This is a genomic window from Janthinobacterium sp., assembly GCF_031995485.1.
In the GTDB taxonomy this organism is placed as follows: Bacteria; Pseudomonadota; Gammaproteobacteria; order Burkholderiales; family Burkholderiaceae_D; genus Janthinobacterium.
Window position 1 is genome coordinate 1 of sequence record NZ_DAMAGB010000014.1, and the last position, 57,671, is coordinate 57,671.

Annotated in this window: 51 protein-coding genes (1 of these 51 running past the window's edge); 36 read left to right on the forward strand and 15 right to left on the reverse strand. The window is 62.0% G+C overall.

Going from position 1 to position 57,671, the window contains the following annotated elements; all coding sequences use genetic code 11:
* Positions 1-109 precede the first annotated feature (109 nt).
* Together dacB and RTQ46_RS10710 are read right to left on the reverse strand one after the other, a co-directional pair.
* Positions 110-1,597 (reverse strand): D-alanyl-D-alanine carboxypeptidase/D-alanyl-D-alanine-endopeptidase, encoded by a 1,488-nt coding sequence (gene dacB / locus RTQ46_RS10705; protein WP_312436468.1) that lies wholly within the window; start codon positions 1,595-1,597, stop codon positions 110-112.
* An 8-nt stretch (positions 1,598-1,605) separates the two neighbouring features.
* On the reverse strand, positions 1,606-2,844 hold the full coding sequence (locus tag RTQ46_RS10710; protein WP_312436470.1) for a nucleoside recognition domain-containing protein: 1,239 nt from the start codon (positions 2,842-2,844) through the stop codon (positions 1,606-1,608).
* Positions 2,845-3,042: 198 nt separating this feature from the next.
* Between RTQ46_RS10710 and RTQ46_RS10715 the strand changes: the two genes are divergently transcribed.
* From RTQ46_RS10715 to RTQ46_RS10730, 4 genes are all read left to right on the forward strand, one after another.
* On the forward strand, positions 3,043-4,854 hold the full coding sequence (locus RTQ46_RS10715; protein ID WP_312436550.1) for an ABC transporter substrate-binding protein: 1,812 nt from the start codon (positions 3,043-3,045) through the stop codon (positions 4,852-4,854).
* Positions 4,855-5,070: 216 nt separating this feature from the next.
* On the forward strand, positions 5,071-7,824 hold the full coding sequence (locus tag RTQ46_RS10720) for a TonB-dependent receptor (protein ID WP_312436471.1): 2,754 nt from the start codon (positions 5,071-5,073) through the stop codon (positions 7,822-7,824).
* Between the two features lie 69 nt (positions 7,825-7,893).
* Positions 7,894-8,970, forward strand: coding sequence for an LD-carboxypeptidase (locus RTQ46_RS10725; RefSeq protein ID WP_312436473.1), 1,077 nt, complete (start codon positions 7,894-7,896; stop codon positions 8,968-8,970).
* 92 nt (positions 8,971-9,062) lie between these two features.
* Positions 9,063-9,956 carry a YihY/virulence factor BrkB family protein gene (locus RTQ46_RS10730; RefSeq protein ID WP_312436474.1) on the forward strand — a complete coding sequence of 298 codons (894 nt, stop codon included), beginning with the start codon at positions 9,063-9,065 and terminating at the stop codon, positions 9,954-9,956.
* Positions 9,957-10,420: 464 nt separating this feature from the next.
* On the opposite strand, the gene RTQ46_RS10735 is transcribed toward RTQ46_RS10730, so the two are convergent.
* From RTQ46_RS10735 to RTQ46_RS10755, 5 genes are all read right to left on the reverse strand, one after another.
* Positions 10,421-11,548 (reverse strand): acyl-CoA dehydrogenase family protein, encoded by a 1,128-nt coding sequence (locus tag RTQ46_RS10735; protein WP_312436476.1) that lies wholly within the window; start codon positions 11,546-11,548, stop codon positions 10,421-10,423.
* Positions 11,549-11,556: 8 nt separating this feature from the next.
* Complete coding sequence (locus RTQ46_RS10740; protein WP_312436478.1) at positions 11,557-12,225, reverse strand: SDR family oxidoreductase; 669 nt, start codon at positions 12,223-12,225, stop codon at positions 11,557-11,559.
* A gap of 32 nt (positions 12,226-12,257) precedes the next feature.
* A complete protein-coding gene (locus RTQ46_RS10745; protein WP_312436480.1) occupies positions 12,258-13,454 on the reverse strand; it encodes an acetyl-CoA C-acyltransferase in 1,197 nt (398 codons plus the stop codon).
* A gap of 24 nt (positions 13,455-13,478) precedes the next feature.
* Positions 13,479-14,663, reverse strand: coding sequence for an isovaleryl-CoA dehydrogenase (locus RTQ46_RS10750; RefSeq protein WP_312436481.1), 1,185 nt, complete (start codon positions 14,661-14,663; stop codon positions 13,479-13,481).
* Positions 14,664-14,809: 146 nt separating this feature from the next.
* Positions 14,810-15,238 (reverse strand): MerR family DNA-binding transcriptional regulator, encoded by a 429-nt coding sequence (locus tag RTQ46_RS10755; RefSeq protein ID WP_312436483.1) that lies wholly within the window; start codon positions 15,236-15,238, stop codon positions 14,810-14,812.
* Positions 15,239-15,894: 656 nt separating this feature from the next.
* Here RTQ46_RS10755 and RTQ46_RS10760 point away from each other — a divergent pair.
* Together RTQ46_RS10760 and RTQ46_RS10765 are read left to right on the forward strand one after the other, a co-directional pair.
* Positions 15,895-16,302, forward strand: a complete 408-nt coding sequence (locus RTQ46_RS10760) for a hypothetical protein (RefSeq protein WP_308923082.1) — start codon at positions 15,895-15,897, stop codon at positions 16,300-16,302.
* A 247-nt stretch (positions 16,303-16,549) separates the two neighbouring features.
* A complete protein-coding gene (locus RTQ46_RS10765) occupies positions 16,550-16,720 on the forward strand; it encodes a hypothetical protein (protein WP_312436485.1) in 171 nt (56 codons plus the stop codon).
* Between the two features lie 4 nt (positions 16,721-16,724).
* On the opposite strand, the gene RTQ46_RS10770 is transcribed toward RTQ46_RS10765, so the two are convergent.
* The 4 genes from RTQ46_RS10770 to RTQ46_RS10785 form a co-directional block, all read right to left on the reverse strand.
* Positions 16,725-17,336: a UbiX family flavin prenyltransferase gene (locus RTQ46_RS10770; protein WP_312436486.1), complete on the reverse strand. Its 612-nt coding sequence runs from the start codon at positions 17,334-17,336 to the stop codon at positions 16,725-16,727.
* A complete protein-coding gene (gene grxD, locus RTQ46_RS10775; RefSeq protein WP_010402157.1) occupies positions 17,329-17,640 on the reverse strand; it encodes a Grx4 family monothiol glutaredoxin in 312 nt (103 codons plus the stop codon). Before grxD ends, RTQ46_RS10770 begins: the two co-directional genes overlap by 8 nt.
* A 98-nt stretch (positions 17,641-17,738) precedes the next feature.
* A complete protein-coding gene (locus tag RTQ46_RS10780; RefSeq protein ID WP_312436487.1) occupies positions 17,739-18,200 on the reverse strand; it encodes a GNAT family N-acetyltransferase in 462 nt (153 codons plus the stop codon).
* Positions 18,201-18,205: 5 nt separating this feature from the next.
* Entirely contained in the window at positions 18,206-20,554 is a 2,349-nt protein-coding gene (locus RTQ46_RS10785) for a Tex family protein (protein WP_312436488.1), read from the reverse strand.
* A 170-nt stretch (positions 20,555-20,724) separates the two neighbouring features.
* On the opposite strand from RTQ46_RS10785, the gene RTQ46_RS10790 reads away from it, so the two are divergent.
* The 30 genes from RTQ46_RS10790 to tatC all read left to right on the forward strand — a co-directional run bounded on the left by RTQ46_RS10790 (position 20,725) and on the right by tatC (position 50,845).
* Positions 20,725-23,829, forward strand: a complete 3,105-nt coding sequence (locus RTQ46_RS10790) for a DEAD/DEAH box helicase (protein ID WP_312436489.1) — start codon at positions 20,725-20,727, stop codon at positions 23,827-23,829.
* Between the two features lie 42 nt (positions 23,830-23,871).
* Complete coding sequence (locus RTQ46_RS10795) at positions 23,872-25,056, forward strand: PAS domain-containing sensor histidine kinase (RefSeq protein ID WP_312436490.1); 1,185 nt, start codon at positions 23,872-23,874, stop codon at positions 25,054-25,056.
* A gap of 85 nt (positions 25,057-25,141) precedes the next feature.
* Positions 25,142-25,825, forward strand: a complete 684-nt coding sequence (locus RTQ46_RS10800) for a response regulator transcription factor (protein WP_308923075.1) — start codon at positions 25,142-25,144, stop codon at positions 25,823-25,825.
* Positions 25,826-25,960: 135 nt separating this feature from the next.
* A complete protein-coding gene (locus tag RTQ46_RS10805; protein ID WP_312436491.1) occupies positions 25,961-26,662 on the forward strand; it encodes a transposase in 702 nt (233 codons plus the stop codon).
* Between the two features lie 177 nt (positions 26,663-26,839).
* Entirely contained in the window at positions 26,840-31,540 is a 4,701-nt protein-coding gene (locus RTQ46_RS10810) for a glutamate synthase-related protein (protein WP_312436492.1), read from the forward strand.
* Between the two features lie 70 nt (positions 31,541-31,610).
* Positions 31,611-33,074, forward strand: coding sequence for a glutamate synthase subunit beta (locus RTQ46_RS10815; RefSeq protein WP_312436493.1), 1,464 nt, complete (start codon positions 31,611-31,613; stop codon positions 33,072-33,074).
* A gap of 271 nt (positions 33,075-33,345) precedes the next feature.
* Positions 33,346-34,155 carry an ABC transporter ATP-binding protein gene (locus RTQ46_RS10820; RefSeq protein ID WP_312436494.1) on the forward strand — a complete coding sequence of 270 codons (810 nt, stop codon included), beginning with the start codon at positions 33,346-33,348 and terminating at the stop codon, positions 34,153-34,155.
* Complete coding sequence (gene mlaE, locus RTQ46_RS10825) at positions 34,152-34,937, forward strand: lipid asymmetry maintenance ABC transporter permease subunit MlaE (protein ID WP_312436495.1); 786 nt, start codon at positions 34,152-34,154, stop codon at positions 34,935-34,937. Before RTQ46_RS10820 ends, mlaE begins: the two co-directional genes overlap by 4 nt.
* Before the next feature lie 78 nt (positions 34,938-35,015).
* Positions 35,016-35,486, forward strand: coding sequence for an outer membrane lipid asymmetry maintenance protein MlaD (mlaD, locus tag RTQ46_RS10830; protein WP_312436496.1), 471 nt, complete (start codon positions 35,016-35,018; stop codon positions 35,484-35,486).
* Positions 35,483-36,358 carry a VacJ family lipoprotein gene (locus RTQ46_RS10835; RefSeq protein WP_312436497.1) on the forward strand — a complete coding sequence of 292 codons (876 nt, stop codon included), beginning with the start codon at positions 35,483-35,485 and terminating at the stop codon, positions 36,356-36,358. The genes mlaD and RTQ46_RS10835 overlap by 4 nt, the downstream gene beginning before the upstream one ends.
* 77 nt (positions 36,359-36,435) lie before the next feature.
* Positions 36,436-37,071, forward strand: coding sequence for an ABC transporter substrate-binding protein (locus tag RTQ46_RS10840; protein ID WP_312436498.1), 636 nt, complete (start codon positions 36,436-36,438; stop codon positions 37,069-37,071).
* 54 nt (positions 37,072-37,125) lie between these two features.
* Positions 37,126-37,473, forward strand: a complete 348-nt coding sequence (locus RTQ46_RS10845; RefSeq protein WP_312436499.1) for an STAS domain-containing protein — start codon at positions 37,126-37,128, stop codon at positions 37,471-37,473.
* Between the two features lie 198 nt (positions 37,474-37,671).
* A complete protein-coding gene (locus RTQ46_RS10850; RefSeq protein ID WP_312436500.1) occupies positions 37,672-38,589 on the forward strand; it encodes an ABC transporter ATP-binding protein in 918 nt (305 codons plus the stop codon).
* The gene (locus RTQ46_RS10855; RefSeq protein ID WP_312436501.1) at positions 38,586-39,347 is read left to right on the forward strand and encodes an ABC transporter permease; all 762 of its coding nucleotides are present in this window, start codon (positions 38,586-38,588) and stop codon (positions 39,345-39,347) included. Before RTQ46_RS10850 ends, RTQ46_RS10855 begins: the two co-directional genes overlap by 4 nt.
* 47 nt (positions 39,348-39,394) lie before the next feature.
* Positions 39,395-39,631, forward strand: coding sequence for a BolA family protein (locus RTQ46_RS10860; protein WP_312436502.1), 237 nt, complete (start codon positions 39,395-39,397; stop codon positions 39,629-39,631).
* A 3-nt stretch (positions 39,632-39,634) separates the two neighbouring features.
* Entirely contained in the window at positions 39,635-40,885 is a 1,251-nt protein-coding gene (gene murA / locus RTQ46_RS10865; protein WP_312436503.1) for a UDP-N-acetylglucosamine 1-carboxyvinyltransferase, read from the forward strand.
* 13 nt (positions 40,886-40,898) lie between these two features.
* Complete coding sequence (gene hisG / locus RTQ46_RS10870) at positions 40,899-41,564, forward strand: ATP phosphoribosyltransferase (protein ID WP_312436504.1); 666 nt, start codon at positions 40,899-40,901, stop codon at positions 41,562-41,564.
* Positions 41,565-41,605: 41 nt separating this feature from the next.
* Entirely contained in the window at positions 41,606-42,928 is a 1,323-nt protein-coding gene (gene hisD / locus RTQ46_RS10875; RefSeq protein ID WP_312436505.1) for a histidinol dehydrogenase, read from the forward strand.
* Positions 42,925-43,878 (forward strand): site-specific DNA-methyltransferase, encoded by a 954-nt coding sequence (locus RTQ46_RS10880; protein ID WP_312436506.1) that lies wholly within the window; start codon positions 42,925-42,927, stop codon positions 43,876-43,878. Before hisD ends, RTQ46_RS10880 begins: the two co-directional genes overlap by 4 nt.
* Positions 43,879-43,904: 26 nt before the next feature.
* Positions 43,905-44,999 carry a histidinol-phosphate transaminase gene (gene hisC / locus RTQ46_RS10885; protein ID WP_312436507.1) on the forward strand — a complete coding sequence of 365 codons (1,095 nt, stop codon included), beginning with the start codon at positions 43,905-43,907 and terminating at the stop codon, positions 44,997-44,999.
* A 20-nt stretch (positions 45,000-45,019) separates the two neighbouring features.
* Complete coding sequence (gene hisB, locus RTQ46_RS10890) at positions 45,020-45,610, forward strand: imidazoleglycerol-phosphate dehydratase HisB (protein WP_312436508.1); 591 nt, start codon at positions 45,020-45,022, stop codon at positions 45,608-45,610.
* A gap of 42 nt (positions 45,611-45,652) precedes the next feature.
* The gene (hisH, locus tag RTQ46_RS10895; RefSeq protein WP_312436509.1) at positions 45,653-46,291 is read left to right on the forward strand and encodes an imidazole glycerol phosphate synthase subunit HisH; all 639 of its coding nucleotides are present in this window, start codon (positions 45,653-45,655) and stop codon (positions 46,289-46,291) included.
* Positions 46,292-46,344: 53 nt separating this feature from the next.
* Positions 46,345-47,139, forward strand: coding sequence for a 1-(5-phosphoribosyl)-5-[(5-phosphoribosylamino)methylideneamino]imidazole-4-carboxamide isomerase (gene hisA / locus RTQ46_RS10900; RefSeq protein WP_312436510.1), 795 nt, complete (start codon positions 46,345-46,347; stop codon positions 47,137-47,139).
* 59 nt (positions 47,140-47,198) lie between these two features.
* Positions 47,199-47,960: an imidazole glycerol phosphate synthase subunit HisF gene (gene hisF / locus RTQ46_RS10905; protein ID WP_312436511.1), complete on the forward strand. Its 762-nt coding sequence runs from the start codon at positions 47,199-47,201 to the stop codon at positions 47,958-47,960.
* A gap of 30 nt (positions 47,961-47,990) precedes the next feature.
* A complete protein-coding gene (hisI, locus tag RTQ46_RS10910; protein WP_312436551.1) occupies positions 47,991-48,410 on the forward strand; it encodes a phosphoribosyl-AMP cyclohydrolase in 420 nt (139 codons plus the stop codon).
* Entirely contained in the window at positions 48,407-48,778 is a 372-nt protein-coding gene (locus RTQ46_RS10915) for a phosphoribosyl-ATP diphosphatase (protein WP_312436512.1), read from the forward strand. The genes hisI and RTQ46_RS10915 overlap by 4 nt, the downstream gene beginning before the upstream one ends.
* Positions 48,779-48,796: 18 nt before the next feature.
* A complete protein-coding gene (locus RTQ46_RS10920) occupies positions 48,797-49,168 on the forward strand; it encodes a histidine triad nucleotide-binding protein (protein ID WP_312436513.1) in 372 nt (123 codons plus the stop codon).
* Positions 49,169-49,253: 85 nt separating this feature from the next.
* Positions 49,254-49,490, forward strand: a complete 237-nt coding sequence (gene tatA / locus RTQ46_RS10925; protein WP_312436514.1) for a Sec-independent protein translocase subunit TatA — start codon at positions 49,254-49,256, stop codon at positions 49,488-49,490.
* A 48-nt stretch (positions 49,491-49,538) separates the two neighbouring features.
* Positions 49,539-50,093, forward strand: a complete 555-nt coding sequence (gene tatB / locus RTQ46_RS10930) for a Sec-independent protein translocase protein TatB (RefSeq protein ID WP_312436515.1) — start codon at positions 49,539-49,541, stop codon at positions 50,091-50,093.
* The gene (gene tatC, locus RTQ46_RS10935) at positions 50,090-50,845 is read left to right on the forward strand and encodes a twin-arginine translocase subunit TatC (RefSeq protein WP_312436516.1); all 756 of its coding nucleotides are present in this window, start codon (positions 50,090-50,092) and stop codon (positions 50,843-50,845) included. The genes tatB and tatC overlap by 4 nt, the downstream gene beginning before the upstream one ends.
* Here tatC and RTQ46_RS10940 read toward each other — a convergent pair.
* The 4 genes from RTQ46_RS10940 to RTQ46_RS10955 form a co-directional block, all read right to left on the reverse strand.
* Positions 50,817-51,386, reverse strand: coding sequence for a hypothetical protein (locus tag RTQ46_RS10940; protein ID WP_312436517.1), 570 nt, complete (start codon positions 51,384-51,386; stop codon positions 50,817-50,819). The genes tatC and RTQ46_RS10940 overlap by 29 nt on opposite strands.
* A gap of 111 nt (positions 51,387-51,497) precedes the next feature.
* Complete coding sequence (locus RTQ46_RS10945; RefSeq protein ID WP_312436518.1) at positions 51,498-53,354, reverse strand: DUF885 domain-containing protein; 1,857 nt, start codon at positions 53,352-53,354, stop codon at positions 51,498-51,500.
* 164 nt (positions 53,355-53,518) lie between these two features.
* Entirely contained in the window at positions 53,519-54,013 is a 495-nt protein-coding gene (locus RTQ46_RS10950; protein WP_312436519.1) for a hypothetical protein, read from the reverse strand.
* Between the two features lie 64 nt (positions 54,014-54,077).
* A protein-coding gene (locus tag RTQ46_RS10955) for a DEAD/DEAH box helicase (RefSeq protein ID WP_312436520.1) crosses the window boundary here: on the reverse strand, positions 54,078-57,671 show its 3' portion. 576 nt of this gene lie beyond the right edge of the window; the window shows 3,594 of its 4,170 coding nt (coding positions 577-4,170); its start codon lies beyond the right edge, outside the window; it ends in the stop codon at positions 54,078-54,080.

The window sequence follows — 57,671 nt, forward strand, 5'->3', positions numbered from 1 at the left end:
GTTTGAAGCTGCGGGTGGTGTCGGATTACGGCCTGCGGCCTAATCCGACCTACGGGTCATGTGTGGCCGCGCGGTCCGACTACTTGGTTGGCGTCAACCATGTGTCGTATCAGGGCGAGATACCCGTACGCGCCACCCACTCGATCAATGCATCGACCGCCGCGCGGCCGTTGCCATTACCCACCAGGTCGCTGTTGATCATGGCGACCACCACGCATTGCTGGTTATTGGCATCCGGCACATAGCCGGCGATGGCTACCACGTTCTTTAACGTTCCCGTCTTGATGCGCGCCCGCGCGGCGGCCGGGCTGCCCAGCAGACGCTTGCGCATGGTGCCATCGAGCGCGACGATCGGCAGGCTCGATTGGAACTCGGGCGCCCAGACGCTTTGCTGCATCGCCTGCAGCACGCCGGCCAGCTGCAGCGGCGCGATGCGGCCGGTGCGCGACAGGCCGGAACCATTGTCGATGGACATGCCGTTGGTATCGATCCCGTGGCGCTGCATCCATTCTTGTATCACCTGCCGTGAGCGCGTGGCGGTGTCTTCGGGTACCGTCATGGCGACCGGGCGGCTGCCCAGCCAGCCATCGCTTTGCAGGCTGCCGATGCTGAGGAACAGCGTGCGAGCCAGGGTATTGTCGGAGTTCTTGTTGATATCACGCAGCACTTCCGGCAGGGCGCGCGCCACATGGTCGGCCAGCATGCGCGTGCCGACCGGTTCGGCCGTCGGCGGCAAACCCGTAAACGGCGCTTCGCGCACGCTGCCCAGGATGCTGCCCCCGAGGCGCTTCCAGGTGGTGCGGAACAGCTTGTCCGCATAATCATTGCGGTCCAGCACATTGATGCTGGTGGCCTTTTTGCAGTTCTGCGGAAAGGTGCCGTGCAGGATCACCTGCAGCCTGCCATTCGGGCCACGCACATATTCGGGTGGGCGCCAGCCATCTTCCCAGCGCGCGCAATTGCCTTTGACCAGCTGCATGTCGCTGCTGATGGTGACATTGTCCAGTTCCGGCAGCATCAGCAGTTTCAGCTGCTGGGTGGTGGAACTGAGTTCAATATCGAGCATGTTGGTGTTCAGCAGCAAAGCGTCCGGTATCACGTTGTAGCGGAACTCGGCCGACTCGTCGAACGGCGGCGCGCCGATATCGGGCCGGGCCGGCTGGAACAGCTGGCGGTCCAGGATCAGATCGCCCTTGATGGTGTGGATACCCTGGTTGCGCAGGGTCTGCAGCATATGCGCGAGCACATCCGCATTGAAGTCGGTGTCGGCGCCACCGCGCAGTATCAGGTCTCCCTTCAGCACGCCATTGATCACGTCGGCGCTGGTGCGCAATTCCGTGCGGCCGCGAAAGGTCGGGCCCAGCTGCTCGAGGCCCACGGCCGTCGTGACGATTTTCATGGTCGAGGCCGGCTGCATGCTGCGTTCGGCGCCATGCGACATCAGCACCGTATTGCCACGCAGGACCACTGCGCCGATGGCGTCTTCAGGAATATTCGCGCTGCGCAGCAGCACGCTGACGGAATCGGGCAATTGCGCGTGCGCCGCCGGCAGGCCAAGGCCAGCGATCAGCGCGGCGATCAGTACGGGACGTAACATGGGTCTCCTCAATGGAAAAAGACGTAGGCGACAAACACGGCGGTGACCACGCCGGCCAGGTCGGCGATCAGACCGGCCGTAATGGCATAACGCGTCTTGCGGATGCCCACCGAGCCGAAGTACAGCGCGACGATATAGAAGGTGGTGTCGGCCGACCCTTGGAACACGCAGGCCAGGCGGCCGACAAACGAGTCGACGCCATAGGTATTCATGGCGTCGATCATCATCGCTTTCGAGCCGGAACCGCTGAGCGGCTTCATCATGGCGGTCGGCAGGGCAGGCACGAAATCGGTATTGATACCGAGGTTGGCAAAGAACCAGTTCAGGCCACTCATCAGAAAGTTGAACACGCCCGCGTTGCGGATCACGCTGATGGCCACCAGCATCCCGACCAGGTAGGGAATCACGGTGATCGAGGTCTGGATGCCGCCTTTTGCCCCTTCGATAAATGCGTCATACACGTTCACCTTCTTGCGCAGCGCGCCGATGATGAAAATGGCGATCACGCTGATCAGCACCAGATTGCTGACCACCTTCGACACCAGCTCGATTTCCTGCTTGGTCAGGTATTGCGTGAAGTACCAGATCATGGCGACGATGGCGGCCGTCATGCCGCCCAGCCAGCTCAGCACGACGCTGTTGAGCAGATTGATGCGCTGCCTGATCGACACCGTGATGATGCCGACCACGGTGGCCACATAGGTGGCGATCATGCATGGAATAAAGATGTCGGACGGATCGGCCGCACCTAAAATCGAGCGCTGCGCCATGATGGCCAGCGGGATCAGGGTCAGGCCCGAGGTATGCAGCACCAGGAACATGATCTGCGCATTGGTCGCCTCTTCCTTGTTCGGGTTCAGCGTCTGCAGGCTTTCCATCGCCTTCAGGCCAAACGGCGTGGCCGCATTGTCCAGGCCCAGCAGGTTGGCCGAGAAATTCATTACCATATGGCCGGTGGCCGGGTGGTCCTTGGGGATTTCCGGGAAGATGCGCGAAAAGAACGGCGCGATCACTTTCGCCAGCCAGCCAACGATCCCCGCTTTTTCGCCGATATTCATAATGCCGAGCCACAAGGTCATCACGCCGGCCAGCGGCAGCGCGATGTCCATCACGCCCATGCGTGCCGTCTCGAAGGTGCCATCGATAATGCGCTTGAAGATATCGGTATCGCCCAAAAACAGCCACTGCAGCACGGCGGCCAGGAAACCTACGAGGAAAAAGCCGGACCAGATGTAATTAAGTGCCATAGATGATCAGTTCTTGAATGTGCGACGAGGAAAATACCTGCAAGCAAAGTATAGAGGCAGCGTGCCACGCGTTGATGAAAGAATGCAGCCTCCGCATGCCAAAAAGTTATAAGCTGGCAGCCTGTTTTCATTGGCATCCTGCCGCCCACCCGCGTACGCTGGATGTCGCCTGCTTTCACCTGTACTGGATCACTGATGATGTTTTTGCGTAAAACCGCTTGCGCCGCCGGCCTGGCCTTGCTGACTTTGTTGACCGCCGCCAGCCATGCCGCCACCAATGGGCAAGACCTGCGCGCCGGCAAGACCCTGCACCTGTTCCTGAGCACCAGCGAAACGGGCCTGGACCCGGCCGTCGCCTCCGACCTGGCCAGCCTGAACCTGATGGAAAATGTGTTCGACCCGCTGCTGCGCTACGATTACCTGGCGCGCCCGCTCAAGCTGCAGGGCAATACGGCGCGCGGCTTGCCGACAGTCGAGGATGGCGGCCTGACCTATACTTTCCGGATCCAGCCCGGCGTGTTCTTTACGCCCGACCCGGCCTTCAAGGGCCAGCGGCGCGAAGTGACGGCGCAGGATTACGTGTACAGCCTGACGCGCCTGTACGACCCCGCGCTGAAGTCGCCATGGCTATTCCTGCTGGAAGACAAACTGCTGGGCGACGCGGCGCTGAAGAGCAACTTCAGCTACGACACGCCGATCGCGGGACTGCAGGCACTGGACAAATACACCTTGCGCATCCGCCTGAACGGCATCGATCCGAATTTCCTGTTCTACCTGGCGATGCCGGCCACCGGCGTGGTAGCGCGCGAAGTGGCCGAAGCGTACAAGGCGCCGGGCCAGATCGGCAACCATCCGGTCGGCACGGGGCCGTTCATGATCACCGAGTGGAAGCGCAGCGACAAGATCGTGCTGCAGGCCAATCCGGATTTCCGTGCCACCGTGTTTCATACGGACGCCGCCACCCTTGGGGCGATGCCACCGGCCGAGCAGGCAATCGCGAAGTCACTCGAAGGCCAGCACCTGCCGCTGGTCGAACGCATCGAAGTGCGCATCGTCGAGGAATACCAGTCGCGCATGCTGGGCTTCCTGAAAGGCGAGTTCGATTACCTGGAGCAGGTGCCCGAGTCGCTGACCGACATGGTGCTGCTCAATGGCGGCCTGAAGCCCGAACTGGCTGCGAAAGGCATCACGCTCGAACGCTTCCCCGTGCTGCAGACCTATTACATGTGGATGAACATGGACGATCCGGTGCTGGGCGGCTACAGCAAGCCCAAGCTGGCCCTGCGCCGCGCGATCGCGCTCAGCTACAACAGCCGCGAAGATATCGCGCTGCTGAAAAAGGGCCTGGCGCTGCCGGCGCAGTCGCCGCTGCCGCCGAATGTGCTGGGCTATGACAAGGCCTACCGCAGTCCGGTGTCATACGATCCCGTGCTGGCGCGTGCACTGCTGGACCGTTTCGGCTACAAGACAGGCGCGGATGGTTTTCGTACCCAGCCGGACGGTACACCCTTGATCCTGACCATGCATACGGAGCCGAGCACGGTAGGGCGGCTGCGCGATGAATTGTGGCGCCGCAACTTGAACGCCATCGGCCTGCGCGTGGAATTCAAGAGCGACAAGAAGACGGAAATCATCAAGGCCTCGCGCCTGGGCAAGGTGCAGATGTTCGAGACCAACTGGGTCGCCGATTTCCCCGATGGTGATAACTTTATGCAATTGTTGTACGGCCCCAACAGTGGTCGAGCCAACTACGCCCGCTTCAATTTGCCCGATTACAATAAACGCTATGAGGAGGCGCGCCTGCTGTCCGATACGCCACGCCGGCGCAGCCTGTACTTCGACCTGTGGCAGCTGATCCATGCCTATACGCCATGGGTACTGCTGACCCATCCGATCTCGGCCGACCTGCAGCAACCGTGGCTAAAAAACTACAGGCGCCATCCCGTGGAATTCACGTCCTGGCGCTACCTGGACGTCGATATGACACGGGGCCGCCCCGCAGCGAAGTAGGCCAGCGGTGAAATGGGGCATTCATTCCAAAAAGTTATGGTTAGGAAAGCATATTTCATTGGCTGGCGGCGGAAGCATCGCGCTACTCTGAAAATGAAAACAAATAAAGTCATGCGCAAACATCATAAGAAAATGTACTGCGAGACAGATGCAGCGATATGACTAACAACCTGACTTGAAGAATCAAGTTTCGATTGCCCAACAAGGAGAAGGCCCGTGAAATTGAAGAAGCTAGCGCAGTTGATGGCATTGATAGGGGTGGCTGGCACGGCCGTTGCACAGGAAGCGGCGCCACAGGCGATGCAACGGGTCGAAGTGACGGGCAGCAGCATCAAGCGCATCGCCAAGGAAGGCGCGCTGCCGGTGCAAGTGATCACCTATGACCAGATCGAAAAACAGGGTATTACCAGTGCCGAGCAATTGCTGGCGACCATCTCCTCGAACGGCACCGGCGCGGACAACATGACTTCGGGCAATAACGTGTTCGGGGCCGATGCCGACCGCGTCAGTGGCGGCGCCTCGTTTGCCTCGCTGCGTGGCCTGGGACCGAACAGCACGCTGGTGCTGCTCAATGGCCGCCGCATCGCTACCCACGGCGCCAGCGGCAAGGCGGTCGACCTGAACTCGATCCCGATGGGCGCGATTTCTCGCGTGGAAATCCTCAAGGATGGCGCTTCGGCCATCTATGGTACCGACGCCATCGGCGGCGTGATCAACTTTATCCTGAAAACCAATTACAACGGCATCGAGGCATCGGCCACCACCAATTCCACGGAAGCGGGCGGCGGCATGAACCGCCGCGCCTCCTTGCTGGCCGGCCACGGCAGCGTGGAAGAGGACGGCTACAACATCATGATGAGCCTGACGGTCGACAATGACGACAAGCTGAGCTCGTCCCAGCGCAGCTTTGCCAATGGCTTCCAGCCTGGCCGCGGCCTGTCGCCCGATACCACCGGCACGCCATACGCCAACCAGCTGACCGGCGCCGGCACGGCGCTCGGCACCTCGTTTACGGTTCCCGGCAGCACCAATCAATACCTGCAGGCCAATCCGCTGAGCTTCACGGGCAAGTGCGATACGGTGGCCGGCATGTCGCAATACCAGACGGCGCTGTGGTCGAAGGTCACGTCGCCATTGCGCACCACCTATTCCTGCGCCTATGACTACGGCGGCGACTATGTGATTTCCTTCCCGGTCGAGCGCGCCAACCTGCTCAGCCGTGGCACCTTCAAGCTGGCGCAGGATCACACCATGTTTGTCGAGCTGCTCGGCTCGCGCACCAAGGCCACGGCGCAATTCACGCCGATGCAGATCCAGACCACGGCAGCTGCTGGCAACCTGTATCCGGTCGGCGGCGCGTATTACCAGGATCTGTCGGCGTATATCCCGACCTTCGACAATACCAAGCCGATTGCCTACAAATGGCGCGCCAACGATTTTGGCAACCGCACCCAGGAAAACACCACCGACAACCTGCGCCTGCTGGTTGGCTTCGAAGGTACCGTGGGCAAATGGGACTACAAGGCCGGCGTGTCGCATGCGCAAAGCAAGACCAACACCAGGCTGACCGATGGCTATGCCTATACGGCGCAGTTGTTCCCGGCGCTGGCCAGCGGCGTGATCAACCCATGGGTGGGCCCCGGCCAGAGCCAGAGCCAGGCGGCCAGGGATCTGATCGAGTCGACCAAGTTCCGCGGCGACTTCCAGCATGGCAAGACGACCCTGACCGCGATCGATGGCTCGGTCTCGGGCGAGCTGCTGCAGCTGCCGGCCGGCGCCATGTCGGCCGCCGTCGGCTTTGACCTGCGCCGCGAAAGCTATGCGTTTGGCCAGGATATCGACGCGACCCTTGTCTACCTGTCGCCAGGCAATGCCGCGCTGGAAAAAGCCAGCCGCAACGTCAAGGCCGTGTATGCGGAATTGCTGGTGCCGATCATCAAGGACCTGGAAATGCAGCTGGCGCTGCGCCGCGATGACTACAGCCTGGTGGGCGCATCGACCAATCCGAAAGTATCGTTCCGCTACCAGCCGACCTCGTGGCTGCTGCTGCGTGGTTCGGCCAACAAGGGCTTCCTGGCGCCCAGCTTTACCCAGCTGTATTCGGGCCAGCTGTTCCAGGAACTGTCGAGCGGCGTGATCGACACGCTCGGCTGCGCCCGCCACCCTGGCGACCCGGCCTTCTGCGCACCGTCGCGCCTGAATTATTTTTCGGGTGGCAATACCGCGCTGAAACCGGAAACCTCGAAGCAGGGCAGCCTGGGCCTCGTGATCGAACCGGTCAAGGGATACTCGGCCTCGCTCGACTATTGGGCCATCAATTCGAAAGACCGCATCCTGAACCGCTCGGCCACCATCGTGCTGAACAATGCCGCCTTGCTGCCGCAGTACATCATCCGCAATCCGGATGACACCATCAACTACATCCAGGCGGGCTGGATCAATGCGGCCGGTTCGCGCACGCGCGGCGCCGACCTCAGCCTGCGTGGCGAAGGCAGCACCAACGGTTTCAAATGGAATGCGGCGCTCGATGGCACCTGGACGCAAAGCTTCAAGTTTGCCGAAATCGCCGGCCAGGAATACAAGGAGTACGTGGGCAATTTCTACACGCGCGACCTGTACCTGCGCTGGAAGCACAACGCCTCGTTCTCGCTGGCGCGCGGCGACTGGAGCGCCTTGCTGACGCAGAAGTACAGCACCGGCTACAAGGACCAGGTGCCGAACGGCGGCGCGCTGCCGTATCCGGCGGGCTTCAACCCGAAGGTGGGCAGCTATACTACCTACACCCTGTCGGGCACCTACACGGGCTTCAAGAACACGACGCTGACGGTCGGCATCCAGAACCTGTTCGACAAGGACCCGCCGTTTACCGCGCATAACGTCGACGACGTGGTCGGCGCCGGCTGGGACCCACGCGTGGCCGACCCGCGTGGCCGCGCGCTGTCGTTCCAGGTGAAATACAAGTTCATGTAATCCGCGCTGGCGGAGCATGTTCGCAGCGGCGGCGCCTGGCGCCGCCGTTTCTTTTCCAGAAAGGGCCGCATGAGCAGTCACAGCAGTTTTAGCCGGCGCCAGTTTGGCGGCATGCTGGCCGCCGCCGTCGGCGCAGCCAGCGCACCGGCCCTGGCCGCTGCCGCGCAGCACAAAGGACCCCGCATGCAAGCACATCCCCTGATCAAACCGGCGCGCCTGCGCCAGGGCGACCTGGTCGCCATTATCGCCCCGGCCGGCTTTACGGACGACGACGCCATCGCCAGGGCGGTGGCCAATATCACATCGCTGGGCCTGCGCGTTACCCTGGGCGCCCATATCCGCGCCGTGCATGGCAACTATGCGGGCACGGTGCAGCAGCGGCTGGGCGACTTGCACGCGGCGTTTCGCGAGCCAGAGGTCAAGGCCGTATGGGCGATACGCGGCGGTTCGGGCTGCATCTCGCTGCTGGCGCTGATCGATTACGAGCTGATCCGCACCAATCCGAAAGTCCTGATCGGCTACTCCGACATTACCGCACTGCACCTGGCCATCGGCCGCCAGACGGGGCTGGTGACGTTCCATGGTCCCGTCGCTTCCTCGACGTTTTCCGAGTACACCGTGACACACCTGAAAAATGTGCTGATGCAGCCGCAGCAGCAGTACACGATCCCGATGGCGCTGGAAAACCATCGCCGCGCGCAAACCCATGCCAACTTCACGATCCGCACCGTGCATGGCGGCCAGGCCACGGGACGGCTGACAGGCGGCAACCTGTGCATGGTCAGCGCGCTGGCCGGCACGCCGTATGCGGCCGACTTCCGCGACCGCATCCTGTTCCTGGAAGAGATCAACGAAGCGCCGTACCGCGTCGACCGCATGCTGTGCCAGCTCGACCTGGCCGGCGGCTTGTCGAGCGCAAAGGCGCTGCTGCTGGGCGTGTTCATGCATTGCGAAGCGGACGAGGGCGATATCGCCCTGAGCCTGGACCAGACGCTGGACCAGCATCTGCAGCCGTTGACGGTGCCTTCAGTGTCCGGCTATTCCTTCGGTCATATCCGCGACCAGTTCACCTTGCCGATGGGCATATTGGCCACCCTGGACGCCGAGCGCCAGACGGTTACCCTGCTGGAAGCGGCCGTCAGTTAGCTTGCGTACGGCGGCAGGCGCAATTTGTCCGTATGCTATGGTGCATGGGCGGCGTGGCACAAGGTCATGCCGCGTCCTTTACCAGGTGCATCATGATCAACCGCCACGCCAGTGCGTATATCCTCAGCCATCCTTTATCGTTCGTGCTGCAGGTGCTGAAAGGCTTTCGCGCCAACCAGGGCCTGCTGCTGGCCGGCGCCGTCGCATACTACTCTTTGCTGTCCATCGTGCCGCTGCTGATGCTGGTGGTGGTGGCGCTGTCGCACGTCATCGCGGAGGAAGAACTGCTGCGCACCATCGGCCATTACCTCGAATGGCTGGTACCGGGACAGTCCAAGGCCATCGTGGCCGAGGTCGCCCACTTCCTGAATAACCGCGGCGTGATCGGCTGGCTGCTGCTGCTGACCATGCTGTTTTTCAGCTCGCTGGCGTTTACCGTGCTGGAAAACGCCATGAGCGTGATCTTCAATCATCGCGTGGCGATCCGGCGCCGCCATTTTTTGATTTCCGCCATCCTGCCGTATTGCTACATCCTCTGCCTGGGCGTGGGCATTTTATTGATCACGCTGGTGGCGGGCAGCCTGCAGGTGATGGGCGATGAAAGCGTGTATTTTTTGCGCCATGACTGGGGCCTGGAAGGCTTGTCGGGCGTGCTGCTGTATCTGCTGGGGCTGACCGGCGAGATCCTCGTGCTCAGTTCGATCTACCTGGTGATGCCGGTGGGCCGGCTTTCATTCACCCACGCGCTGATCGGCGGCGTGACGGCGGCCCTGCTGTGGGAAATCGCGCGCCATGTGCTGGTCTGGTATTTTTCCACCTTGTCGCAGGTGAACGTCGTGTATGGCTCGATGACCACGGCTATCGTTGTCATGTTCAGCCTGGAAATCGGCGCCACCCTGCTGCTCTTGGGCGCGCAGGTGATCTCCGAATATGAGCGCGTCGCGCGTGGTGGCGAAGAAGACAAGCCGCTGGAGCTAAGAACTTGATTTAAAACAGTTGTTGCGGCGCACAAAAGGCTGTGCTATAATTCTTTCAGTGGTTGAGATCTGCTTGCAGATACTCTCACTATCCAGCTTCAGTACGGCGACCGACACGTGTAATGTCGATGGCGTGACCAGTACGAAAAGTGGATTTTGTAATTCCGGATACGTTGGTCGATTTACACTTGGAGTCACCATGCAGATAGCATGGGAGTCCGAAAATCAGGAGGCACTTTGCAGATAGCACTGGCGTCCATGACACGATTAAAGCATTGGTAATACATTGGAACGAAGCCTACCCTGAGTAGGCTTTTTTTTCGTCTGGATGGCGCCTTTATAAACCTGCTGCGCAGCCCGCTCTCGAATCGGCGTTACTCGCCGTACCCAAGTACGGCTGCGTTACTCAATCCGATATCGGGCTTGCTCGCTACGGTTTCTAAAGGCGCTGAGACTTTTCTGGCCCAGCGTTGTTACAAGGCTCGTGCGATGAGTATTTTCTGGATATCGCTGGTGCCTTCATAAATCTGGCATACGCGCACATCGCGGTAGATGCGCTCGACCGGAAAGTCGGACACATAGCCATAGCCGCCATGCACCTGGATCGCATCGGAACAGACTTTTTCCGCCATCTCGGAGGCAAACAATTTCGCCATCGCCGCTTCCTTCAGGCACGGCAAACCCGCATCCTTCATCGCTGCCGCATGGCGTATCAGTTGCCGCGCCGCTTCGATCCGGGTGGCCATGTCGGCCAGGCGGAACTGTACCGCCTGGTGTTCGAAGATGGGCTTGCCGAAGCTTTCCCGTTCGCGCGCGTAGGTCAACGCCGCTTCGTACGCGGCGCGCGCCATGCCGACCGCTTGCGAGGCGATGCCGATGCGCCCGCCTTCGAGGCCGGACAAGGCGATCTTGTAGCCTTGCCCTTCTTCGCCGATCAGGTTGGCGGCGGGAACGCGGCAGTTGTCGAACAGGATTTGTGCCGTGTCCGACGAGTGCTGGCCCATCTTCTGTTCCAGCCCCGCCACGATATAGCCGGGCGTCGCGGTCGGCACCCAGAAGGCGCTGATGCCGCGCTTGCCGGCCGCTTTGTCGGTCACGGCCAGCACGATGGCCACGTCCGCATGCTTGCCGCTGGTAATGAACTGCTTCGTGCCGTTGATGACGTACTGATCGCCATCGCGCGTGGCCGTGGTGCGCAGGGCGGAGGCGTCGCTGCCCGTATGCGGCTCGGTCAGGCAGAAGGCGCCCAGCATGGTGCCCTGCGCGAGCGGGCGCAGCCATTGTTCCTTCTGCGCGTCATTCGCATACATCATGGCGATGCTGCAGACGGGACAATTGTTGACCGAGATGATGGTCGAGGTGCCGCCATCGCCGGCGGCGATTTCTTCCAGCACCAGCGCCAGCGACACATAGTCGAGGCCGGCGCCGCCGAGTTCCTCCGGCACCGCCACGCCAAATGCACCCAGGGCGGCCAGTTCCTGCAGCTCTTCTGTCGGGAAATGGTGCTCCTTGTCCCAGTGCGCCGCGTTCGGCGCCAGGCGCTCGCGCGCAAAGCTGCGCAGCGCCTCCTGGATCATTTGCTGCTCTTCATTGAGTATCATGGATTTTTTTACCAGCCGATGGGGCTGCCGTCGTAATTGCGGAAAACCGCCTGTTTGCTTGCGGGCAGGCTGGCCAGGGTGGCGCGGATGCCGGCTGCGCTTTCTTCAGGAGAAATATCGGCGCCGGCGCCGCCCATTTCGGTACGTACCCAGCCCGGGTGGAACGCGACGCAGCTCACGCCTTGCGGGCCATGCACCAAGGCGGTGTCGATCAGCACGGAGTTCAAGGCTGCCTTGCTGGCGCGGTACAGCGAGCCGCTGGCGCTGCTGCGCTCGCTCAGTGACCCCATGTGCGACGACAGCACCGCCAGTTTGCCCTTGGCATTGGCCACCAGCGGCGCCAGGATCGGCAGCAGGCGCATGGCCGCCAGCACATTGGTATGCATCACGGCATCGAAATCGGCCTGCGCGGGAAAACCATCGTGGCGCGGGCCGTACACGCCCGCATTGAGGATGGCCACTTCCAGCTTTTCATCGTCGAGCTTCCAGCCCAGGCCGGCGCAGCCTTCCACGTCGGTGACGTCGAGCTGGTGCGCTTCGGCGCCCAGCTGTTTCAGACCTTCGCAGTCTTCCGGCTTGCGCGCGGTGGCGATCACGCGCCAGCCGTCCTGGCGGTATTGACGGACGATTTCATGGCCGATGCCGCGCGAGGCGCCGATAATCAATGCTGTAGGCATGTGCTGCTCCTGAGTAGGGATAAAACCGCAGCTTATACCAGTTCGATCGCCATCGCGGTCGCTTCACCGCCGCCGATGCACAGCGCTGCCACGCCGCGCTTGCCGCCCGTCTTTTTCAGCGCGCCCAGCAGGGTGACGATAATGCGCGCGCCCGAGGCGCCGATCGGATGGCCCAGCGCGCAGGCGCCGCCGTGGATATTGATCTTGCTGTGTGGAATATCGAGGTCATGCATGGCGGCCATCGGCACGGCGGCAAACGCCTCGTTGATTTCAAACAGGTCGACAGTCGTGCTGTTCCAGCCGGTCTTCGCGTACAGTTTTTTCACGGCACCGATCGGCGCGGTGGTAAACAGGTTCGGCGCCTGCGCATGCGTGGCGTGGCCGTGGATCTTCGCGATAATGTTCAAGCCGAGCTTGTGCGCCGTCGATTCGCGCATCAGCACCAGGGCGGCGGCGCCATCGTTGATCGACGAGGAGGAGGCGGCGGTAATCGTGCCGTCCTTCTTGAACGCGGGTTTCAATGCCGGAATCTTTTCCAGGCGCGCCTTGGCCGGACCTTCATCGATGCTGACCACGGTGTCGCCGCCACGGCCGGGCACGGTAACCGGGGCGATTTCCCAGTCAAAGCCGCCGTCCTTGGCCGCCGCCTGGGCGCGCTTGACCGATTCGATGGCAAACGCATCCTGCGCTTCGCGCGTCAGGCCATATTCGGTGGCGCACTCTTCGGCAAACGTGCCCATCGAGCGGGCATTGCCTTTTTCATCGCGGCTGTACGCATCTTCCAGGCCGTCCATCATCATGTGGTCGAACAGCATGCCGTGGCCGATGCGGTAGCCGCCGCGCGCCTTCGGCACCAGATAGGGGGCGTTAGTCATCGATTCCATGCCGCCGGCCACCACTACCTCGGCGCTGCCGGCCAGCAAGGTGTCGTGGGCAAACATGGTGGTTTGCATGGCCGAGCCACACATTTTCGACAGGGTGACGGCGCCGGTGGCGTCCGGCAGGCCGGCCTTGCGCAGGGCCTGGCGCGCAGGCGCCTGGCCTTGGCCGGCCATCAGGCAGTTGCCGAAATACACGTGTTCAACCAGTTCCGGCGCGATGCCGGCGCGCTCGACGGCGGCCTGGATGGCGACAGCGCCCAGGTCGCTGGCAGTGACGTTGGCAAAATCGCCCTGGAAGGCGCCCATGGGGGTGCGCGCAGCACCGACGATAACGACTGGATCATGCATGATGGATCTCCGTATCAGTGATGGTTATTTGGTTTCGGCGAACAGTTCGCGGCCGATCAGCATGCGGCGAATTTCGCTGGTGCCGGCGCCGATTTCATACAGCTTGGCGTCGCGCCACAGGCGGCCGGCCGGATACTCGTTAATATAGCCGTTGCCGCCCAGCGCCTGGATCGCTTCGCCCGCCATCCAGGTGGCCTTTTCGGCGCTGTACAGAATCGCGCCGGCCGCATCCTTGCGCAGCTGGCGCACGGCTTCCGGCGTCGATGCACGGTCGCACGCCTGGCCCACCGCATACACATAGGCCTTGCAGGCCATCATGGTCGAATACATGTCGGCCAGCTTGCCCTGCATCAGCTGGAATTCGCCGATGGCCTGGCCGAACTGCTTGCGGTCGTGCACATACGGCACCACCAGGTCCATGCAGGCCTGCATGATGCCCAGCGGGCCGCCGGACAGCACGGTGCGTTCAAAATCCAGTCCCGACATCAGCACGTTGACGCCCTTGCCCAGGCCGCCCAGCACATTTTCAGCCGGCACTTCGCAATCCTGGAACACCAGTTCGCCCGTGTGCGAGCCGCGCATGCCCAGCTTGTCGAGCTTTTGCGCGATCGAGAAACCCTTGAAATCTTTTTCGATCAGGAACGCCGTCATGCCGCGCGCGCCGGCCGCCAGGTCGTTCTTGGCGTACACCACCAGCACGTCCGCGTCGGGGCCGTTGGTAATCCACATCTTGGTGCCGTTCAGCACCCAGCGGTCGCCCTTGAAGTCGGCGCGCAGCTGCATGCTGACCACGTCCGAACCGGCATTCGGCTCCGACATGGCCAGTGCGCCGATATGTTCGCCGGTAATCAGCTTCGGCAGGTATTTGGCTTTCTGTTCGTCGGTGCCGTTGCGCTTGATCTGGTTCACGCACAGATTCGAATGGGCGCCGTACGACAGGCCGACCGAGGCCGAGGCGCGCGAGATCTCTTCCATGGCGATGATATGGGCCAGGTAGCCCATGCCGGCGCCGCCGTATTCTTCGCTGACGGTAATGCCGAGCAGGCCCATGTCGCCCATCTTGCGCCACAGGTCCATCGGGAACTGGTCGCTGCGGTCGATTTCGGCGGCGCGCGGCGCGATTTCGGCGGCAGCAAATTGTTGAATCGCTTCGCGCAGGGAGGCGATGTCTTCGCCGTGGTCAAAGGTCAAGCCTGGGAGATGGAGCATGTCGTCCTCGTCGTCGTTATGTGGTGTCGGCTGTCTGCCGCTTCAAAAGCAATCGTGTCAACAACAATGATACTCAGTTGTGACGTTTACGTAAACGTAAAGCAAAGTATAAAGCAGGTCCATGCGGCCTGCATCAAGCGTGGTACTTATGTTGCCGCCAGCGCGCCGTCGTCCAGTTCGGCCAGCATGCGTGCGCAGGCCGCTTCGTGGGTGGTGATCTCGGCCAGCGCCATTTCGATATCGATGCGCTGCTGTTCCAGCGTCTGCCGGTGCTGCGCCAGCACGCCCAGAAACCGGTCCATCTGTGCGCGCGTGTCTTTCGGCGACTCGTACATGTCGACCAGGCTTTTGATTTCGGACAAGGCCAGGCCCAGGCGCTTGCCGCGCAGGGTCAGCTTGAGGCGGGTGCGGTCGCGCGGCGTATAGACACGGCTGCGTCCGCCCGCGCCTTCGCGCTTCGGACTGAGCAGACCCTGGTCTTCATAGAAGCGGATGGCGCGCGCCGTGATGTCGAACTCGCGCGCCAGTTCGGTAATGGTGTAGGTGGTGCTGGGTACAGGCGTGGCTGAGGACATGGGCTTGGAGCTGGAAGGCATCGATGGTTCGGGGCGGACGATTGACGTTTACGTTCGCGTCAATGCCATTGTAGCGCGCCTGCCTGCTGTCATCACGGACAATCTTCGGCCTCCGCTCATAGAGATAATTGATATATACACAAAATTTATTGAAAATAAATGGATTCCAGCGTCAAAAGTGCATGCAGATCGATAGTTGGTGGCGCAGATGACACCAAAAAGAACTTTCTTTGTGCCAACATAAGCTCCTTTCGTTATGATGCGAGTAAATTTGTCATTCAGACAAGTAGATGGCCGCTCCACGACGCTTCATGCTGAAAAGGTTTCCATAAAAAAATAAAATAGTTTTTTAGATAAGTTCTCTTTGAGAAAGTGTATGGCGTGCGCTTGCAGGAATCCATATCGGAGCGCATGATCCAATACCGTACGTTGTAGTGCTAAAACGAGACTTTGAATTTGTGTTGCAATGCGAAATTCAAAGTCAGCCGCGAATTTGACCCGAAGCCATGCGTGATAACAAGAGAAAATTCGGCCCGGTTTTTCACGAGAAAGCCTGGCAGAGTGTTAATTGTTAATTTATTTGTTTTTAAAATGTAACAATCCGTATGGTCATTCAAGAAACTGACTTTCATGTTACAACATGAAATAGTACACCTATGAATTCTTCTAACGAACGCGAAAGCTTCAGCCAGCGACTTCAACTGGCTCTGAAAAACGCCCACTACTCCCCCGACAGCCCGACCCGATTGGCCCGGGAATTCAATATCCGTTTCGATGGACGTCCGATTACCGTGCATGCCGCAAGGAAATGGTTGGTAGGAGAAGCCATTCCGACCCAAGAGAAACTGCGCATGATTGCCCAATGGCTGGGCGTGCCTGCGGAATGGCTGCGCTTTGGCGGCCCGGAAAGCGCCGTACCAAATGGCGAAGCGGGCAGCGCGCTGTCGCGTTTTGAGTCGGCCGATGTGAAATTAATTGCTGATCTGCAAAGATTAGATGAGCATCATCGCCAGATCGCACGCGAATTTATTCGCATGCTGGTGCGCGTGAACTACCAAAAGTAAGTATTTTCGCGTAGTCCTGGCCTGGCCAGGCAATGTCGGATCGGCGCTGTGGCGCCGTTGCTTTTTTGCGCGCCGTCATGGTGGAGACATGAATGTGCGGCACAATAAGGCCTCTTATGTTGCACTGCAACTGGATTATTCGACAATAATCCCGTAACAGACAGCGCAGCAGGCAATACCGGCGCATAATCACTGCAGAACCAGCCAGTTTGTCATCCACCACGGAGCCGAGCATTTGAGCCGTCTTATGAAAAGTAACTACAGCAATACCGCGCAGCTGAAGGACTTGATGACCGTGCCACCCATGACCGCCGCGCAACATGCGGAAGTAATGCGCAAACGGATCGCCCACCGCAGGATGGTTGAAGAAGCCAGGGATTTGAAGCGCGCCAGCGCCCAGCAATTCGAGAAAAGATAAAAACTCAGGCGGCAGGCATGCCGTCGCCGGCTTTCAGGCCATGCCAGCGTGGCGCCAGGCTGTGCTCGATACCGAGCAGGTCGATGACGCGCGCCACCGTATGGTCGACCATCTCGGCGATGCTGTTGGGCAAGTTGTAAAAGCTCGGCAGGGGCGGGAAGATAATGCCGCCCATTTCAGTGACGGCCGTCATGTTGCGCAGGTGCGCCAGGTTGAACGGCGTTTCGCGCACCATCAGAATCAGGCGCCGGCGCTCCTTGAGCGCCACATCGGCCGCGCGCGTGATCAGGTTATCCGACAGGCCATGCGCCACCGCCGCCAGCGTCTTCATCGAGCACGGCGCAATCACCATCCCCTCCGACTGGAACGAACCGCTGGCAATCGCCGCGCCGATATCGCGCAGCTTGTGCACCACGTGCGCCTGCGCTTCGACATCCTTGCGGCCCATGCCGGTTTCCTGGTGCAGGGTCAGTACAGCCGCGTCCGACAAGACCAGGTGCGTCTCGACGCCGGGGAGGGCGCCGAGCAGTTGCAGCAGCCGCAAGCCATACACGGCGCCGGTGGCGCCCGTGATGGCAATCACGATACGGCGCGGCCGCTGCGTTACATCAGGCATCGAGCAGGGATTTCAGCTCGCCCGATTCAAACATTTCATTCATGATGTCGGAGCCGCCGATAAACTCGCCCTTGACATACAGTTGTGGAATGGTCGGCCAGTTCGAGTAGTCCTTGATGCCCTGGCGAACTTCCGGATCGTCCAGCACGTTGACGGTGGCGATGTTTTCCACGCCGCAGGCTTTCAGGATCTGGATGGCGCGGCCGGAAAAGCCGCATTGTGGAAATTGGGCGGTGCCCTTCATGAACAGCACGACCGGCGTGCTCGTCACGGTTTCTTTGATCCAGGTTTGTACGTCGCTCATGGTTGCCTCTGATGGGTAAATAAATAGATGGCGTCATTTTATAAGAAAACGACGCCACGGGTATGCGCTCAAGTCATTAATAGAGGAAGCCAGCCACGTTACAGCAGCTTGCCCAGGCAAACGGACTGGGCCGCGCCCACGTATTTGCCCCAGGGTTCCACCGGCGCATAGCCATGCTTGCGGTAAAACGCCACGGCGCGCGTGTTGATCACGCGCGTGGACAGATAAACGGCACGGTAGCCCAGCTGCCGCGCCTGGACTTCGGCGTGAGCCAGCAAGGCCGCGCCCACGCCCGTGTTGCCGGGGCGGGCAAACATGCGCTTGAGTTCGCCTGTTGTACTGTCCGCTTCGCCGAGCGGGCGCAGGGCGGCGCAGCCGAGCAGCTGGCCGGCACTGTTCCTGGCCAGATAGAAGCCGCCGCGCTCATCGGGCGCCTCGGCATCGAACGAGGCGCGGCCGCTGTCGCCGCTCAGCTGTTGCAGCACGGCGGACAATTCGTCCTGCAGCAGCAGCGCCTCGGGACTGCTGGCGCTGGCTGCCGCAATAAGAATGTCGGACACGATGCTTACCCGCGCAGCTTGGCAAACGCGGCCGCCATGCTGCCGGCCGGTTCCGGCGCATTGCGCGCTTGCGACTGGTGCTGGGCCATGCTGCGGCGGTCGTTGCGGTCGCCGCGTTGCTCCGGCTTGCTGCCGGCCTGCGGCGCGCTGTCCGTCAAGCGCATGGTCAGCGCGATGCGCTTGCGCTTTTCATCGACTTCCAGCACCTTCACGCGCACGACTTGCCCTGCTTTGACCACCGTGTGCGGATCTTTCACGAAGGTGTTCGACAGTGCCGAGATATGCACCAGGCCATCCTGGTGCACGCCAATATCGACAAACGCGCCAAACGCGGCCACGTTGGTGACCACGCCTTCCAGGATCATGTCCGGGCGCAGGTCGCGGATTTCTTCCACGCCCTCCTTGAAAGTGGCGGTGGTAAATTCCGGACGCGGATCGCGGCCCGGCTTTTCCAGCTCTTTCAGAATATCGGAAATGGTCGGCACGCCAAACGTCTCGTCGGCGTACTTGGCCGGGTTCAGGGTTTTCAGCAGCGAGGTTTCGCCGATGACGGCCTTGATATCCTTCTTGATGTCTGCCAGGATTTTTTCCACCAGCGGATACGATTCCGGGTGCACCGCCGAGGCATCCAATGGATTATCGCCGCCCATCACGCGCAAGAAGCCCGCAGCCTGCTCGAACGTCTTGTCGCCCAGGCGCGGCACGCCCTTGAGCGCCGCGCGCGAGGTAAATGCCCCCTTCATGTCGCGGTAGCTGACGATGCTCTGCGCCACGCTGGCCGACAGGCCCGATACGCGCGCCAGCAGGGGAGCGGAAGCCGTATTGACGTCGACACCGACCGCATTCACGCAGTCTTCCACCACCGCGTCGAGCGAGCGGGCCAGCTGGCTCTGGCTTACGTCATGCTGGTACTGGCCCACGCCGATCGATTTCGGATCGATTTTGACCAGTTCGGCCAGCGGGTCCTGCAGGCGGCGCGCGATCGACACGGCGCCGCGCAGCGACACATCCATGTCGGGCAGCTCTTTCGAGGCGAATTCGGACGCCGAATAGACAGAGGCGCCCGCTTCCGAGACGACGATCTTCGTCATCTTCGCTTCCGGATGCTGTTTGATCAGGTCCTGCGCCAGCTTGTCGGTTTCGCGCGAGGCGGTGCCGTTGCCAATGGAAATCAACGATACATTGTGCTTGGCGGCCAGGCGGCCCAGCGTATGCAAGGAACCATCCCAGTCGTTTTTCGGCTGGTGCGGGTAGATCACGGCCGTGTCGACCACCTTGCCGGTGGCGTCGACCACGGCCACTTTCACGCCCGTGCGCAGGCCGGGATCGAGGCCCATGGTGGCGCGCTGGCCGGCCGGCGCGGCCAGCAGCAGCGCTTTCAGGTTGGTGGCGAACACATTGATCGCATCCTGCTCCGAGCGTTCGCGCAGTGCGCCCATCAGTTCGGTTTCCAGGTGCATGAAGCTTTTTACGCGCCAGGTCCAGCGTGCCGTGTCGGACAACCACTTGTCGGCCGGACGGCCCTGGTTCTTGATGCCGAAGCGGGCGGCGATACGGCCTTCGCACGGGTTGTGCGGCGCATCCCATTTCGGTTTTTCCGCTTCCGTGTCCAGGCGCAGCGTGACGTCGAGGATGCCTTCGCGGCGCCCGCGCAGCAGGGCCAGCGCGCGGTGCGATGGTACGGTGGCGATGGTTTCCGAGTAATCGAAATAATCGGCGAATTTTTCGCCTTCGTCCTGCTTGCCTTCGACCACTTTCGATTCGACCACGCCGTGCTCCTGCACGTATTCGCGCAGGGTTTGCAGCAACGTTGCGTCTTCGGCAAAACGCTCCATCAGGATCTGGCGCGCGCCGTCGAGCGCCGCCTTGGTATCAAGTACGCCCGGATTGTTGCCGTCGGCACTAGTAAACGCGTCGCGCAGGAACTTGCCCGCTTCCATTTCCGGCGTCAGTTCCGGATTGTCCAGCAAGCCGTCGGCCAGCGGCATCAGGCCCGCCTCAATGGCGATCTGCGCCTTGGTGCGTCGCTTCTGTTTATATGGCAGATACAAGTCTTCCAGGCGGGTCTTGTCTTCCGCGTGCATGACGGCGTCCAGCAGGGCCGGCGTCATTTTATTTTGTTCGGTAATCGAGGCCACGATGGCGGCGCGCCGGTCCTCCAGCTCGCGCAGATAGCGCAGGCGCTCTTCGAGCAGGCGCAGCTGGATATCGTCGAGGCCGCCGGTCGCTTCCTTGCGGTAGCGGGCAATAAACGGCACGGTGGCGCCTTCATCGAGCAGTTCGATGGCGGCGGCAACCTGCACCGGTTTGGCGGCAAGTTCAAGGGCAAGACGTTGTTCGATGGTGGGCAGCATGGTTGTTTCCAAAGCGATCAAGGCTGGAATGATACGCAATCGGCGCGATTGTGTCAGTCTTTGGACAGTGTGCGCTGTGGAACTGATATTGAATAAGCTATTCGGCCGCGTATGAAGGATAATATTGCCTGTTGCCGATTTTGATACACACTCCAACCATCATGCGTACCATGGATTTTACCCGCGACGACATCAGTGACACCCCTGCCGCACCGGCCAGCGCGCCTGGCGGGCCCTTGCCCTACGCGGTGGCCACCTGGCTGCAGCGCGTGGAGGCGGCCGCCCATCCGAAACCGGTGCTGCCGCTGGCCGAACCCGATCCCAAGCTCACCGCGCATCGCCTGATCTATGTGCTGGCGCCCACCAGCGGCGGGCGCCATGTGGCGCTGTGCCTGTACAAGGCGCGGCTGCGGCCGAATGGCGATGTGGCGGCGGCCAGCCCCATCAGCGAGATCTTTTCGCTGCTGTCGGCGCCGCCCACGTTTTTGACGCCGGCGGACGAAGACCTGGTGCGCTTTTTTGTGGCCATGCGCACGGGACAAAATTCGCAGACGGGCAGCGCCACCGAACCGAAAGGGAAAGTCGGCGCGGCCCTGCTGGCCATGCTGGCCGAGCAGGACAAGCTGTTGTGGGCCAATTCCTGGGCCGATGTGGGCAACGGCCTGGTGTATCCATTGAAGGAAGGTCCGGCGCGCGCGGCGCGGCTGTTCTGGCGCGACGAAGGCAAGACCATGCGCCTGGGCTGGCAGGTCGATCCGCCGGAAGGCGTCAGCCACCATGGCGCCGACCAGATCGACTACATGCTGCCGACCGATCCGCCGTGGTATATCGACAACCTGTCGTGCGGCGTGCTGGAACTGAACCAGGGCGGCTCCGATATTTCGCTGGCCGACCTGCAGGCGCTGGTGGCGCAGGCGCCGCCGTTGAACGCCAATGACAAGGTGCGCGTGTCGCAACTGCTGCTGGCGCAAGGCCTGCAGCACCTGATGCCGCTGCCGCAACCGCTGCCGCAGCGCCTGCGCAAGGATGTGGCGGCCACGCCGGTATTGCTGATGGATAGCGCCATGCTGGCCGACGGCAGCGTGCAGCGCTGGCATGATTTTGTGGTGCTGTCGTACGACTACGATGGCGAGCGCGTGTCGTTCGACCCGGCCCAGCGCGTGGTGCGCCAGGTGGGCGAGGTGACCGAAATTATCCAGCGCAACACTATCGACGAGGCACGCGCGCTGGCGACCCTGGCCGAGCTGCAATTCAAGAAGCCCGGTTCGGCGCCGCTGAGCGGCCTGAAGGGCGCCTTGCTGCTGCCGAGCCAGGCCGAATGGCTGCGCTTTGCCGAGTCCGGCATCGACACCCTGCTGGACCTGGGCTGGATCGTCGAAAAGACCAGCAAGTACCGCTACGACGTGGTCGATGTCGACGACTGGTATGCCGATATCGATGACCAGGACCCGGACAGCGGCAACGCCTGGTTCGAGCTGGAACTGGGCATCGTCGTCAACCACGAGCGCGTGCCGCTGCTGCCGGTGCTGGTGCAACTGATCCGCAACGCGCCGAACGACTTCAATCCGAAGATCATCGACGCGCATGCCGACGAAGACCAGATGCTGGCGACCTTGCCTGACGGCACGCGCGTGGCGCTGCCGTGGGGCCGCGTGCGACCGATTTTGAATACCCTGGGCGAGCTGTACTTCAACGACAAGATCAAGCGCGCCGTGCGCATGTCGACGCTCGATGCGGCGCGCCTCGAAGAGCTGGCGCGCGGGCTGGAACTGCGCTGGACCGGCGGCGAGCAGCTGCGGGCCATGGGCCGCAAGCTGAGCCAGTTCGGCTCGGTGCAGAAAGTGGCGGCGCCCGCCGGCCTGCAGGCCACCTTGCGCGACTACCAGGCCGATGGCCTGGCATGGATGCAGTTCCTGCGCGACCATGACCTGGCCGGCATCCTGGCCGATGACATGGGTTTAGGTAAAACCGTGCAGACGCTGGCGCATATCCTGATCGAAAAAGAAGCGGGACGGCTGACGCATCCGGCGCTGGTGATCGCGCCGACCAGCCTGATGGGCAACTGGCAGGACGAAGCGGCGAAATTTGCCCCGAGCCTGAAGGTATTGCTGTTGCAAGGCAAGGACCGCGCCCAGCAGTTCGACCAGATCGATTCCTGCGACCTGGTGCTGACCACCTATGCGCTGCTGCCGCGCGACGAAGAAACTCTGCGCGAGCATGATTTCCACCTGGTGATCCTCGACGAATCGCATTACATCAAGAACACGCGCAGCAAGGCGGCGCAAAGCGCGGGCCTGCTGCGCGCGCGCCACCGCCTGTGCCTGTCCGGCACGCCGCTGGAAAACCATCTGGGCGAGCTGTGGTCGCAATTCCACTTCCTGCTGCCGGGTTTGCTGGGCGACGAGAAAACCTTCAACACCCAGTTCCGCCATCCGATCGAGCGCCAGGACGATCCGCTGCGCCGCATGCTGCTCAATCGCCGCATCAAGCCGTTCCTGCTGCGCCGCACGAAAGACAACGTGGCCAAGGAATTGCCGCCGAAGACAGAAATGGTGCGCAAGGTGGAACTGACGGGGCCGCAGCGCGACCTGTACGAAACCGTGCGCCTGGCGATGGACCAGAAGGTGCGCGAGGAAATCGACAAGAAGGGCGTGGCGCGCAGCCAGATCGTGATCCTCGAGGCACTGCTGAAACTGCGCCAGGTCTGCTGCGATCCGCGCCTGGTGAAATCCCTGCCGGCGAAAAAGCAGGCGGCCGGCTCGGCCAAGCTGACAGACCTGATGCAGATGGTGGAAGACCTGCTCGACGAAGGGCGCAAGATACTGGTGTTCTCGCAATTTACCAGCATGCTGGAGCTGATCGAGGAAGAGCTTGAGGCGCGCGATATTCCGTATGCCTTGCTGACGGGCGAGACGAAAGACCGCAGCGCCCAGGTGGCGGCATTCCAGCAGGGCGCCGTGCCGATCTTCCTGATCAGCCTGAAAGCGGGCGGCGTCGGGCTGAATCTGACGGCGGCCGACACCGTGATCCACTACGATCCGTGGTGGAACCCGGCCGCCGAGAACCAGGCCACCGACCGCGCCTGGCGTATCGGCCAGGACAAGCCCGTGTTCGTCTACAAATTGATCGCCAAGGGCACGCTGGAAGAAAAGATCCAGCTGCTGCAGCAGAAGAAATCGGAACTGGCGCAATCGATCCTGGCCGAAGGCGAGTCGCAGAAGATGGCGCTCACGCAAGAGGATCTCCAGCAGATTTTTGCGCCTTTGGAAGATTAAGCGCGCTTATACTGGGCATGTTAATTAATGCCAGGTACAAGCATGCTGCCACTCTTACTGTTGCTACTGGTCGGCGCCATCCTGATGGCGCTGCGTTTCGCGCAATTGCGCCGCGCCCTGCTGCGCGCGCGCGCCGGCGAGGCGCAGTTCCGGCTGCTGGCCGACCACAGCCGCGACGCGGGCTTCCTGCTCGACGGCACTACCCTGGAACTGTTCTACATCAGCCCGGCCGCGCAGCGCCTGACTGGCCTGGCGCTGCCGGCCTTGCAGGAGCATGCGGCGCGCCTGGCGTCCGATGTGCCGGCCCGGCTGCAGCGCTGGAAGGACGGCGACGCGACCCGCCTGAGCCTGACGCGCGAAGTGGAGCTGGCGCACTGCGACGGCCAGTTGCTGGCGCTGGAAATCACCTCGACCATCGCCGAGAATGTGGCGGGACGCGCCATGACCCTGGTCGGCAGCGTGCGCGACGTGACGCAGGCGCAGCAGGAAGAAGCGCAGCGCGGTCTTGAGCAGAAACGCTTTGCCTCGATGCTGTCGCACGAGTTCCGCACGCCGCTGGCCACCATCGATGGCGCCGTGCAGCGCCTGGTGGCGACCGGCAATGACGCCGACGAGGCCACGCGCAAGCGTTACGTGAAAATCCAGGCGGCGGTTGACCGTTTGTTGGGCATGATTGACGACTATCTGTCACCCGAACGGATGGCGGCCATCGGCCGCGAGCGGGTCGCCGACGGCGTCGCCCCTTTGGCACTGCTGCAGCAGGCAGCCGCCACCGTGCCGGCCAGCCATCCGGTCCAGCTGCAGCTTGATGAAGACTTGCCGGCCCGTTTGCGCTGCGATGTGCCGGGCATGGCGCTGGCGCTGAAAATCCTGCTCGACAATGCCGTCAAATTCAGCCCGCCGGGCAGCCCGATCCTGCTCGAAGGCCGGCTGGCGGCGCAGGGCGGGGTAGAACTTGTCGTGCTGGACCGTGGCCCTGGCGTGCCGCCGGACGAAATGGCGCTGCTGTTTGACAAGGGCTACCGCGGCATCCATGCCGGCGGCCACGCTGGCGCGGGGCTGGGCCTGTATATGGCGCGCGCGGTGGTCGAGGTCCATGGCGGCAGTCTGCAGGTGAATAACCGCGCCGATGGCGGCGCCGCGTTCAGCATTTGGCTGCCGGTATCGGGTACCGCGGGGAAAAGCCTTGCTTCCGCTGAAGTCAACCGTGATAATTCCTTGACGTAGACCTGCCCTGCGATCCATGATGGTGCAAGAAGTGCATGGCAAGTTTGCCTCATGAAATGCTTATTAACAGAAGAATGGCGTAGCAATGACGAAAATACTGATCGTCGAAGACAATCTGGACTACGCAGAAGACATGGCGGAGTTTCTCGTTGAGCTCGAGCATGAAGTCCATATCACCAGCTCGGCCGGCGATATGTGGGCTGCGCTGAGCCACGGCAATGTCGATGTGGTGGTGCTGGACCTGGGCTTGCCCGATGAAGACGGCTTCAATGTGATCCCGCGCATGCGCCAGCTGTATCCGCAGATCGGCGTGCTGGTGCTGACGGGCCGCGTGGCTTTCGACAGCCGGATCCTGGGCCTGCGCCTGGGCGCCGACCACTATCTCACCAAGCCGATCAAGTTCCCGGAACTGGCCGCCCATATCGAGGCGCTCGACCGCCGCGTCGGCCCGCAGGAGTCGGCCGCGCCGGAGCCGGGCAAATGGACGCTCAAGGTGAGCGCGCGCCAGCTTGAGCTGATGGGTTCGGTGATCGCCCTGACGGAAAAGGAATTCAACTTCCTGCACCTGCTGACGATCAATACGCGGCCCGTGCCGCGCGACGTGATCGTGGCCGGCATGGGCGGCGACGACCCCGATGCGGGCCGTCGTGTCGACATGCTGGTGTACCGCTTGCGCAAGAAGGCCAAGACGGGCCTGGGCCAGGACCTGCCACTGCGCAGCGCCTACGGCGAGGGTTACAGCCTGTCGGCCAGCTTCAATCTGTCCTGATTTGCTGCCTCAAAAATAAAAAGGGACGGAGTCGTCCCTTTTTCATCGTTTCAAAAATAAAGTGGGGTCAGAGTCGTGCCGCGCCCGGCTATCTGTGTAAAATCAAGGCATTGCCTTCATTTTATCGACCCTGCCATGGCCCGCCTGCCCCGCCTGATCATCCCCCATCTGCCTCATTACGTTATCCAGCGCAGCAGCAACCAGCAGGCCGTGTTCCAGGATAGCGCCGATTACGCGCAATTCCTGAGCTGGCTGAAAAGCGGCGCCAGACAGTTCAAGGTAGCGATCCACGCGTACGTCCTGTTGCCGGACCAGCTGCATGTATTGGCGACGCCTGCCGATGCCACGGGACTGGGCCAGCTGATGCAGTGGCTCGGCCGCTATTACGTGCCGTATTTCAACCAGAAGTACGGTCGCGAAGGGGCATTGTGGCAGGGACGCTACAAAACTTCGGTGATCGATGCCGAGCATTTCTTCCTGCTGGCCTGTCATTACCTCGAAATGGTGCCCGTGCGGGCCGGCCTGGCGGCAGGGCCGCTCGATTATCCCTGGTCCAGCCATGCACACCATGCTGGCGTGCAGCCTGACGCCGTGATTACCGACCACGCGCTGTACTGGGCGCTGGGCAATACGCCATTCGACCGCGAGGCCGCTTACTTGCGCGTAGTCGAGCAGGGCATGGGCAGCAGCCAGGTCAAGGCTGTCGAGCAGGCCGTGCTGAAAGGCTGGCCACTCGGTTCGGATGCCTTCAAGCAGGCACTGGAACTGAAAATGAAGCGCCAGGTACTGCCGGCAAAACGAGGCCGGCCACGCAAAATTGTCGCCAATAACGAATAAAAACCGCCTTGTAAATAAGATGCATTTTCATTGGTAAGGTTACGACTATGTCCCTATTAAATTTTGAGACAAAAAAAATCAAATTTAATTCGACTCCGACCCCTTTTATTCTGGTTGAGTTTTCTGTTGCATTGCACTACTCTAGTTTTTCGATAGATATTTGCAGCGGAGAAGCCCATGAAAGCGCAAGGCCTGTACGACCCAGCCAATGAACACGATGCCTGCGGCGTCGGTTTCGTCGCCCACATCAAGGGCAACAAGACCCATTCGATCGTCGAACAGGGTTTGCTGATTCTGAAAAACCTCGATCACCGGGGCGCCGTGGGCGCCGATGCGCTGATGGGCGATGGCGCCGGCATCCTGATCCAGATTCCGGACCAGTACTACCGCGAAGAAATGGCCAAGCAGGGCGTGGAATTGCCGCCGCCTGGCGAATACGGCGTGGGCATGGTGTTCCTGCCGAAGGAACACGCGTCGCGCATTGCCTGCGAACAGGAAATCGAGCGCGCCGTGCGCATCGAAGGCCAGGTCATCCTGGGCTGGCGCAATGTGCCGATCGATACCGACATGCCGATGTCGCCCACCGTGCGCGCCAAGGAACCGGTAATCCGCCAGATCTTTATCGGCCGCGGCCCGGACATCATGGTGACCGACGCGCTCGAGCGCAAACTGTACGTGATCCGCAAATCGTCGGGCCATGCGATCCAGGCGTTGAAGCTGCTGCATGGCAAGGAATTCTTCGTGCCGTCGATGTCGGCGCGCACGATTGTCTACAAGGGCCTGCTGCTGGCCGACCAGGTCGGCGTCTACTATAAAGACCTGCAGGACGCGCGCTGCATCTCGGCGCTGGCGCTGGTGCACCAGCGTTTCTCCACCAATACCTTCCCGGAATGGCCGCTGGCCCACCCCTACCGCCTGATCGCCCACAACGGCGAGATCAATACCGTCAAGGGCAACTTCAACTGGATGCGCGCGCGCGAAGGCGTGATGAAGTCGGCCGTGCTCGGTGAAGACCTGCAGAAACTGTTCCCGCTGATCTACGAAGGCCAGTCCGACACCGCCTGCTTCGACAATGCGCTCGAACTGCTGCTGATGGCCGGCTACCCGATCGCCCAGGCGATGATGATGATGATTCCGGAAGCGTGGGAAAACCACACGACGATGGACGACAACCGCCGCGCCTTCTACGAATACCATGCGGCGATGATGGAACCGTGGGACGGCCCGGCCGCCATGGCGTTTACCGACGGCCGCCATATCGGCGGCACGCTGGACCGCAACGGCTTGCGCCCGGCCCGCTACATCGTTACCGACGACGACCTGGTGGTGATGGCCTCGGAATCGGGCGTGCTGCCGATCCCGGAATCGAAGATCATCCAGAAATGGCGCTTGCAGCCTGGCAAGATGTTCCTGATCGACCTGGAAGCGGGCCGCATCATCGACGACCAGGAACTGAAGAACACCTACGCCAACGCCAAGCCATATAAAGCCTGGATCAACTCGGTGCGCATCAAGCTCGACGAAATCAAGCTGCAGGAAGGCCAGCTCAAGCAGGACCGCGCACAAGGCGAAAAAGCCCAGCCATCCTTGCTCGACCGCCAGCAGGCGTTCGGCTACACCCAGGAAGACCTGAAATTCCTGCTCGCGCCGATGGCCGCCGCCGGCGAAGAAGCGACTGGCTCGATGGGCAATGACTCGCCGCTGGCCGTCATGTCGAACAAGCTGAAACCGCTGTACAACTATTTCAAGCAGCTGTTTGCGCAAGTAACGAATCCGCCGATCGACCCGATCCGCGAAGCGATGGTGATGTCGCTGGTGTCGTTTATCGGCCCGAAACCGAACTTGCTCGATACCAACAACGTCAACCCGCCGATGCGCCTGGAAGTATCGCAGCCGGTGCTGGGTTTCGACGACATGGCGCGCCTGCGCAATATCAGCGCGCACACGGGCGGCAAGTTCAAGTCGTACGAACTCGATATCTGCTATCCGCTGGCCTGGGGCAAGGAAGGCGTCGAAGCCTGCCTGGCCTCGCTGTGCGCCGAAGCGGTCGATGCCGTCAAGTCCGGCCACAATATCCTGATCATCTCGGACCGCGCCATCTGCGCCGAGCAGGTCGCCATTCCGGCGCTGCTGGCCACCTCGACCGTGCACCAGCACCTGGTCAGCAAGGGCCTGCGCGCCTCGGCCGGCCTGGTGGTGGAAACCGGCTCGGCGCGCGAAACGCATCACTTCGCGCTGCTGGCCGGTTACGGCGCGGAAGCCGTCCACCCTTACCTGGCGATGGAAACGCTGGTCGAACTGGCGCACGGCCTGCCGGGCGACCTGTCGGGCGAGAAGGCGATCTACAACTACACCAAGGCAGTGGGCAAGGGCTTGATGAAGGTCATGTCGAAGATGGGTATTTCGACCTACATGTCCTACTGCGGCGCGCAGATCTTTGAAGCGATAGGCCTGAACAAGTCGCTGGTCGACAAATACTTCAAGGGCACGGCCTCGAACGTGGAAGGCATCGGCGTCTTCGAAGTGGCCGAAGAAGCACTGCGCCTGCACAGCCTGGCCTTCGGCAACGATCCGGTGCTGGCCGAGCAGCTCGATGCCGGTGGCGAATACGCATTCCGCGTGCGCGGCGAAGACCATCTGTGGACGCCGGATGCGATTGCCAAGCTGCAGCACTCGACGCGCAGCAACAATTTCTCCAGCTATAAGGAGTACGCCCAGATCATCAACGACCAGAGCCGCCGCCACCTGACGCTGCGCGGCCTGTTCGAGTTCAAGCTCGACCCGACCAAGGCGATCCCGCTCGAAGAAGTGGAACCTGCCAAGGAAATCGTCAAGCGCTTCGCTACCGGCGCCATGTCGCTCGGCTCGATCAGCACCGAAGCGCACGCCACGCTGGCGGTGGCGATGAACCGCATCGGCGGCAAGTCGAACACGGGGGAGGGCGGCGAAGATCCGAACCGCTACACGCAGGAACTGAAAGGCATTCCGATCCGCCAGGGCGACACCATGGCGTCGGTGGTGGGCGCCAAGCAGATCGTGGTCGATATTCCGCTGCAGGAAGGCGACTCGATGCGCTCGCGCATCAAGCAGGTGGCGTCGGGACGTTTCGGCGTCACGGCCGCCTACCTGAACTCGGCCGACCAGATCCAGATCAAGATGGCGCAGGGCGCCAAGCCGGGCGAAGGCGGCCAGCTGCCTGGCCATAAGGTGTCGGAATATATCGCCAGCCTGCGCTTTTCGGTGCCGGGCGTGGGCCTGATTTCGCCGCCGCCGCACCACGACATCTATTCGATCGAAGACCTGGCGCAGCTGATCCATGACCTGAAAAACGCCAATCCGCGCGCCTCGATCTCGGTGAAACTGGTGTCGGAAGTCGGTATCGGCACGGTCGCTGCCGGCGTGACCAAGGCCAAGGCCGATCACGTGGTGGTCGCCGGCCACGACGGCGGCACGGGCGCCTCGCCATTGTCGTCGGTGAAACATGCCGGCACGCCATGGGAGCTGGGCCTGGCCGAAACGCAGCAGACGCTGGTACTGAACGGCTTGCGCAGCCGGATTCGCGTCCAGGCCGATGGCCAGATGCGTACCGGCCGCGATGTGGTGATCGCCGCCCTGCTGGGCGCCGACGAAATCGGCTTTGCCACCGCGCCGCTGGTGGTCGAAGGCTGCATCATGATGCGCAAATGCCACCTGAACACCTGCCCGGTGGGGGTGGCCACGCAAGATCCGGTACTGCGCGCCAAGTTCTCGGGCAAACCCGAGTACGTGGTCAACTACTTCTTCTTCGTGGCGGAAGAAGCGCGCCAGCTGATGGCGCAGTTGGGCATCCGCACCTACGACGAACTGATCGGCCGCGTCGATCTGCTCGACAAGTCGAAGGCGATCACGCACTGGAAGGCGCAGGGCCTGGACTTCTCGGCCATCTTCCACAAGCCGGACGTGTCGCACGACCACGCCTGCCGCCATGTGGAAAACCAGGACCACGGCCTGGAAAAAGCGCTCGACCACAAGCTGATCGCCCAGGCGCGCGCGGCACTGGAGAAGGGCGAACGCGTGTCGTTCATCTCGCCGGTGCGCAATGTCAACCGCACGGTCGGCACCATGCTGTCCGGCGAAGTGGCGAAGAAATACGGTCACGCCGGCCTGCCGGATGACACCATCCACATCCAGCTGCAGGGTACGGCGGGCCAGTCGGCCTGTGCCTTCCTGGCGCACGGCATCACGATCGACCTGGTCGGCGAAGGCAACGATTACGTGGGCAAGGGCCTGTCGGGCGGACGCATCATCGTGCGGCCGAATACCGAGTTCCGCGGCTGGGCAGTGGACAACATTATCATCGGCAACACGGTGCTGTACGGCGCGATCGCCGGCGAAGCGTTCTTCAACGGCGTGGCGGGCGAACGCTTTGCGGTGCGCAACTCGGGCGCTACCACGGTGGTCGAGGGCCTGGGCGACCATGGCTGCGAATACATGACCGGCGGCACGGTAGTGGTGCTGGGCGCCACGGGCCGCAACTTTGCAGCCGGCATGTCGGGCGGCATCGCGTATGTGTATGACCCGGCGGGCGACTTTGCCAGCAAGTGCAACACTTCCATGGTCAGCCTCGACAAGGTGGTGTCGGCCAGCGAGCAGCAGGTTGACCGCGGCGCCTGGCATGCGCAGCACCGCGACGGCGCGCCGGAAGCCGATGAAGTGATCCTCAAGCGCCTGATCGAGCGTCACTTCAAGCACACCGGCAGCACCCGCGCCCGCGTCCTGCTCGACGACTGGGCAGCGGCGCGCGGCAAATTCGTCAAGGTCTTCCCGAACGAATACAAGCGCGCGCTGATCGAAATGGCCGCCGACGCCGCACAGGAAGTGCAAGCCGTCGCCGCCTGAGCCAGCGGAAACAATGTGACACGGGAGCGGCCGGGCCGCTCCCAGCCAGCCAAAATACAAAGGAACTATCGTGGGTAAAATTACCGGCTTCATGGAATTCAAGCGCCAGGACGAACATTATCTGGAGCCTGCCGCGCGCCTGAAGAACTACAAGGAATTCGTGCTGCACCTGTCGGACGCGCAGGCCACCGTGCAGGCCGCGCGCTGCATGGACTGCGGCATCCCGTTCTGCAACACGGGTTGCCCCGTCAACAATATCATCCCCGACTGGAATGACCTGGTGTACCGCGGCGCTTACCGCGAAGCGCTCGACATTTTGCATTCGACCAATAATTTCCCGGAATTTACGGGCCGCATCTGCCCGGCGCCGTGCGAATCGGCCTGCACCCTGGGCATCAATGAAGATCCGGTCGGCATCAAGTCGATCGAGCACAAGATCATCGACATGGGCTGGGAGCACGGCTGGGTCACGCCGCAGCCGGCTTCGTTCAGCACCGGCAAGAAAGTGGCCATCGTCGGTTCCGGTCCGGCCGGCCTGGCGGCGGCGCAGCAGCTGGCGCGTGCCGGCCATGCCGTCACCGTGTTTGAAAAGAGCGACCGCATCGGCGGCCTGATGCGCTACGGCATTCCCGACTTCAAGATGGAAAAGTCGCATATCGACCTGCGCGTGAAACAGATGGAAGCCGAAGGCGTGGTGTTCCGTACCAGCGTGCTGGTGGGCAAGGATTTCCCGGCCAATGTGAATAACTGGGCCAAGGAAACGATTTTCCCGGAAGACCTGGAAAAAGAATTCGACGCCGTCATCATGGCCGGCGGCGCGGAACAGCCGCGCGACCTGCCGGTGCCGGGCCGCGAACTGAAGGGCGTGCATTTCGCCATGGATTTCCTGCCGCTGCAGAACAAGGTCAACGCGGGTGACAAGCTCAAGGACCAGATCAAGGCCACCGGCAAGCACGTGGTGGTGATCGGCGGCGGCGACACGGGTTCGGACTGCGTCGGCACCTCGAACCGCCATGGCGCCGCCTCGGTGGCCCAGTTCGAACTGATGCCGATGCCGCCGGAACAGGAAAACAAGCCGCTGGTCTGGCCATACTGGCCGACCAAGCTGCGCACCTCGTCCTCGCACGAGGAAGGCTGCGACCGCGACTGGGCGGTGGCGACCAAGCGTTTCGAAGGCAAGGGCGGCAAGGTGGAAAAGCTGATCGCCTGCCGCGTCGAATGGAAAGACGGCAAGATGAGCGAAGTGCCGAACTCGGAATTCGAGATGAAGGCCGACCTGGTGTTCCTGGCGATGGGCTTTGTCTCGCCGATGCAGCAGGTACTCGAAGCGTTCGGCGTCGATACCGATGCGCGCGGCAATGCCAAGGCAGCTACGGAAGGCGAGCGCGCCTACTACACGTCGGTGCCGAAAGTGTTTGCCGCCGGCGACATGCGCCGCGGCCAGTCGCTGGTGGTCTGGGCCATCCGCGAAGGGCGCCAGTGCGCGCGCGCCGTCGATGAGTTCCTGATGGGCGCGTCCTTGCTGCCGCGTTAACGAGCAGTATAAATAGCGAGCGCTTGCTCGCTATGCAGGCCAGGCCACGGCGCGATTTGCGGCGTGGCCTTTGTCGTTTTTTTGTCCCGGTCAATTGTCAATGGAACACTGCGGGCAGCCGCCAATCTTTACACCAGATTTACACTACAATATCTGACTTTCGATTCATTAGTGTTGTATTCTTCCCCCTTTCAGGGGCACCCCCGGGGGTGTCTCAGCAGAGATTGGCGTTTCTGCACTACAATACGCCATTAAAATAGTGAGCTTCGTCGTGCCAAATCTTGTTGAAATCCGTGATGTACACTTTGCCTATGGCGCGCGTTCGATCTTGTCGGGGCTGCGTATGGACTTCCCACGTGGAAAAGTGGTGGCCGTCATGGGTGGTTCCGGCAGTGGCAAGACGACCGTACTGCGCCTGATCGGCGGCCAGTTGCGCCCCAGTTCCGGTTCGGTCAGCGTTGACGGCCAGATCGTGCACGAGCTCGATACGGAGAATCTGTACCTGATGCGCCGCAAGATGGGCATGCTGTTCCAGCATGGCGCCCTGTTTACCGACCTGACGGCGTTCGAGAACGTGGCCTTTCCGCTGCGCGAGCATACCGACCTCAATGAAGAGCTGATCCGCACCCTGGTGCTGATGAAGCTGCATGCGGTCGGCCTGCGCAATGCGGCGCAACTGAAGCCTGCCGAAATTTCGGGCGGCATGGGCCGGCGCGTGGCGCTGGCGCGCGCGATCGCACTCGATCCCGAACTGATCATGTACGACGAACCGTTTGCCGGCCTGGACCCCATTTCCATGGGCGTGACCGCCAATCTGATCCGCAATCTGAACGATGCACTCGGTTCCACGTCGATCCTGGTCTCGCACGATGTGAAGGAGTGTTTCGCCATTGCTGATTACGTCTATTTTCTGTCATCGGGCAAAATCGTGGCGCACGGAACGCCAGCCGAGATGGCCGTATCGACCCATCCGTACGTGAAACAGTTTGTCAATGCGGAAGCGGACGGCCCGGTGCCGTTCCATTATCCGGGCAAGACGCTGGCCGATGACCTGGGCCTGCACGCGGAGGGCAGCCGATGATCGCGCGTTTCCTGGCGGCTATCGGAGCATGGTTGCGTTGTTCGATCGAAGACCTCGGCTTTGCCGTGCGCTCGTTCTTTATCATTATCGCCGCCTCGGGCGGCCTGTTTCGCCGGCCACGCCTGGTTGTCGAGCAGCTGTTTTTTGTCGGCAGCCGCTCGCTGGTGATCACCACCGTGTCCGGCCTGTTTGTCGGCATGGTGCTGGGGCTGCAAGGCTATTACACCCTGACCACCTATGGCGCGACGCAGTCGCTGGGGCAACTGGTGGCGCTGTCGCTGATGCGCGAACTCGGTCCGGTCGTCACCGCCCTGCTGTTTGCCGGCCGCGCCGGTACCTCGCTGACGGCGGAAATCGGCCTGATGAAGGCGGGCGAGCAATTGTCGGCGATGGAAATGATGGCCGTCAATCCGATCCAGCGCGTGCTGGCGCCCCGCCTGTGGGCTGGCGTGATCGCCATGCCGGTGCTGGGTGGCATTTTCACGGCGGTCGGCATCATCGGCAGCTATCTGGTCGGGGTGGTGCTGATCGGCGTCGATGAAGGTTCGTTCTGGTCGCAAATGCAGGCTGGCGTGGACCTCTGGAAAGATATTGTCAACGGTACCTATATCAAAAGCATGGTATTCGGCATTGCGGTAACCTTTATCGCCCTGTTCCAGGGTTACCAGGCACAGCCGACACCGGAAGACGTCTCGGGCGCCACCACGCGCACGGTGGTGATCTCGTCGCTGATGGTGTGGTGGCTGGACTTCATGATGACAGCTGTGATGTTCAGCAAGTAATTTCGTAAAAGTAAGAAAATCAGCCGCTGGCGCAGGGTTTGCGCAGGGGCGGCCAGTAAAAATTATTTAGGATTGTTTATGCAACGTAAATCTCTGGATGTCTGGGTAGGCTTGTTCGTCTTGCTGGGCGTGGCGGCAGTGATGTTTCTGGCGTTCAAGGCTGGCAATATGAGTTCACTGTCTTTCACCGATACGTATACTATTACGGCGAAGTTCGACAATATCGGCGGTTTGAAACCCCAGGCGCCTGTCAAGGGTGCCGGCGTAGTGGTCGGCCGCGTGTCGGAAATCGTGTTTGACGACAAGACGTACCAGGCGCTGGTGAAGCTGGATATCGAAGAAGGTTACAAATTTCCGAAAGACAGCTCGGCCAAGATTCTGACGGCCGGTCTGCTGGGTGAACAATATATCGGCCTGGAAGCAGGCGGTGATGAAGTCAACCTGGCGGAGGGCGATAAAATCGCCCGTACTCAATCGGCCACAGTGCTGGAAGACCTGATCAATCAGTTCATCTACAGCAAGGCAGCGGACGGAAAGGACAGCAAATGAGCGAGTCGAACATGAATACTGTAATGAATGCGGGCCGTATCGGCCTGGTACTGGCCCTGGCCGCCACCCTGAGTGCTTGCGCCAGCAGCGGCAATCCGCGCGACCCGTTGGAGGGTTACAACCGCGCCATGTTCAAATTCAACGACAAGGTCGATGAAGTGGCGTTGAAACCGGTCGCCACCGCCTACAAGAACGTGCTGCCATCGTTCGTGCAGACGGGCGTGAGCAATTTCTTCGGCAACTTGTCCGATGTCTGGAGTGCCGCCAACAACCTGGCGCAAGGCAAGGGTGAAGCGGGCCTGCAGGATGTCGTGCGCGTGACGATGAACTCGACCTTCGGCATCTTTGGCCTGATCGACATCGCTTCGCAGGCGGGCGTGCCGAAACACAATGAAGACTTCGGCCAGACGCTGGGCTGGTATGGCGTCAAGCCGGGCCCGTACGTGGTGCTGCCGCTGCTGGGACCGTCGACCATGCGCGACACCGTGGCCCTGCCGGCCGACGTCGTGGGCGACCCATGGCGCTACAAGGATCCTACCAATGTGCGCAATATCGGTACTGTCACGCGCGTGATCGACAAGCGCGCCGCCTACCTCGACGCGACCAACCTGATGGAAGCGGCTGCGCTGGACCGTTACGAATTCATCCGCGACGGCTACCTGCAGGCGCGCGAAAGCAAGGTTTTTGACGGCGATACCAGCCGTGCCGGGAAAAAAGCGCCGAACAACGACAGCAGCGCACTGGACGACGAAGACGACGTGAAGCAGGCGCCAGTGGCTGCCGAGGCAGCGCCGGTCGAGCCGGTGGTGGCCGCTGATGCCGTAACATCTGGTAGCAATACTGTTGCCGCCGAGATCACGACACAAGAGTAAACTAAGCATACCGCAAGCACCGCAGCGAGCGCCCAAGGTGCTGCTGCGGCTGGCAACATTACCAGAAAGGTAGAACCATGAAATTGATGAAACAATTGCTGGCAATAGCCACCATCGCTTTTGCCACCGCCGCCCAGGCTGCTCCCGCCACGGAAGCGCCGGATGCGCTGGTCAAGCGCATCAGCCAGGACGTGATCGACACGGCCAAGGCCGACAAGGGCATCCAGGCTGGCGATATCAACCGCGTCAACGCCTTGGTGGAAACCAAGATCCTGCCGTACGTGGACTTCCAGCGCATGACCTCGCTGGCCGCCGGCCGTCACTGGCGCACCGCCACGCCGGACCAGCAGCAGCGCCTGTCGGCCGAATTCCGCACCCTGCTGGTGTACACGTATTCGGGTGCCCTGTCGCAGATCAAGAATGAAACCGTGGACTTCAAGCCGCTGCGCGCCAGCCCCGACGACACCGACGTCGAAGTGCGCTCGCAGGTCAACGTGGCCCGTGGCGAACCGGTCCTGCTGAACTACCGCGTGGCCAAGTCGCCTGCCGGCTGGAAGATCTACGACATCAACGTGATGGGCGCCTGGCTGGTGGAAACCTACAAAAGCAGCTTCAACAGCGAAATCAGCAAGGGCGGCATCGACGGCCTGATCAAGACCTTGTCGGATAAAAACAAGGCGCTGGCTGCCCGTCCTGCTGCCAAAGCCAAATAATCGGCTATCATATAGCTTCGATCCAGCCCCAGTGCAGCCCAGCCCAGCCCAGCCATGCCAGACTCTCTTGACACCTTGCAGTCCCTGACGTCACTGACCGTGCACAACGCCACTTCGGCGCTGGAGCAGGGCCTGGACGCCATCCGCTCGGGCCAGACCAGGTTTGACCTGCGCAATGTGCAGGCGGTCGATTCGGCCGCCGTCTCGGTGATGCTGACCTGGCAGCGCGCGGCGCAGGAAGCCGGCGCCGTGCTGGAGCTGAAGAACCTGCCGACCAACCTGAAAAACCTGACCAAGCTGTATGGCGTCTGCGCGCTCGTGTCGAGCACGCTGGAAGCCGGCGACTGCGGCACGGCCGGCCTGCATGCCGAACGCAGCCCGTCCGACCTGCAGCATCATTGATCCTGTCCCACTCCCCGCATCAGCAGTAGTTGTCAGGCCGGCCGTGCAGCAGCGCCGCCGGACTGATCTCCAAGTGTTCCACGAATTTTCCAACTATAATTGACTGTTGCGCCACCTTCGCGGAAGACGGCGCCCGGCTCCGGCCTGTCGGCTTCGATTTCCACCGGCAAACGGTGCATCACACCAGAACACAAGCACATGACCGCAATCCAAATCACGAATGTAGAAAAGAGCTATAAATCGCTCAAGGCGCTGGGCGGCGTCTCGCTGGCGATCGAAGAGGGCGAATTTTTCGGCCTGCTGGGACCCAATGGCGCCGGCAAGACCACCCTTATTTCCATTATCGCCGGCCTGATACGCCCCGATGCGGGCAGCGTCACCATCCAGGGCCACGACGTGGTCAAGGATTTCCGCAACGCCCGCCGCAGCGTCGGCGTGGTGCCGCAGGAACTGGTGTTCGACCCGTTTTTCACGGTGCGCGAAACCTTGCGCCTGCAGTCCGGCTACTTCGGCCTGCCGAACAACGACAAGTGGATCGACGAGGTGATGGAAAACCTGGATCTCACCGGCAAGGCCGACACCAATATGCGCGCGCTGTCGGGCGGCATGAAGCGCCGCGTGCTGGTAGCCCAGGCGCTGGTGCACAAGCCGCCCGTGATCGTGCTCGACGAGCCGACCGCCGGCGTCGACGTGGAGCTGCGCCAGACGCTGTGGAAGTTCATCTCGCGCCTGAACCGCGAAGGCGGCCACACGGTCGTGCTGACCACCCACTACCTGGAAGAAGCGCAGGCCATGTGCCAGCGCGTGGCGATGCTGAAAACCGGCAAGGTGGTGGCGCTCGACACCATGTCGGCGCTGATCCGCCGCATCGCCGGCTCGCAACTGCAAGTGCACCTGAAGCACGGCAGCCTGCCGGCCGACCTGCAGCACCTGGTGCTGCACCCGGAAGAGCAGCAGGCGCCGAACAAGTTCAGCCTGCGCGTGAACGAATACAGCGAAGTGGAAAGAATCCTCGCCCGCCTGCGTGAATCTGGCGCCGAGATCGATGAAATGCAATTGCAACAAGCTGACCTGGAAGATATCTTCTTGCAGATCATGGATAAAGGTACCGTATGATGTCGTCAGGCTTTCGCACCCTCGTCTATAAAGAGACACTGCGCTTCTGGAAAGTGGCGACGCAAACCGTGGCTGCCCCCGTGCTGACCTCGATGCTGTACCTGCTGGTGTTCGGCCATGTACTCGATGGCCGCGTCGAGCCCAGTCCCGGCGTCAGCTACACCGCCTTCCTGATTCCGGGCCTGGTGATGATGAGCGTGCTGCAGAACGCATTCGCCAATTCCTCGTCCTCGCTGATCCAGTCGAAGATCACCGGCAACCTGGTCTTCGTGCTGCTGACCCCCTTGTCGCACTGGGAAATCTTTTCGGCGTATGTACTCGCTTCGGTGGCGCGCGGCCTGGCCGTGGGCTTTGGCGTGTTTGCCATCACCTGCTGGTTCGCCGACCTGTCGTTCGTGGCGCCCTTGTGGATCATCGTGTTTGCCTTCCTGGGCGCCGCCCTGCTGGGCACCATGGGCCTGATCGCCGGCATCTGGGCCGAGAAATTCGACCAGCTGGCCGCGTTCCAGAATTTCCTGATCGTGCCGGCCACCTTCCTGTCGGGCGTGTTCTATTCGATCCACTCGCTGCCCGCGATCTGGCAGACGGTATCGCACCTGAACCCGTTCTTCTACATGATCGACGGCTTCCGCTACGGTTTCTTCGGCACCTCCGACGTCAGCCCGTGGATCAGCGTGTCCATCGTGTCCGGCTTCCTGGTGATCCTGGCGTTCGCCTCGATCCGCCTGCTGAAAAGCGGCTACCGCCTGCGTCATTAAGCAAGACAAGAAACTTACTACCCAATTCAAATCTCCAAGGACTTATCGTGACCACCACACCAGAACTGATCCACGGCTACCTGCAGGCAGGCCTCGAATGCACGCATCTCGAAGTGGAGGGCGACGGCCAGCACTTCCAGGCCATCATCGTCTCGCCGCAGTTTGCCGGCAAGCGTTTGATCGCCCGCCACCAGATCGTCTACGCGGCGCTGGGCGACCGCATGCGCGAAGAAATCCACGCGCTGTCGATGAAAACCCTGACCCCTGAAGAATTCCAAGGATAAGCAATGGACAAGCTCCTGATCAACGGCGGCAACCGCCTGAACGGCGACATCGCCATCTCCGGCGCCAAGAACGCCGCCCTGCCCATCCTGTGCGCGGGTCTGTTGACCGCCGGCGACCTGGAGCTGAGCAACGTGCCGCATCTGCACGATGTCGCCACCATGTTGAAACTGCTGGGCCAGACGGGCCTGAAAGTGCAGCAGGACGGCGACCGCGTGGTGCTCAATGGCAGCAGCATCACCTCGCTCGAAGCGCCGTATGAACTGGTGAAAACCATGCGCGCCTCGATCCTGGTGCTGGGCCCCCTGCTGGCGCGTTTCGGCGAAGCCAAAGTGTCGCTGCCAGGCGGCTGCGCCATCGGTTCGCGTCCGGTCGACCAGCATATCAAGGGTCTCGAAGCGCTGGGCGCCGAAATCCGCATCGAAGCGGGCTATATCTACGCCAAATGTGCCAAGCTCAAAGGCGCGCGCATCGTGACCGACATGATCACCGTCACCGGCACCGAAAACCTGCTGATGGCCGCTACCCTGGCGCAGGGCGAAACGGTGCTGGAAAACGCCGCCTGCGAACCGGAAGTGACCGACCTGGCCAACCTGCTGGTGGCGATGGGCGCGAAGATCGACGGCATCGGCACCAGCCGCCTGGTGATCCAGGGCGTGGCCGAACTGCATGGCGCCTCGCACGCGGTGATCGCCGACCGGATCGAAACGGGCACCTTCCTGTGCGCCGTGGCGGCCACCGGCGGCGACATCACCCTGCGCAATGTGCGCACCGATATCCTCGACGCGGCGCTCGACAAGCTGCGCGCGATGGGCCTGACGATGACCTTTGGCGCCGACTGGATCCGCGCCGAGATGTCGGCGCGTCCGAACCCGGTGAGTTTCCGCACCACCGAATATCCGGGTTTCCCGACCGACATGCAGGCGCAGTTCATGGCCGTCAACACGCTGGCCAACGGCGCCAGCCGCGTTACCGAGACGATCTTTGAAAACCGCTTCATGCACGTGCAGGAAATGAACCGCCTGGGCGCCGACATCACGATCGAAGGCAATACGGCCATCATCGCCGGCGTCAAGCAGCTGCGCGGCGCGCCCGTGATGGCGACCGACCTGCGCGCTTCGGCCTCGCTGGTGATCGCGGCCCTGGCCGCCGACGGCGAAACGCTGATCGACCGCATCTATCACCTCGACCGCGGCTACGACCGCATGGAAGTCAAACTGTCGGCGGTCGGCGCGAACATCGTGCGCATCAAGTAAAGAAGACAAGAACATGAATGGTTTGAACAACGACTCGCAGCTGATCCTGGCGCTGTCCAAGGGCCGCATTTTCGACGACACCATGCCGCTGCTGGAAGCGGCCGGCATCCGCGTGCTGGAAAACCCGGAAACCTCGCGCAAGCTGATTTTGCCGACCAACGACCCGAACGTGCGCGTCATTATCGTGCGCGCCAGCGACGTGCCGACCTATGTGCAGTATGGCGCGGCCGACTTCGGCGTGGCCGGCAAGGACGTGCTGCTGGAACACGGCGGCGAAGGCCTGTACCAGCCGATCGACCTCAATATCGCCGCCTGCCGCATGTCGGTGGCGGTGCAGGCCGGCTTCGACTACGAAAAAGCGGTGCAGCAGGGTGCGCGCCTGCGCGTGGCCACCAAGTTCGTGCACACGGCGCGCGAGCACTTTGCCGCCAAGGGCGTGCACGTCGACCTGATCAAGCTGTATGGTTCGATGGAACTGGCGCCGCTGGTGGGCCTGTCCGACGCCATCGTCGATCTGGTGAGCACCGGCAGCACGCTGCGGGCGAACAACCTGGTGGAAGTCGAACACATCATGGAAATCTCGTCGCGCCTGGTGGTCAACCAGGCCGCCTTGAAGCTCAAGCGCGCGCGCCTGCAGCCGATTATCGAGGCATTTGAACGCGCCTCGCAAGCCAAGTAACAAGCCAAGTAACAAGCACCGGAACCAGCAGGAAGATCATCATGCCGATACAGATACGCAAACTCGATTCAAGCCAGGATGGCTTTCAACAGTCACTCGATACGCTGCTGGCGTTCGAAGCGGGCACCGATGAAGCGATTGAAATGTCGGTGACGAAAATCCTGGCCGACGTGAAAGCGCGCGGCGACGCCGCCGTGCTCGACTACACCAACCGTTTCGACCGCATCCCGCATGGCGGCGCGGCCGAAATGGCGGCGTTCGACATCTCGCAAGCCGAACTGCAGTCGGCGCTGAACGGCCTGCCATCGGCCCAGCGCGAAGCGCTGCAGATCGCCGCGCAGCGCATCCGCGTGTTCCACGAGCGCCAGCGCGACGAGCTGAAAGGGTTTACGTATACCGAGCCCGATGGCACGGTGCTGGGCCAGAAGATCACGCCGCTGGACCGGGTCGGCATCTATGTGCCGGGCGGGAAAGCCGCCTATCCGTCATCGGTGCTGATGAACGCGATTCCGGCCCATGTGGCGGGGGTGGCCGAGATCATCATGGTGGTGCCAACGCCGGACGGCATCAAGAACCAGATGGTGCTGGCCGCTGCCGCGATCGCGGGCGTGACGCGCGTGATCACCATCGGCGGCGCGCAGGCGGTCGGCGCGCTGGCGTATGGCACGCGCACGATCGCCGCCGTCGATAAAATCGTCGGTCCGGGCAACGCCTATGTGGCCGCCGCCAAGCGCCGCGTGTTCGGCATCGTCGGCATCGACATGATCGCCGGACCGTCCGAAATCCTGGTGCTGTGCGACGGCAGCACCGACCCGGACTGGGTGGCGATGGACCTGTTCTCGCAGGCCGAGCATGACGAACTGGCGCAGGCGATCCTGCTGTGCCCCGATGCCGACTACATCGCACGGGTCGAGGAAAGCATCGCCAGGCTGCTGCCGACGATGCCGCGCCAGGCCACCATCAGCACCTCGCTGGCCGACCGTGGCGCCCTGATCAAGGTGCGCGACATGGAAGAAGCATGTGCGATCGCCAACAGCATCGCCGCCGAGCACCTGGAAATTTCGGCGGAAAACCCGCAGCAGTGGGCCGACCGCATCAACCACGCGGGCGCCATGTTCCTCGGGCGTTTTTCGTCCGAGTCGCTGGGCGACTACTGCTGCGGTCCCAACCACGTGCTGCCGACCTCGCGCACGGCGCGCTTTTCGTCGCCGCTGGGCGTGTATGACTTCCAGAAGCGCTCGTCGATCATCCATGTCAGCGAAGCCGGTGCGCAAACCTTGGGCAAGGTCGCCGCCACGCTGGCCTATGGCGAAGGCCTGCAGGCGCACGCGCGCAGCGCCGAACTGCGCTTGAAACCGCAATGACGCCGCCGGCGCCAGCGCAGGACTGGATCAACCGGGTCTGGTGCGAAGATGCGCTGGCCGGGCTGGCGCGCATTCCCGATGGCGCGGTGGACCTGATCCTGACCGACCCGCCGTACAACCTGGGCAAGGATTACGGCAATGCCTCGGACCAGCAGTCGGTGGCGGACTACTTGCGCTGGACCGAGCAGTGGATCGATGCGGCGCTGCCCAAGCTCAAAGCCAACGGCAGCCTGTATATTTTCACCACCTGGCGCTTTTCGCCCGAGATCTTCGTCATGCTGAAACAGCGCATGGCGATGATGAATGAAATTATCTGGGACCGGCGCGTGCCCTCGATGGGCGGCAGCGTGCGCAGCTTTTCGTCGGTACACGACACGATCGGCTTTTTCGTCAGGCGCAAGGATTATTATTTTGACCTCGACGCGGTGCGCATCGCGTATGACGCGGCAACCAAAAAGGCGCGCTCGCGCTCGATCTTTATCGGCGCCAAGTGGCTGGAAGTGGGCTACAACCCGAAGGATTTGTGGAGCGTGTCGCGCCTGCACAAGGAGCATCCGGAGCGGGCCGACCACCCGACCCAGAAGCCGCTCGAAATCATCGAACGCATGGTGAAGGCCTCGTGTCCGCCGGGCGGCGTGGTGCTCGACCTGTTCATGGGCAGCGGCACCACGGCGCTGGCGGCAAAGCGCTGCGGGCGCGATTTCGTCGGCTTCGAGCTGAACCCCGATTACTGCGCCATTATCGAACAGCGGCTGGCGGCGCTGGAGCAGGAAGCCTTGCAACAACCGGCGGCGCCTGCGCCGGTGACAGCGGCGAAAAAAGCCGCCGCCAAGCGTGCGGTGGCGGCCAGCAAAAAACTGGCCGACCAGCCAATCGACCAGCCGGCCGCCAAGAAAACGCCGGCCAGGAAACCGCGCCGCGTGGCCGTGCCGGAAGACGCCGCGGTCTGAATTCATCTATCTGGAGTGTTTGCAGCATGTCTTTCCTCGATCAGTTAATCAGCAATACGGTGCGCGCCGATGTGCGGGCCGTCAACAGCTACCAGGTGGCCGACGCCGGCGGCTATCTCAAGCTCGATGCGATGGAAAACCCGTATCTGCTGCCGCTGCCGCTGCGCGAAGAACTCGGTGCGCGCCTGGCCGGCGCCGTGCTGAACCGCTATCCGCACTCGTATGCCAGCCTGAAGGCAGCCGTTTGCAGCAAGCTGGGCGTGCCCGCCGGCCATGACGTGATTCTTGGCAATGGTTCCGATGAGTTGATCTCGATGCTGGCCATGGCCTGCGCCCGCCAGGCGCCCGCGCCGCGCGCCGTGCTGATGGCGCCGGTGCCGGGCTTCGTGATGTATGCCCGCTCGGCGCAGTTTGCCGGCATGGAGTTCGTCGGCGTGCCCCTGAATGCGGACTTCACGCTGGACATGGACGCCATGCTGGCGGCGATTGAACAGCACCGCCCGGCGCTGGTATTTCTGGCCTACCCGAACAATCCTACCGGCAACCTGTTCGACGCGGCCGATATCGAGCGCATTATCGCCGCGCTGGGCGACACCGGCATCGCCGTGCTCGACGAAGCGTACGAGCCATTTGCGCAGCAAAGCTTCATGCAGCGCTTGCCTGAATTCGAGAATCTGGTGGTGATGCGCACCGTGTCGAAACTGGGCCTGGCCGGTATCCGCCTGGGCTACATGTCGGCGGCGCCAAGGCTGCTGGAGCAGTTCGAGAAAGTGCGCCCGCCGTACAACGTCAATGTGCTGACGCAAGTGGCGGCCGAATTCGTGCTCGACCACCTCGACGTGCTCAATGCACAGGCAGCGCTGATCAATGCTGCGCGCGATGAGCTGGCTGACCGCCTGGCAGCGCTGCCGGGCGTGACGGTCTTTCCCTCGAAGGCAAATTTTCTTTTGATTCGTGTGGCTGATTCCGACGATGTTTGCGCAAAACTGCTTGCCCACCGGGTTTTAATCAAAAATATGAGTAAAATGCATGCTGTGCTGGCCAACTGCCTGCGTATCAGCGTCAGTACCCCCGAAGAAAATTCCCTTTTTTACGATGCCTTCAAGGCATCCCTCGTTTAGCCTATCGCCAGAGTCCCCTCATGAACCGCACCGCAGACATCACGCGCAACACCAATGAGACGCAAGTTCGCGTCGCCATCAACCTCGACGGCACCGGCCGGCAACAGCTCAATACCGGCGTGCCCTTCCTCGACCACATGCTCGACCAGATCGCCCGCCACGGCCTGATCGACCTCGACATCGTAGCGACCGGCGACGTGCATATCGACAATCACCATACGGTGGAAGACGTTGGCATCACGCTGGGCATGGCGGTGGCCAAGGCGATCGGCGACAAGAAGGGCATCCGCCGCTACGGCCACGCCTATGTGCCACTCGATGAAGCGCTGTCGCGCGTGGTGCTCGATTTCTCGGGCCGCCCGGGTATCGAATACCACATCCCGTTTACGCGCGCGATGATCGCCGGCTTCGACGTCGACCTGACGCTGGAATTTTTCCGCGGCTTCGTCAACCATGCGGGCGTGACCCTGCATATCGATAACCTGCGCGGCACCAATGCCCATCACCAGTGCGAAACCGTGTTCAAGGCCTTTGGCCGCGCCCTGCGCATGGCTGCCGAGCTCGACGAGCGCGCGGCCGGCATCATTCCATCGACCAAGGGCAGCCTGTAAACGCCGGCCCGGCGGCTATCTGTAGATTCTGAGAACAAGACAATGAATAAAATCGTGGTGGTGGATTACGGCATGGGCAACCTGCGCTCGGTGGCGCAGGCATTGCGCGCGGTGGCGCCGGAAGCGGACGTGCGCATTTCGGGCCTGGCGGATGACATCGACAGCGCCGACCGCATCGTGCTGCCGGGCCAGGGCGCGATGCCCGACTGCATGCGCAGCCTGCGCGAATCGGGCGTGATGGAAGCGCTGCTGCGCGCGGCCGGCAGCAAGCCGGTGATGGGCGTGTGCATCGGCGAACAGATGCTGTTTGACGGCAGCGAAGAAGGCAATGCGGCCGGACTGGGCTTGTTGCCGGGCAAGGTCGTGCGCTTCCAGCTCGACGGCCAGCTGCAGGATGACGGCTCGCGTTTCAAGGTGCCGCAGATGGGCTGGAACCAGGTGCAGCAAACGGCGCCGCATGCCTTGTGGGAAGGCATTGCCGACGACGCTTATTTCTACTTCGTGCACAGCTATTTTGCTCAGCCTCAAGAGGCAGCGCATACGGTCGGCCAGACTATCTACGGCAAGCCGTTCGCGTGCGCCGTCGCCCGTGATAATATTTTCGCTACACAGTTCCACCCTGAAAAAAGTGCTGCCGCAGGCTTGCAGCTGTACAAGAACTTCGTTCACTGGCAACCCTGATCCGTTCTTCCCCAGAACCTTTTGCTACTCACTCACTCTAAACCACACAGACCATGCTGCTTATTCCCGCCATCGACCTGAAAGACGGTCACTGCGTACGCCTGAAACAAGGCGATATGGAACTTGCCACCGTATTTTCCGAAGACCCGGCCGAAATGGCCCGCCATTGGCTGATGCAAGGCGCGCGGCGGCTGCATCTGGTCGACCTGAATGGCGCCTTTGCCGGCAAGCCGAAGAACGAGGGCGCGGTCAAGGCCATCCTGAAAGCGGTGCAGGACTTTGCGGTCGAAAACGATATCGATGAAATCCCCGTCCAGCTGGGCGGCGGCATCCGCGATCTCGACACCATCGAGCGCTACCTGGACGCCGGCATCAGCTATATCATCATCGGCACGGCCGCCGTGAAAAGCCCGGGCTTCCTGCACGACGCCTGCGGCGCGTTTCCTGGCCATATCATCGTCGGCCTGGACGCCAAGGACGGCAAGGTCGCGACCGACGGCTGGAGCAAGATGTCGGGCCATGAGGTGATCGACCTGGCGAAAAAATTCGAAGCCTACGGCGTCGAATCGATCATCTACACGGACATCGGCCGCGACGGCATGATGGGCGGCATCAATATCGAAGCGACCGTCAAGCTGGCGCAAGCGGTGAAGATTCCCGTGATCGCCTCGGGCGGCCTGCACAACCTGGGCGACGTCGAAGCGCTGTGCGCGGTGCAGGACGAAGGCATCGAAGGCGTGATCTGCGGCCGCTCGATCTACGAAGGCACGATCGACCTGGCGCAGGCGCAACTGCGCGCCGATGAACTCAGCGGCGACCTCGACGTGGAAGACGACGCCGAGGCCTGATGCGGTACCGCCGGGGCGCCTGCGTCCCGGTTTTCTTGTGGCGACAATCTGGATTAATCATGCTTGCAAAACGAATCATCCCCTGCCTGGACGTGACCAATGGCCGCGTCGTCAAGGGCGTCAACTTCACCGAGCTGCGCGACGCGGGCGACCCGGTGGAAATCGCGCGCCGCTATGACGAGCAGGGCGCCGACGAAATCACGTTTCTCGACATCACGGCATCGAGCGACAACCGCGGCCTGATCTTCGACATCATCGAAGCGGTCGCCTCGCAGGTATTCATTCCGCTGACCGTCGGCGGTGGCGTGCGCGTGGTGGAAGACGTGCGCCGCCTGCTCAACGCGGGCGCCGACAAGGTCAGCATCAACACCTCGGCCGTGACCAATCCGCAACTGGTATATGAAGCGTCGCAAAAACACGGCTCGCAATGCATCGTGGTGGCGATCGACGCCAAGCAGGTGTCGCCCGGCAAGTGGGAAGTATTTACCCACGGCGGACGCACTGCCACCGGCCTCGACGCGTTCGAGTGGGCGCGCAAGATGGAAAGCCTGGGCGCCGGCGAGATCCTGCTGACCAGCATGGACCGCGACGGCACCAAAATCGGTTTTGACCTGGGCCTGACGCGCGGCGTGTCGGACGCGGTCAGCATTCCCGTGATCGCTTCGGGCGGCGTGGGCGGCCTGCAGGACCTGGCCGACGGCATCAAGCTGGGCCGCGCCGACGCGGTGCTGGCCGCCAGCATCTTCCACTATGGCCAGCACACGGTGCAGGAAGCCAAGCGCTTCATGGCGCAGCAGGGCATTCCGATGCGCCTGGTTTAAGAGGACAGACAGACTATGTTAAACGGAACAGTGGCAAGCAATGCCAAGTGGCTCAAGAAGGTCAAGTGGGACGAGCATGGCCTGGTGCCGGTGATCGCGCAGGAGGCGGGCAGCAACGATGTGCTGATGTTTGCCTGGATGAACCGCGACGCGCTGGCGCGCACGGTGGAACTGGGCGAGGCCGTCTACTGGAGCCGCTCGCGCAAGAAACTGTGGCACAAGGGCGAGGAATCGGGCCATACGCAAAAGGTGCTGGAAATCCGCCTCGATTGCGATGAAGACGTGATCCTGCTGAAAATCGAGCAAACCGGCGGCATCGCCTGCCATACGGGTCGCCATTCGTGCTTCTTCCAGAAGTTCGAGGGCGACGAGAAAACCGGCGAATGGCTGATCACCGAGCCGGTGCTGCAGGACCCTGAAACCATTTACGCACACACGAAGAACAAATGAGCGAAACCCTGAAACGCCTGGCCGCCGTGATCGAATCGCGCAAGCTGGCCAATGGCGGCGACCCTGCCACTTCCTACGTGGCGCGCCTGTTTGCCAAGGGCGACGATGCGATCCTGAAAAAGATCGGCGAAGAAGCGACAGAAACCGTGATGGCCGCCAAGGATGCGCGGCGCGACAATGATCCATCGAAGGTGTTGTACGAGTGCGCCGACCTGTGGTTTCATAGCCTCGTGATGCTGGCCCAGTTCGACCTGACGCCACAGCAGGTGCTCGATGAGCTGGCGCGCCGCGAAGGTCTTTCCGGCCTCGCAGAGAAAGCCGCGCGCAAGGATGAACTGCGCGACGCGCTCGACGCCGACCAACACTGATCAACCCCTGGAGCATGCGTGGATAACTGTATTTTCTGCAAGATCGCCGCAAAACAGATTCCGTCGACCATCGTGTATGAAGACGACGATTTGCTGGCATTCAAGGACATCAACCCGGCCGCGCCGGTGCACCTGCTGTTGATTCCGAAACGCCATGTGGCCAGCCTGTCCGACTGCGACGACAGCCATACGGAAGTGCTGGGCAAACTGCTGCGCCTGGCGCCCAAACTGGCGGCCGAATTCGGCTGCGCCGTGACCTATGACACCGATGGCGTGCCGTCGGGCGGCTTCAAGACCCTGATCAACAGCGGTCCCGATGGCGGGCAAGAGGTATACCACCTGCACGTGCACGTATATGGTGGCCCGCGGCCATGGCGCGGCCAGCACTGACAGACATTACGCAACCCGCCGGGTTCGCGTGTATACTATCCGCATTGGTTGACGCTACCGGGCGCTGTCCCGCAAGGAGAATGTGATGGGTTCATTGAGTATTTGGCACTGGCTGATCGTTCTGGTGATCGTGATGCTGGTCTTCGGCACCAAAAAACTGGGCAATATGGGTGGTGATATCGGCAAGGCCGTCAAGGGCTTCAAGGATGGCGTCAAGGGCGACGACCCGGTCCCGCCGGCCGGCACGCCTGCCGCGCCGCCATCGCAAGTGGCTGACAAAGGCACGATCGACGTCGACACGAAAGAGAAAAACAAGTTCTGATAGCGTGGCGGGGCTCAGGCCTTGCCCGTTGGAAATGCTTGTACGCTTATGATCGATCTTGGTCTCTCTAAAATCGCCATCATTGGCGTGGTCGCGCTGATCGTCATCGGCCCTGAAAAGCTGCCGAAGGTGGCGCGCATGGCCGGCACCTTGTATGGCCGCGCGCAGCGCTACCTGAATCAGGTGAAGTCCGAAGTCACGCGCGAAATCGAACTCGAAGAGCTGAAAAACCTGCAGAAGGAAGTGCAGGATGCGGCCCATTCGGTCAAGCAGAGCGTGCAGGAGTCCATGCACGGCGTGGAAAACTCGATTTCCGGCAGCCTGGCCGACGTGGAAAACGCCTGGCGCGGCGACACCTCCGTGTATGCGGCGCAGGATCATGACGGCAATGACGCGCATGAAGCGATGTTGCGCGCGACCCATGACGACCTGGCGCGCAAGGCGCGCGAGTTCCGGCGCAAGAAACTGGTGCGCAATTCCGCCATTCCCGGCTGGTACAAGCAGCGCCATGGCGGCAAGCTGCATGTGCAGTCGGCTGCGGCGCGCGTGGCGCGTTTCCGTCCGCGCAATGCGGCGTCCTCCTCGGCGTCCGTTTACTCATGAGCGACAAATCTCCGGTGGAAGACACTTTTATCTCGCATCTGGTCGAACTGCGCGACCGCCTGGTCAAGGCCTCGATCGGCATCGCCGTGGTGTGCGCGGTGCTGTTCTATTGGCCCGGCCCGTCGCAGATCTACGACTTTATCGCCGAGCCGATGATCGCCTCGCTGCCGGCCGGCTCGAAAATGATTGCTACCGGCGTCATTTCGCCGTTCCTGGTGCCGATGAAGGTGACGCTGGTGATCGCCTTTATCGTTGCTCTGCCGTGGGTGCTGTACCAGCTGTGGGCATTTATCGCGCCCGGCCTGTATACGCATGAAAAACGCCTGATCGCGCCGCTGGTGATTTCGTCCTCGCTGCTGTTCATGGCTGGCGTGGCCTTCTGCTATTTCTTTGTATTTGGCCGCGTGTTTCACTTCATCAGCGACTTTTCACCGAGTTCGATCGCGGTCACGCCCGATATTGAAAATTACCTCGATTTCGTCATGTCGATGTGCCTGGCCTTTGGCGCCACCTTTGAAGTGCCGGTGGTGGTGGTGATCCTGGTGCGCATGGGACTGGTCAGCATTGCCAAGCTCAAGGAAGTGCGTCCCTACATCATCGTCGGCGCTTTCGTGATCGCCGCCATTGTGACGCCGCCCGACGTGGTCAGCCAGTTTTCGCTGGCCATTCCGATGTGCCTGCTGTTCGAGCTGGGCCTGCTGGTGGCGCCGATGTTTGTGCGGGCTACCCAGGCACCGGAAGAAGCATCGTAGACGTTTGTTTATCCAGCCCATGAACAAGCCGCTGTCTTCCCCGGGAAGCAGCGGCTTTTTTAATGCTGGCAACAATCCTTATTGCAATACCAGCCGGCTCAGCATGCCCATGCTCAGCAGGATCAGGGTGCCCATCATCCATCCAGTACAGATGTTTCATGTCGGCCCCATGGCGCAAGTCCATGCGTTCGAAGCGTGCATCAAGGCTTTGCTGCGCGAGACTGGCCTGGGTATCGATGCGCTGTTCCCACGCATCGAAGCGGGTGTCGATCTTCTGCTCAAGCTGCTTCATCTCGTGCCTGACCAGCTTGATTTCGCCAAGAACATGGGGTTCGACGGCCGCCAGTTCGCCATGCACCACGACGGCGCGGCCCAGTACGTCGCCCAGGGCCGCGGCATGGGCTTCGGCTTGCATCGTGGGAACGCCAGAGGACGCGAGGCGCCTGGCGTAATCGAGGGTATCGAACCGGATCGGCATATGCATCATCACTCCTTCTTCCACCGTAGCAGAAAAATCGGCAAATACCAGCAGTAGCGCCATGGATGGTATCGATGGATCTACGCTACGCCGCTCAGGGCAGAGTGGTTTGTGATGCCGCAAACGGATAAAAAAGGGCGCCGCAGCGCCCTTTGCATCGGATGGCTCAATACCTTACTGCATCAATTCCCTGATGACCTTGACCGGTGCGCTGCCGTAGCTGAGGAATTGCTCATGGAAATCCTTCAGCACGAAGCGGCTGCCCAGGGCCTGCTTGCGCTGCTCGCGCAAATCCATGATTTCGCTGTAGCCACTGAAGTAACTGGTCAGCTGCACTGAGCTCAGCTGCACGCGGCGCCATTTCTCCGTCGCTTCGCGCCTGGTCTGGAAGGCCTGGCGCGTCAGCAGGTCGATCGCCTGCGCTTCCGTCATGCCCAGCACATGCACGCTGTAGTCGAGAATGGTATTGGTCACGCTGCGCAAGTTCCACTTCGAGTACATCAGCCACATTTCCGCTTCGTTGTTGCCGTAGCCCGATTCGAGCATCATGCGCTCGCCATACACCGCCCAGCCTTCTATCATGGCGCCGTTGCCGAAGATCGACTTGACCAGCGACGGCGACTTGTTGGCATAGATCAGCTGCGTGTAGTGGCCGGGAATCGCTTCGTGGATGTTCAGGATCTGCAAGATCCAGTGGTTGTACTCGCGCAAGCTGCTTTCGGCCTGTTCCGGCGTTTCGCCGTCGAGCGGCGTCACGTTGTAATAGGTGCGGTCCTGCGGGCGATACGGGCCTGGTGCTTCAATGCTGGCGCCGGCCACGCCGCGCTGGTATGGCGGCGTTTCACGCACCACCAGCGGCTTTTGCGGATCCATCGTCAGCAAGTTGTGGCTGGTAACCCATTCCTGCAGCTGCGGGATCTGGCGGCGGATTTCCGGCACGAAGTCGGCTGGCGCCACATGGTTGCTCGACAGCTTGTCGATCACCATGCCGATCTTCGCGGTACGGTCCTGCGGTTTGGCGACATTGCCCATGGTTTTCACCCACAGCTCGTCGGACAGGCTGTCCATGTGTTCGAGCAGCTTTTCGCGCGCTGCCAGCGCCTTCTGGTACATCTGCTCGGCGCTGACGCTGGCCTGGATATCGTAATTGAATTTCTGCTCGTACAATTCCTTGCCGATGCGGAACGAGCGCGCGCCGTTCTGCGCCAGCGCGGCGTCCTGTTCCGTCAGCCAGGCAGCGTAACCCTGGACGGCCGTGCGCGCGGCCGTGATGCGCGCGTTGTACAGCTGCTTTTCGGTCGGCGTCAGGATTGAGGCCTGCGCCGCCTTGTTCAGGTCGTCCAGCACGCTCAGCACGCCGGCGCTCTGGGCAATGGCCAGCTGCGTGTGTTCACGGGTCGGATTGACAATGCTGGCGCGCGCCGCAACATAGTATTGCGGCACGGTGGCGATGCGCTTGAGCAGGGTGCGCAGGCGCTGCGGCTGCGAGGCGTATTCCGTGTTGAGGATGAAGTCGATCGAGCTGGCCACGTTGTACATCGCCGGATTCCATTCGAATTCGCGGAAGGTAGTCAGGTACCAGCGGTCCGATTGCAGCTTGTTGGTCAGCAGCGCCAGATCGGTGCGTTGCTTGTCCGACATTTTGCTGCCATCGAGTTTGCCGAATTTTTCCAGCCATTCATCGATAAAGGCCAGCTGGCGCTGGCGGCTGGCGGCGTCGGGAATCGTCAGGTTGGCGGCGCCGTCGTATTTGCCTGCGGAAATCGCGCTTTCCGGATCGAGGCGCCACAGATTGGTCAGGAACTGCCCGCTCAGGTAGTTCATCGTGCGGTCGCGGCTGTTTTCAGTGGCGACGGCGGCCACGGCAGCTGCCGTGGCGGTGGCGCCGACGACGGCCGCCTTCTTGCCCACGGGTTTCTGCTTGCTGGTGGCGGCCTTGCCGTTTTTCTGCGGCTTTTTTGCCGCGCTGGCTGGCGACAGCGTAAACGCCATCATCAATGCGGCGAGCGCAACTTTGTTTCTTGTCGTCATAGGTATTCTCTTGATTATTTGGTTATTTGTGTCTATCAGTAAATATTAAACTGATAATGTCGGTAACAAACAACGATTGCACAGTCTTGCTGAGCTTGCCGTGGCGGCCCAAAGATTAGCATCAATCGCCGGCGTTGCGCCAGCTTTACGCGACGATCGCGGCGTCAGACGACGACGGCGCGGCTGTCGAGCAGCTCGCGCAGGCGGATATTGATGGCGTCCACGGCTTGCTTGCCGCGCGCCATGCCGCTGGCGTGGATTACCGTTTGCCGGGTGCCGCGCAGGCTGATGCGGACCGTGTACGAGCGGAACAGCCAGCTCCAGAAAGTGGTCTCGGCGCTGGCCTGGTCCATGTCGCGCCATGGCACGCCCGTCAGTTTTTTCTTCCATGGCAAGATGCCGGCAGCCAGCCAGACACCGGCCTCGTCGTAATACAGCTGATGGCTGCGGATGGTCAGCAGCCGGTAGCCGACGATCAGCGCCGAGCCCAGCAGCACGATCAGGGCGGCCCGCGTGTTGTACTTGAAGGCCAGCGGCAGGGCGGCGAAAAACAGCAGCAACGCGATCATGAAGGTGCTGACATAGGCGGTCCAGGATTTGCCGCACAAAAAAATGGCGCGCGGGCCGGCGCTGGGGGGGAGGGCGAGTGGATCGGTCATGGGCGCAATCGTCAATACGGAAAAAACATCATCGCATGGAACCTGGCTGCTTGTGCGCACCAGGCTATTTTTTCAGCCCTTCCTGCAGCATGCCCAGCATGTCGCTGGCCGACATGCGCGCGGCCGCGTCGCTGCCTTCCAATAAGCTGTCGGCCAGGTCGCGCTTGTGCTGGTGCAATTCGACGATGCCTTCCTCGATCGTGTGTTTCGCCACCAGCCGGTAGATCGTCACGGGCCGCAGCTGGCCCATGCGGTGGGCGCGGTCCGAGGCCTGGTCTTCCACCGCCGGATTCCACCACGGATCCATGTGGATCACATAGTCGGCCGCCGTCAGGTTGATGCCCATGCCGCCCGCTTTCAGGCTGATCAGGAACACGTCGCCCTCGCCCGCCTGGAACGCGTCGACGCGGCGCTTGCGCTCCTGCATGGTGGTACTGCCGTCCAGATACTGGTAGCTGACGCCATGCTGCTCCAGGTGCTGGCGGATCAGCGTCAGATGGTCGACGAACTGGCTGAACACCAGCACCTTGTGGCGGTTTTCCAAGAGGCCCGAGAGCAGCTCGGCAAACGCCGCCAGCTTGCTGCTGGCCAGGCCCAGTTCCGGCGCCACCAGTTGCGGATTGCAGCAGGCGCGGCGCAGCTTCATGATTTCAGCCAGGATCTGGATGGCTTTTTTCGACGCCGGCCCTTCCACCATCGCCAGCTTTTCCAGCGCTTCGCGGCGCAAGGACTCGTACAGCGCGGTTTCCTGCGGCGACAGCTGCACCTCCATCACGATCTCGGTGCGCGGCGGCAGTTCCGACAGCACCTGCGTCTTGGTGCGGCGCAGGATGAATGGCGCGATCAAGCGCCGCAGCCGCAGGCGTGCGCCGGCCGCGGCGCGCTTGTCCTGGTCTTTTTCGATCGGACCGGCAAAGCGCAGGTTGAACTGGTCCAGCGTGCCCAGCAAACCGGGATTGATGAAGCGGAACAGGTTCCACAGTTCACCGAGGTGGTTTTCCAGCGGCGTGCCGCTGGCCACCATGCGGAAATCGCCCTGCAGCGCCATCACGGCCTGCGAGCGCTTGGTGGCGCCATTCTTGATCGCCTGCGCTTCGTCGAGCACGATGGTATGCCAGCGCACGCCGGCAAACAGCGCCGCTTCCTGCTGCAGCAGGCCATAGCTGGCCACTACCAGGTCGAACGGCTGCAGATTGTCGAGCATGTCGGCGCGGTCGCCGCTGCCGAACAGTTTCAGCTTCAGGGTCGGCGCAAAGCGCTGCGCCTCGGACAGCCAGTTCAGGCACACGGAAGTGGGCGCGATCACCAGGGTCGGGCCATTCGGCGCGCGCGACAGGATCAGCGCCAGCGCCTGCAGCGTCTTGCCGAGACCCATGTCGTCGGCCAGGCAGGCGCCCACGCCCCAGTTGGCCAGCCGCGCCAGCCACTCGAAGCCGGCCAGCTGGTAGTCGCGCAGGTCGGCCTGCAGGGTGGTCGGCAGCTGCGGCGTGTAGTCGTCCAGCGCGCGCAGGCGCAGCAGATGTTCGCGCCACAGTTTGTCGGCGTTCACGCCGCCCGCGTCATGGGCCAGCTCTTCCAGCGCAAACGCGGCCAGCGGGTGGATGTGCACGCCATCGGCATGCGCCACGCCGTACGCGGCCAGTTCCGACAGGCGGCGCTGCAATTCGTCGCTGAGCGCCAGGAACTGGTTGTCGCCCAGCGCCACGAAACGGCTTTTATTGTTCTGCATCAGGTCGAGCAGCGCGCGCAGATCCATCACCTTGTCTTCGTCGATCTGCACTTCGCCGCTGGCGGCAAACCAGTCTTTTTCACTTTTGATATTGAGGCGCATCTGGCCGCTGTCGATGCGTTTCGACACGCGCATCGATTCGCCCTCGGGCCAGGCCAGCACCAGGCCGGCGGGATCGCGTTCCTGCAGTTCCACCAGCAGCTGCAGCGCCAGCGAGGGCTGGCCCAGCAGCCATTCGCCATGCTCTTCTTCCGCCTCCTCCAGCACCAGGCACTTGCCGATCAGCTGGCGCTGCGCTTCGCGCTCGGCGTTCAGGTCGCGCCGCGCCTGCACCGGGCGCCCGGCCACGTCGGCAAACACGCTTTCGGCGCCGCTGCCGGGCGCGTAATAGGCGCCGCTGTCGACCAGCGGACGCACCAGGATCTGCATTTTCAGGCCCTGGCTGTAGGGCAGCAGGTGCACATGCAGGCGCGCATCGGCCGTAATCACTTCGGCGTCCGCCGCGCCGCCGCCGATATCGGACTGCACCGTGACGATCGACGAGATGGCGCCGATCGCCTGCAGTACCTGTTTTTCCGCATGCAGCGGCACCGACAGGCCCAGGCCGACAATGGCGGCAATGCGCCGGTGCTCGTCCTGGATATGCACCACGCGCAGCCGTGTCGGCGTTTCCTTCAGCACCACCACGTCGACCGCCTCGTCAGATACGGGCGGCTGCAGGCCCAGCCACAGCTGGCCGTCATGCGACTTGATCAGCAGTTCCGGCGCGCCGGCCAGCAGCTCCACGCGCGTGTCGGGCGCATCGAGCCAGAACACCAGCGGATGGCCGACCAGCGCCAGCGCCGCTTTGTCGAGCACGATTTCATGGCGCGGCGCCGACGAATAATATTGCTTGAACGGCACGATGCTGGCGGCTGCGCGCACGTCGTGCGGCGTCAGGAAATCGATTTCCAGCGCGTCTTCGGCCAGGCGTTTCAGGCTCATCGCGCGGCCCTTGCTCCAGCCGCCGCGTGCATCGCGCTTCTGTTCGCGCACTTCGACAGCCGTCAGGCCATAGCGGGCGTCGAACGCTACCAGCCAGATCAAGCGCGACACATTGCCGGGCGTCTCGCCGGCGCTGCCTTGCTGCAGGTTGATCAGCGCGCTCAGCTGGCGTTGCCACGCCTCCTGGCGCTCGAACCACGGCGCCATATCGGTCAGGCCATGCTGCGCCCGTTTCACCGTGGCATGGCGCTCCATGGCGGGATCGCCCAGCAGGCCCAGCACGCCGGCCGCCTGTGCCGCGATCAGTTCATACCCGGCCGCATCGGCCTGGCTGACCAATGCCGCCAGTTGCGGCTGGCGTTCGGCCAGTTGCGGCAGCGACAGCCAGTAGTACAGCAGGCCCTGGAACAGCTGTGCCTGCAGGGCGGTTTCCCAGTGGCGTGTCTGCACCACGTCGGCCTGCATCACGCCGGCGCGCACCATGCGCAGCATCTGCAGTTGCTGGTAGACGGCGCTGTCGTGATTGGGCTGGGCATGCAGCGCGATATCGAGATAGGTCTCCGCCGTTTTCAGGTGTTTGGCGTCGCCGCTTTTGAGCAGCGCCAGCATGTACAGATGGCCACCGATGCCGGTAAACAGCAGCTTGCGCTTGCCGGTTTCCTTGCGCAGCGCCTTCAGGGCGGCCTCGAAGCCGGCCAGCGCCTGCGCGTGTTCGCCGCGCAGCACGGCGATGGTGCTGTCGATCAGCAGCGTCTGCGCGCCTTCCTGGCCCGCCAGGTACCGTGCGGCCTGCTCCAGGTCGCCGCACAGGATGGCGTCTTCGGCCAGCGCCAGCGGCAGCGAGGCGGTGATCCAGTCGCCGGCCGCCGTTTGCGCCGCGAAATGCGCGCGCGCGTAGCTGCGGATGGCCGGCGCGGTGGCCGGTTCGCGCGGCGCATTGGCCAG

Bases quoted from the DNA above. Each gene is read 5' to 3' on its own strand.
- RTQ46_RS10730 (WP_312436474.1), top strand. From the start codon at position 9,063: ATGATCAACCGCCACGCCAGTGCGTATATCCTCAGCCATCCTTTATCG.
- RTQ46_RS10880 (WP_312436506.1), top strand. From the start codon at position 42,925: ATGACGCCGCCGGCGCCAGCGCAGGACTGGATCAACCGGGTCTGGTGC.
- RTQ46_RS10760 (WP_308923082.1), top strand. From the start codon at position 15,895: ATGAATTCTTCTAACGAACGCGAAAGCTTCAGCCAGCGACTTCAACTG.
- grxD (WP_010402157.1), bottom strand. From the start codon at position 17,640: ATGAGCGACGTACAAACCTGGATCAAAGAAACCGTGACGAGCACGCCG.
- RTQ46_RS10770 (WP_312436486.1), bottom strand. From the start codon at position 17,336: ATGCCTGATGTAACGCAGCGGCCGCGCCGTATCGTGATTGCCATCACG.
- RTQ46_RS10805 (WP_312436491.1), top strand. From the start codon at position 25,961: ATGGCCCGCCTGCCCCGCCTGATCATCCCCCATCTGCCTCATTACGTT.
- RTQ46_RS10835 (WP_312436497.1), top strand. From the start codon at position 35,483: ATGAGCGAGTCGAACATGAATACTGTAATGAATGCGGGCCGTATCGGC.
- hisC (WP_312436507.1), top strand. From the start codon at position 43,905: ATGTCTTTCCTCGATCAGTTAATCAGCAATACGGTGCGCGCCGATGTG.
- RTQ46_RS10755 (WP_312436483.1), bottom strand. From the start codon at position 15,238: ATGTCCTCAGCCACGCCTGTACCCAGCACCACCTACACCATTACCGAA.
- RTQ46_RS10750 (WP_312436481.1), bottom strand. From the start codon at position 14,663: ATGCTCCATCTCCCAGGCTTGACCTTTGACCACGGCGAAGACATCGCC.
- RTQ46_RS10915 (WP_312436512.1), top strand. From the start codon at position 48,407: ATGAGCGAAACCCTGAAACGCCTGGCCGCCGTGATCGAATCGCGCAAG.
- RTQ46_RS10735 (WP_312436476.1), bottom strand. From the start codon at position 11,548: ATGATACTCAATGAAGAGCAGCAAATGATCCAGGAGGCGCTGCGCAGC.
- hisF (WP_312436511.1), top strand. From the start codon at position 47,199: ATGCTTGCAAAACGAATCATCCCCTGCCTGGACGTGACCAATGGCCGC.
- hisD (WP_312436505.1), top strand. From the start codon at position 41,606: ATGCCGATACAGATACGCAAACTCGATTCAAGCCAGGATGGCTTTCAA.
- RTQ46_RS10795 (WP_312436490.1), top strand. From the start codon at position 23,872: ATGCTGCCACTCTTACTGTTGCTACTGGTCGGCGCCATCCTGATGGCG.
- RTQ46_RS10800 (WP_308923075.1), top strand. From the start codon at position 25,142: ATGACGAAAATACTGATCGTCGAAGACAATCTGGACTACGCAGAAGAC.
- RTQ46_RS10785 (WP_312436488.1), bottom strand. From the start codon at position 20,554: ATGCTGCCCACCATCGAACAACGTCTTGCCCTTGAACTTGCCGCCAAA.
- murA (WP_312436503.1), top strand. From the start codon at position 39,635: ATGGACAAGCTCCTGATCAACGGCGGCAACCGCCTGAACGGCGACATC.
- RTQ46_RS10745 (WP_312436480.1), bottom strand. From the start codon at position 13,454: ATGCATGATCCAGTCGTTATCGTCGGTGCTGCGCGCACCCCCATGGGC.
- RTQ46_RS10790 (WP_312436489.1), top strand. From the start codon at position 20,725: ATGGATTTTACCCGCGACGACATCAGTGACACCCCTGCCGCACCGGCC.
- tatC (WP_312436516.1), top strand. From the start codon at position 50,090: ATGAGCGACAAATCTCCGGTGGAAGACACTTTTATCTCGCATCTGGTC.
- RTQ46_RS10840 (WP_312436498.1), top strand. From the start codon at position 36,436: ATGAAATTGATGAAACAATTGCTGGCAATAGCCACCATCGCTTTTGCC.
- dacB (WP_312436468.1), bottom strand. From the start codon at position 1,597: ATGTTACGTCCCGTACTGATCGCCGCGCTGATCGCTGGCCTTGGCCTG.
- hisA (WP_312436510.1), top strand. From the start codon at position 46,345: ATGCTGCTTATTCCCGCCATCGACCTGAAAGACGGTCACTGCGTACGC.
- hisH (WP_312436509.1), top strand. From the start codon at position 45,653: ATGAATAAAATCGTGGTGGTGGATTACGGCATGGGCAACCTGCGCTCG.
- hisG (WP_312436504.1), top strand. From the start codon at position 40,899: ATGAATGGTTTGAACAACGACTCGCAGCTGATCCTGGCGCTGTCCAAG.
- RTQ46_RS10810 (WP_312436492.1), top strand. From the start codon at position 26,840: ATGAAAGCGCAAGGCCTGTACGACCCAGCCAATGAACACGATGCCTGC.
- RTQ46_RS10950 (WP_312436519.1), bottom strand. From the start codon at position 54,013: ATGACCGATCCACTCGCCCTCCCCCCCAGCGCCGGCCCGCGCGCCATT.
- mlaE (WP_312436495.1), top strand. From the start codon at position 34,152: ATGATCGCGCGTTTCCTGGCGGCTATCGGAGCATGGTTGCGTTGTTCG.
- RTQ46_RS10740 (WP_312436478.1), bottom strand. From the start codon at position 12,225: ATGCCTACAGCATTGATTATCGGCGCCTCGCGCGGCATCGGCCATGAA.
- RTQ46_RS10845 (WP_312436499.1), top strand. From the start codon at position 37,126: ATGCCAGACTCTCTTGACACCTTGCAGTCCCTGACGTCACTGACCGTG.
- RTQ46_RS10725 (WP_312436473.1), top strand. From the start codon at position 7,894: ATGAGCAGTCACAGCAGTTTTAGCCGGCGCCAGTTTGGCGGCATGCTG.
- tatA (WP_312436514.1), top strand. From the start codon at position 49,254: ATGGGTTCATTGAGTATTTGGCACTGGCTGATCGTTCTGGTGATCGTG.
- RTQ46_RS10940 (WP_312436517.1), bottom strand. From the start codon at position 51,386: ATGGCGCTACTGCTGGTATTTGCCGATTTTTCTGCTACGGTGGAAGAA.
- mlaD (WP_312436496.1), top strand. From the start codon at position 35,016: ATGCAACGTAAATCTCTGGATGTCTGGGTAGGCTTGTTCGTCTTGCTG.
- RTQ46_RS10765 (WP_312436485.1), top strand. From the start codon at position 16,550: ATGAAAAGTAACTACAGCAATACCGCGCAGCTGAAGGACTTGATGACC.
- hisB (WP_312436508.1), top strand. From the start codon at position 45,020: ATGAACCGCACCGCAGACATCACGCGCAACACCAATGAGACGCAAGTT.
- RTQ46_RS10855 (WP_312436501.1), top strand. From the start codon at position 38,586: ATGATGTCGTCAGGCTTTCGCACCCTCGTCTATAAAGAGACACTGCGC.
- RTQ46_RS10710 (WP_312436470.1), bottom strand. From the start codon at position 2,844: ATGGCACTTAATTACATCTGGTCCGGCTTTTTCCTCGTAGGTTTCCTG.
- RTQ46_RS10945 (WP_312436518.1), bottom strand. From the start codon at position 53,354: ATGACGACAAGAAACAAAGTTGCGCTCGCCGCATTGATGATGGCGTTT.
- RTQ46_RS10850 (WP_312436500.1), top strand. From the start codon at position 37,672: ATGACCGCAATCCAAATCACGAATGTAGAAAAGAGCTATAAATCGCTC.
- tatB (WP_312436515.1), top strand. From the start codon at position 49,539: ATGATCGATCTTGGTCTCTCTAAAATCGCCATCATTGGCGTGGTCGCG.
- RTQ46_RS10715 (WP_312436550.1), top strand. From the start codon at position 3,043: ATGTTTTTGCGTAAAACCGCTTGCGCCGCCGGCCTGGCCTTGCTGACT.